At 62.3% G+C, this 55388-nt stretch carries 33 protein-coding genes and 1 pseudogene (1 of these 34 only partly in view); 18 read left to right on the forward strand and 16 right to left on the reverse strand.

Features of this window, described 5'->3' with window-relative positions; genetic code table 11:
- From ASG92_RS26040 to ASG92_RS26045, 3 genes and pseudogenes are all read left to right on the forward strand, one after another.
- On the forward strand, window positions 1-6 hold the 3' end of the coding sequence (locus ASG92_RS26040) for a hypothetical protein (protein WP_056635669.1). 543 nt of this gene lie to the left of the window's left edge; only the last 6 of its 549 coding nucleotides appear in the window; its start codon lies beyond the left edge, outside the window; it ends in the stop codon at window positions 4-6.
- A gap of 170 nt (window positions 7-176) precedes the next feature.
- A pseudogene (locus ASG92_RS30195) lies at window positions 177-302 on the forward strand (hypothetical protein); the annotation flags it as partial.
- Between the two features lie 263 nt (window positions 303-565).
- Complete coding sequence (locus ASG92_RS26045; protein ID WP_240987319.1) at window positions 566-1732, forward strand: class I SAM-dependent methyltransferase; 1167 nt, start codon at window positions 566-568, stop codon at window positions 1730-1732.
- Here the strand turns inward: ASG92_RS26045 and ASG92_RS26050 are convergent.
- Window positions 1729-2043 carry a hypothetical protein gene (locus ASG92_RS26050; RefSeq protein WP_056635674.1) on the reverse strand — a complete coding sequence of 105 codons (315 nt, stop codon included), beginning with the start codon at window positions 2041-2043 and terminating at the stop codon, window positions 1729-1731. The genes ASG92_RS26045 and ASG92_RS26050 overlap by 4 nt on opposite strands.
- A 198-nt stretch (window positions 2044-2241) precedes the next feature.
- Here ASG92_RS26050 and ASG92_RS26055 point away from each other — a divergent pair, with 198 nt between their 5' ends.
- Together ASG92_RS26055 and ASG92_RS26060 are read left to right on the forward strand one after the other, a co-directional pair.
- The gene (locus ASG92_RS26055; RefSeq protein WP_082579751.1) at window positions 2242-5097 is read left to right on the forward strand and encodes an AAA family ATPase; all 2856 of its coding nucleotides are present in this window, start codon (window positions 2242-2244) and stop codon (window positions 5095-5097) included.
- A 98-nt stretch (window positions 5098-5195) separates the two neighbouring features.
- On the forward strand, window positions 5196-7445 hold the full coding sequence (locus ASG92_RS26060; RefSeq protein WP_162256368.1) for a PEP/pyruvate-binding domain-containing protein: 2250 nt from the start codon (window positions 5196-5198) through the stop codon (window positions 7443-7445).
- A 79-nt stretch (window positions 7446-7524) separates the two neighbouring features.
- On the opposite strand, the gene ASG92_RS26065 is transcribed toward ASG92_RS26060, so the two are convergent.
- Window positions 7525-9198, reverse strand: coding sequence for a thiamine pyrophosphate-binding protein (locus tag ASG92_RS26065; RefSeq protein ID WP_056635681.1), 1674 nt, complete (start codon window positions 9196-9198; stop codon window positions 7525-7527).
- 120 nt (window positions 9199-9318) lie between these two features.
- A complete protein-coding gene (locus ASG92_RS26070; protein WP_056635684.1) occupies window positions 9319-9822 on the reverse strand; it encodes an Lrp/AsnC family transcriptional regulator in 504 nt (167 codons plus the stop codon).
- A gap of 92 nt (window positions 9823-9914) precedes the next feature.
- Between ASG92_RS26070 and hisC the strand changes: the two genes are divergently transcribed.
- On the forward strand, window positions 9915-11012 hold the full coding sequence (hisC, locus tag ASG92_RS26075; protein WP_056635687.1) for a histidinol-phosphate transaminase: 1098 nt from the start codon (window positions 9915-9917) through the stop codon (window positions 11010-11012).
- Window positions 11013-11068: 56 nt separating this feature from the next.
- Entirely contained in the window at window positions 11069-12481 is a 1413-nt protein-coding gene (locus tag ASG92_RS26080; protein WP_056635688.1) for an amino acid permease, read from the forward strand.
- Between the two features lie 87 nt (window positions 12482-12568).
- Here ASG92_RS26080 and ASG92_RS28835 read toward each other — a convergent pair whose 3' ends face one another.
- On the reverse strand, window positions 12569-12865 hold the full coding sequence (locus ASG92_RS28835; RefSeq protein ID WP_157372498.1) for a hypothetical protein: 297 nt from the start codon (window positions 12863-12865) through the stop codon (window positions 12569-12571).
- A gap of 24 nt (window positions 12866-12889) precedes the next feature.
- Between ASG92_RS28835 and ASG92_RS26085 the strand changes: the two genes are divergently transcribed.
- From ASG92_RS26085 to ASG92_RS26095, 3 genes are read left to right on the forward strand one after another with little or no spacing between them, the layout of a single operon-like run.
- Window positions 12890-13363: a nitrilase-related carbon-nitrogen hydrolase gene (locus tag ASG92_RS26085; protein ID WP_240987320.1), complete on the forward strand. Its 474-nt coding sequence runs from the start codon at window positions 12890-12892 to the stop codon at window positions 13361-13363.
- 52 nt (window positions 13364-13415) lie between these two features.
- Window positions 13416-13667, forward strand: coding sequence for a toxin HicA (locus tag ASG92_RS26090; protein WP_056635689.1), 252 nt, complete (start codon window positions 13416-13418; stop codon window positions 13665-13667).
- Window positions 13668-14018: a type II toxin-antitoxin system HicB family antitoxin gene (locus tag ASG92_RS26095; protein ID WP_056635692.1), complete on the forward strand. Its 351-nt coding sequence runs from the start codon at window positions 13668-13670 to the stop codon at window positions 14016-14018.
- Window positions 14019-14367: 349 nt separating this feature from the next.
- On the opposite strand, the gene ASG92_RS26100 is transcribed toward ASG92_RS26095, so the two are convergent.
- The 11 genes from ASG92_RS26100 to ASG92_RS26160 form a co-directional block, all read right to left on the reverse strand.
- Entirely contained in the window at window positions 14368-14658 is a 291-nt protein-coding gene (locus ASG92_RS26100; RefSeq protein ID WP_056635695.1) for a hypothetical protein, read from the reverse strand.
- Window positions 14659-15205: 547 nt separating this feature from the next.
- Window positions 15206-15793 carry a hypothetical protein gene (locus ASG92_RS26110; protein WP_056635701.1) on the reverse strand — a complete coding sequence of 196 codons (588 nt, stop codon included), beginning with the start codon at window positions 15791-15793 and terminating at the stop codon, window positions 15206-15208.
- Window positions 15793-16332 (reverse strand): hypothetical protein, encoded by a 540-nt coding sequence (locus ASG92_RS26115; protein ID WP_056635704.1) that lies wholly within the window; start codon window positions 16330-16332, stop codon window positions 15793-15795. The genes ASG92_RS26110 and ASG92_RS26115 overlap by 1 nt, the downstream gene beginning before the upstream one ends.
- 47 nt (window positions 16333-16379) lie before the next feature.
- Window positions 16380-16631: a sigma factor-like helix-turn-helix DNA-binding protein gene (locus ASG92_RS29085; RefSeq protein ID WP_056635706.1), complete on the reverse strand. Its 252-nt coding sequence runs from the start codon at window positions 16629-16631 to the stop codon at window positions 16380-16382.
- Window positions 16615-18972 (reverse strand): sigma-70 family RNA polymerase sigma factor, encoded by a 2358-nt coding sequence (locus ASG92_RS26125; protein WP_056635709.1) that lies wholly within the window; start codon window positions 18970-18972, stop codon window positions 16615-16617. Before ASG92_RS26125 ends, ASG92_RS29085 begins: the two co-directional genes overlap by 17 nt.
- Before the next feature lie 112 nt (window positions 18973-19084).
- Entirely contained in the window at window positions 19085-20764 is a 1680-nt protein-coding gene (locus ASG92_RS26130; RefSeq protein ID WP_056635713.1) for an NERD domain-containing protein, read from the reverse strand.
- A 101-nt stretch (window positions 20765-20865) separates the two neighbouring features.
- Complete coding sequence (locus tag ASG92_RS26135; RefSeq protein WP_157372499.1) at window positions 20866-22539, reverse strand: hypothetical protein; 1674 nt, start codon at window positions 22537-22539, stop codon at window positions 20866-20868.
- Window positions 22540-22804: 265 nt separating this feature from the next.
- On the reverse strand, window positions 22805-24289 hold the full coding sequence (locus tag ASG92_RS26140) for a hypothetical protein (protein ID WP_056635718.1): 1485 nt from the start codon (window positions 24287-24289) through the stop codon (window positions 22805-22807).
- Window positions 24290-24463: 174 nt separating this feature from the next.
- Entirely contained in the window at window positions 24464-28033 is a 3570-nt protein-coding gene (locus tag ASG92_RS26145; protein ID WP_157372500.1) for an SNF2-related protein, read from the reverse strand.
- 249 nt (window positions 28034-28282) lie between these two features.
- Window positions 28283-29788 (reverse strand): ADP-ribosylglycohydrolase family protein, encoded by a 1506-nt coding sequence (locus tag ASG92_RS26155; RefSeq protein WP_056635728.1) that lies wholly within the window; start codon window positions 29786-29788, stop codon window positions 28283-28285.
- The gene (locus tag ASG92_RS26160) at window positions 29785-30747 is read right to left on the reverse strand and encodes a DUF6569 family protein (protein WP_056635731.1); all 963 of its coding nucleotides are present in this window, start codon (window positions 30745-30747) and stop codon (window positions 29785-29787) included. Before ASG92_RS26160 ends, ASG92_RS26155 begins: the two co-directional genes overlap by 4 nt.
- 93 nt (window positions 30748-30840) lie before the next feature.
- On the opposite strand from ASG92_RS26160, the gene ASG92_RS26165 reads away from it, so the two are divergent.
- Entirely contained in the window at window positions 30841-31518 is a 678-nt protein-coding gene (locus ASG92_RS26165) for an NUDIX domain-containing protein (protein WP_056635733.1), read from the forward strand.
- Window positions 31519-31684: 166 nt separating this feature from the next.
- Here ASG92_RS26165 and ASG92_RS26170 read toward each other — a convergent pair whose 3' ends face one another.
- Window positions 31685-33349, reverse strand: a complete 1665-nt coding sequence (locus ASG92_RS26170) for an SIR2 family protein (protein ID WP_056635736.1) — start codon at window positions 33347-33349, stop codon at window positions 31685-31687.
- Between the two features lie 188 nt (window positions 33350-33537).
- Between ASG92_RS26170 and ASG92_RS26175 the strand changes: the two genes are divergently transcribed.
- From ASG92_RS26175 to ASG92_RS26205, 7 genes are all read left to right on the forward strand, one after another.
- Entirely contained in the window at window positions 33538-36588 is a 3051-nt protein-coding gene (locus tag ASG92_RS26175; protein ID WP_056635739.1) for a hypothetical protein, read from the forward strand.
- On the forward strand, window positions 36585-41933 hold the full coding sequence (locus tag ASG92_RS26180) for a DEAD/DEAH box helicase (RefSeq protein WP_056635740.1): 5349 nt from the start codon (window positions 36585-36587) through the stop codon (window positions 41931-41933). The genes ASG92_RS26175 and ASG92_RS26180 overlap by 4 nt, the downstream gene beginning before the upstream one ends.
- A gap of 107 nt (window positions 41934-42040) precedes the next feature.
- A complete protein-coding gene (locus ASG92_RS26185; protein ID WP_056635743.1) occupies window positions 42041-45196 on the forward strand; it encodes a DEAD/DEAH box helicase in 3156 nt (1051 codons plus the stop codon).
- Window positions 45197-45345: 149 nt separating this feature from the next.
- A complete protein-coding gene (locus ASG92_RS26190; protein WP_346763009.1) occupies window positions 45346-50184 on the forward strand; it encodes a type ISP restriction/modification enzyme in 4839 nt (1612 codons plus the stop codon).
- A gap of 5 nt (window positions 50185-50189) precedes the next feature.
- Window positions 50190-51887, forward strand: a complete 1698-nt coding sequence (locus ASG92_RS26195; protein WP_056635748.1) for a DUF262 domain-containing protein — start codon at window positions 50190-50192, stop codon at window positions 51885-51887.
- Window positions 51888-52250: 363 nt separating this feature from the next.
- Window positions 52251-53471, forward strand: coding sequence for an exonuclease domain-containing protein (locus tag ASG92_RS26200; RefSeq protein ID WP_056635751.1), 1221 nt, complete (start codon window positions 52251-52253; stop codon window positions 53469-53471).
- Window positions 53472-54053: 582 nt separating this feature from the next.
- On the forward strand, window positions 54054-55346 hold the full coding sequence (locus ASG92_RS26205) for an ISL3 family transposase (RefSeq protein WP_056635754.1): 1293 nt from the start codon (window positions 54054-54056) through the stop codon (window positions 55344-55346).
- Window positions 55347-55388: the final 42 nt, after the last annotated feature.

Here is a 55388-nt window from a genome sequence, read left to right on the forward strand (position 1 = left end):
CCCTGAACAAGCACGCAACTGAGCGGTTGACGACCTAAAGCGTGTGGTCCCGCAGCGCGGCCATGGTGGACGCGTTCCGGGACAAGATCAGCCACCTGCCGGCGAAGGTGGTGGCCGCTCGCGATATCCGGGGCGAGCTGGGGCAGGTTGCGGCCGGCTAGGTCCCCGGCCGCCGGGACGAAGGGGACATCACCCTGTTCAACTCCGTGGGGATCGGCATGCAGGACCTGGCGATCGGGCGGCTGCTGTACGACGCAGCGGTTGAGCAAGGGGTTGGGGTGCGGGTGGGCATGGCCGGGTGAGTAAAGCCAGCCTTCAAAGGCACGCACGAGCCGAGCGGCAGGCGGGTCGGGCGGCGGGTGGCGATCACGGCACACCTGTATCCTGACAATGCAGGTTGAATGGTTCCAGCGGCCATCAACCAAGCTCGGTTCGCGGCCGGATGACGGTCCGGACTCTTGGGCGTAGCCATCCACGTTGTCGAATAACCGCCGCAATCGTCAGTCGCCGATCGGCCCCCGCACTCTTGGATTGGATCTAAATCACTACCGACACGCCAGCTCCCGTGGGAATCCCGATACCGGTCCCCAATCCCTCGCGCACAGCTGCGGTGGATGAGCCCGCCGTCGTGACCTGGGTCGAGGCCGGTGTCAGCATGACCGCGCGATGGCGTTCGGCGAACGGCAGACCGGCGCCGACGCGTGTCGAAGTGGTCTCCGACTCCCTCACGGCCGATGAAGCGAACCGGATGGCGTCACAGGGGATCGCGATGCTCTGGCACGGTGACTTCCACAACGCACGGCAGATCCTCAACGCCATGGACCGGCGGATGGCCGCCGGAAAGAAAGAGATCGCAGCAACTCCGGCCGATAAGTTCTATCGGCACCGCCAGTCCCGCTCGCACCGTGCACGCGTTCTCGGCCTGCTGCTGATTCCTCTTGATCCGGGCCCGGTGGTGCCGCTGCGCCGCGCACCGGACATCCGGCAGGCCGCCGCTGAAGCGTACGGTGATATCGGCGAATCTTCCATTGTGTCCCTGCATGAGCTTGTCGGGGCCATTGGCGCCCACGAGTGGCGACGTAATGGCGTCTACGTCGATGCCCTGCAGGGCCGCATCCACCCGCACTATGGCACGTTCTTCCCCACCCGGAGTGAGTATGTGGATCTCGTGGCCGCCGCTGCGCTGCCCTCTGACACGCTGGCGTTCGACGTCGGAACCGGCACCGGGGTGCTCGCTGCCGTCCTCGCGCGCCGTGGCGTCCACCGCGTGGTGGCGACGGACAATGAACCGCGTGCAATCGCCTGCGCCGCCGAGAACTTCCGGAACCTCGGTGTCCAGGACCGTGCTGAGGCCGTCCTGACCGACATGTTCCCGCCCGGGCGGGCACCCCTCATCGTGTGCAACCCGCCCTGGATTCCGGCCACGCCGCATTCCACCCTGGACAACGCCGTCTACGACCCCGGGAGCAGGATGCTCTTCCGCTTCCTGAACGGACTCTCCGACCATCTGGAGCCCGGCGGTGAGGCCTGGCTTGTCCTCTCCGACCTGGCCGAGCACCTTGGCCTGCGGACGCGTGACGACCTGCTGACCGCCATCACGGTGGCCGGGCTGAAGGTGGTAGAACGGCTGGACACCAAGCCAACGCATCCGAAGGCATCGGACCGCGACGATCCTCTGTTCGAGGCGCGCACGGCCGAGGTCACGTCACTGTGGCGGCTTGTCCGCCGCTAGCCGGCCACCGCCGCCTTCGCGGCCTGCGAGGCCGCCATCCACTCGCTCAGCCACGGGGCCCGGACGCTCGACGTGATCCGGCAGTCGGCCACGAAGGTTCCTTTGGCGCCGGCATCGAGCCAGTCCTTGAGCGCGAAAAGGTCCGCCAGTGCGCGGATGATCGCCGACCTGGCACCGAGCGCGCGGGCGATCCCGCTAAAATCCACTTCGGGGATCAGCATCGGCTTTTCGGTCAGGCCCTGGGAGCCGTACTGGTGGATTTCGGCTCCGTAGGCGGCATCGTTGTGCCCGATGGATGGGCAGCACCGCATCCACGGTCACCGCAACCGATGTGTACGGCCGACGTTTACGCAGACCTGACGTTTTAGGTCGCCGGATAGAGACTCCACGCAGTCCTACTGCACGGCAGACGCGGGAAGCCCTGGCATGAGGAATGTGCCAGGGCTTTTCCGTGTCCTGAAGTTCAGATTGGCCTACAGAAATGTTTTGGTGCGTGGCATTCTGGTTGCGTGGGAGGCCATAAGCGACTTCCGTTTGTAGGTCGGGCGTCGGAACGCACTGTCCTTCGCCGTGCCCTCCTCTCTTGCCTGGCGGGGAGCGGCGCCCTCGTTCTGGTGGAGGGCGAGGCGGGCATCGGCAAGACACGGCTTTGCGAGGAAATTCTGGCCGAGGAGCTGAGTCAAGGTGTCCTGGTTAGCTCGGCAACTTGCCGGCCAGCCACTCGAGCAATTCCTTACGCGGCTCTCTCAGCGCTGCTGCGGTCGGCAATCGACAAGATGAGTCCGGCAAAGAAGTCCGGCGCATCGTTGGGACTGCAGGCTCTTGAAGGCGTGCTGCATCTGAAAGACGGCCCGCCCGTTGAACAGCTGCCGCCGGAAGCGATGCTCGCCGACGCCGTTAGCGAGTTCTTCCGGCGCTTGTCGGACCACCAGCCCGTGGTGGTGTTTCTTGACTCGGCCGAGTTGCTGGATGAGCCGAGCGCCCGTGTCCTGGCTGTGTTGGCGGACCGGTCGCCCGGGCGGAAGATGTTTGTCCTGCTCTGCGGGCGCGATTTGCGGACAGCTGCCCCTGACGTCAAGCGACTCCGGGCGCAGCTCCTGCTATCTGATGCCGAGCACGTGCGCATGCCACGGCTTGACGATGCTGAGGTCATGAAGCTGATAACCCGTGCTGTCCATGGCCCGTCCGACGCCGGGAGAGCCCGCTTGGTTAAGGCCGCCCAGGGCCTGCCGCTCTACCTGGCAGGAGAGTTGGCGGGCCCTGCGTCCTTTGGTTCGGATGTTCCACCCACGGTCCAGGTACTCGTGGAGGAGATCAACGCACAGCTCGACTCCGAGGAACAAGAGTTGGTCCAGATGCTCGCTCTTTCCCCAGGTAGGGGCATCGCACCAGAAGCCCTGACAGAAGCCCTTTTTGATGGAGGCAAAAAGCTGGACGAGATCACGCGGCTCGCTGCTGGCATCCCGCTGATCAAATTGGAAAGTGGACCCCCAGAACGATGGGTCCTCCGGCATCCCGCCTACGCGCAGGTTCTGTCGGAAATCATTGCAGAGACGGAACGCCAACGCATGCGGCGCAAGCTGACCGCAGCACTCCGGAACCATGGTCGAGACCCTGTCGTCTTGGCGGAGCAGTGCCTTGCCCTGCGCAACGAGATCGACGGCGATGAGCTGGCTGGTGTGCTCGCCGCGGCAGCTGAGTGCCATGACGCCAGCTATGAAGACATCGTTCAATTCCTCACAGAGCTTTTGGCCCTGCCGGTCCTGCACAATGATCAAAGGTCTCGGCAATTGCGGTACGAACAGCTGGCAGCGGCACAGCAGCAGCTGGGTGATCTCGAGGGGGCGGATGCAAGCCTGAGCCGAGCACTGGAGCAGGAAGCGGTGGTGCGAACACCCGGAGGTGATCTCGCCTCTGCCCGCGTCCAGATCGGTCTCACGTCGTGGGAGACAGGAAAATATGCTCCTGTGTCCGGACAACTTCCGGACCCGTCCGGAATTGACCTCCCGTTGTTCCATGACCCCTCCTACAGGGCGGTGATGAAGCTGCTCTGGTGCAGCCGACACGGGACCGCTGATCAGACGCGCAGTGCCGCTGCGGAGGCGACCTCATGCTCGCAGTTCGGCAAAAAAGGCCAGGCTGCCGCCATGATGGGCCGATCGGTTGAGGCGGCACTCGACGGAGCGTATCGACAAGCGGCCTTCCATGCCCGTGATGCCCGTGCTGCAGCCCGAGCCTCCAATCAAGTAGACCTTCGCATCCTTGCCTCGCTTCTGATCTTCCGGTTCGCTCCTCTCACGGGAGGGGTGGGACTCGCCACTGAAGCCGCGGAAGAAATGCTCGCGGAATCGGAAGCCATGGGCCTCCCAACACCGCAATATGCTACCCACATCTGGCTGAGCATTCTCAGACACCTGCAAGGGAATCTCACTGCGGCGGAACAGCACCGGCAGTTGGCCTCTCTCTCGGCCGCCGCCTCCGCTTCAGCCCGCACTCAGGCCAAGACGGCCCTGCTCGCGGCGCTACTTCAGGCGGAGCGCGGTGAGTTCGCTCGGGCTGGTGCCTCTTTGGCTGCGGCCCAGCGGTCGTATGCCAAAGGCATCGAGGATGACGCGCAGCTTTATTCCTTAGCCCTCTACGCAAAGGCGGTCGTCTCGGTCCAGCTCGGTGACGGGAAGCCCCACATCCTGCCCGATACCCTCCAACTCTGGGGAACCTACCCGCAAACTATCGCCATGCTGCCCTTCCTGTCGGGACTTGCGGCACTGAGGCAAGGAGACATGCGCCTCGCTGCCAGCCGTATCGATGAACTGAAGGGTCACCAGGTCGAGTCTCCGGCGCTGGCGGCCCTCGGATTCCGACTGCAGGGGCTGGTGGCGCTGCAACGGGGCGATGTGCAGGTAGCCGGGGAGTCGCTGCGGGTGGCAGCGGACAGCCTCGATCAGTTCGGTCTGCGCCTCTACGCAGCCCAAACCCGCCTGGAGTGGGCGGAGACTCTCCCGGACGCGCAACTTGCCGGCGACACAGTAGGGCGGCTGCTGGAGTATTTCGGATCCCAGCAGGTGGGCTGGTGGCTGCAGCGGACCCGCCGGCTTGCTCGGCGGCACAGGATCCCTGAAACCAGGGTCAGGCGGGATGGGGCCATCCTTACCCAGCGTCAGGCAGATGTTGTCAGACTGGCCGTCGAAGGGCTGTCAAATGCGGAAATTGCCTCCCGGCTGTTCCTGAGCGAAAGGACGGTGGAAACGCATCTCCACGCCGCCTACAGCCGATTGAACATCGCCAGCCGGATAGGGCTGACGGCATGGGCTATGGAAAACCTTCCCAATCTCAGTACTGGTACCGATACCGAACCGGGACCGTAAGGCCGAGCATGGTGAACATGAAAACCGTCGCAACACTTCATGATCTATACCCTGCCGATCCCGCACTCTGGGGGCGAAAGGCAGCAACGCTTGGACGATTGGCAAGGACCGGGGAATTCGTGATTCCTGCCGGGATTGTCCTGTCCGCTGACGGCGCGCAATTCACTGGTGAGGAGCTCGATGTGGCGGAGCGCTCAATCCAGGACGTTCTCGGAGACGTGGATCTTGCTGTCCGTTCCTCCTCCAGCGACGAAGACCGAATCGAAGCGTCATTTGCGGGGAAATACGCCACAGTTCTCGGCGTTCGGGGGAAGGATGCATTAGCTGCTGCCGTCCGGGATGTCCTGGCCTCAGCAGGGGAGGCGCCCATGGGCGTCCTCATCCAAGAGTTGGTCCATCCGGATGCTGCCGGTGTGGCGTTCAGTGTCAACCCCGTCAGCGGGGACCGGGATCAAGTTATTGTTGACGCCCTGCCGGGGCTAGGGGACCGGCTCGTTTCCGGCGAGCTCACTCCCGAGTCATGGACGGTGAAATCAGACGGAGTTGCTTATACGAAGGACGACGGCGAAGTGATCACCGCGGAAGTTGCCAAACGTATCGCCGACCTCGCCAGAGACGTGGAACGTGTAGAGGGCGTTCCCCAGGACATTGAGTGGGCCCTCGCGGGTGGACAGCTGTACCTGCTGCAGGCTCGGCCCATCACCACGCTTGTCGAACCGGTGCCGGTGCCGGTGATCGTGCCGCACGGGTACTGGGAACGTGAATCGACTCACGCTCCCGAGCCGGTAACGCCAATGACTGCTTCCGTTCTGGACGTCAGTTCCGGCGCACGGCACATGGCCGAGCGTTTCGGACTGATCGCCCAGTTCGACTTCCGCGACATCGGAGGCTGGATATACATGTCAATGCTTCCGCTCGGAATGGAGCCCCGGAGCGATAAGGCCCCGCCCCTGCCGGGATGGGCGCTGGCATTGCTCCTGCGCCTCATACCTGAGGGCAGGCGACGTATCCGCGCTGCACGCCAGCAGCGCGAAGAAGACCTGAGCATGCAGATTGTCAACGAGTGGAACAACCACCATGTTCACCGGCTTCGCGTGCGGATCCAGGCTCTCAGGGACGTCGATCTTGGCGCCCTGACCGACGGACAACTGGCCGCCCATCTGGCTTCGACCCGTGAATTCCTCGCCGAATCGGTACCGCTGCACTTCCTCACATCCATGCCTCACTTCCTTGAGACCACCCGCTTGGAGCTCTTCTGTGAAGAGCATCTCGGATGGGACTACCTGCAAGTCCTGAATCTGGTGGCCGGTACTTCCGAGATGTCCTCCGAGCCAGCCAGGGAGCTCCGCCGCCTGGCCGATCGAGGGCTTGAGCCGGCCGAGAAAGAACAGGCGCTTGAGGAGTACCGGCGCATTTACGGGGCGCGTGCCCTCTCCACCGAGATTGCCGAACCGACGTTCGGCGAGTGCCCTGGCCTCATCGCCGCCCAACTCGAAGCTTTGGCTATCGGGCGCAGGCAAGACCCGGCCCAGGAGCAGCAACGGTTACGGGAGGAAGCTGCAGCCCAGGCGCGGAAACAACTTCAAGGTGAGGCGCTCGACACTTTCAACGCCCTGCTTGACAGGGCCCTTCGCGCCTACCCCCTGAGGGAGCACAATGTGTTCTACGCTTTTGACTCCCCGCTTGCGCTTGTTCGTTATGCGGTCCTTGAGGCCGGCCGCAGGATGCAGCGCGCCGAGTCCATCACGTCCGTCGACGACGTCTTCTACTGCACGGCCGATGAGGTGCAGAAGTGGCTGGAAGGGCAGCGCGGAGACCTTCACGTCCATGTGCGGCGCCGACGTGGGGAACGGGCTTGGATACTCGCGCATCCAGGGCCAGCCAGCTACGGGACGCCTCCGCCGCCCCCTCCCAACACGAGGTGGCTGCCCGCGGATGTGCGGGAAATGCTGACGCTGATGATGCGGATTGGCCAACGGCTGGTTGCACCGGAAGGAAGCTCGCAGGAGCAGACGGCGGACGAGGGGATCCTGCGAGGGACGCCAGCCTCACCGGGGACTTACATAGGAGCGGCACGTATTGTCGCCAATGAGCGTGAGTTCTCCCGTATCCGGCCTGGCGACGTACTCGTCTGCCCCACTACGAGATCCTCCTGGTCCACCGTCTTTGCTTCAATAGGCGCCGTTGTCACTGATGCGGGCGGGGCACTGTGCCACCCGGCCATCATCGCCCGCGAACATCGGATCCCTGCTGTTGTCGCAACAGGCAATGCCACGAAAGTCATCCGCGATGGAGCCATCGTCATGGTCGATGGCACAAATGGGACGGTGAACCTCCGCACACCGTGACGAGAGGTACTCGTAGCCCCGTTTCTCGCTTTGGCAATGATTCGGGGCTTCGCCTGAAGCGCCCTGTAGCCGATTCCAGTTAACCGGCCACCGCCGCCTTCGCGGCCTGCGAGGCCCTCATCCACTCGCTCAACCACGGGGCGCGCACACTTGACGTGATGCGGCAGTCGGCCACGAAGGTTCCGTTGGCGCCGGCGTCGATCCAGTCCTTGAGCGCGGAAAGGTCCGCCAGTGAGCGGATGATCGCCGACTCGGCACCGAGAGCGCGGGCAATGCCGCTGAAGTCCACCTCGGGGATCAGCATGGGCTTTTCGGTCAGGCCCTGGGAGCCGTACTGGTGGATCTCGGCTCCGTAGGCGGCATCGTTGTAGATCACGACTACGGCGCTGCGTGCCGCCCCAATGAGCGATTCGAGGTCGGACAGGCCCATCAGGAAACCGCCGTCGCCGGACGCCAGCACCAGGGTGCGGCCGTCCTCCACTGCGCGGGCCGCCCCGACGGCGCTGGCAAGGCCCAGCCCGATGGCCTGGTAGGCGGTCCCCACCATGACCAGGTCCTGGGGCCTGGGGATGCGCCAATACATGGGTGCCCAGCCGACGAAGTGCCCTCCGTCCTGGACCACCGTACGGCGCTCCGGCAGCACCGCATCCAGCGCCGTGGCAAGGGAACGCGGGTCCAGCCGGCCGTCCGGGGTCTCCGCGGAGCCTGCCTGGTGGCCCGGTCCCTCGTCCAGGCGTTTGCGGGCTTCCGCGCGCCACGCTTCTGCGCGGCTGGCGTTCGGCGAGGCCGGGCCATCCAGCATCCTCAGGATGCGTCCCGCAGCAGACTTCACGTCCGCGCTGACGAACGTATCCACCCGGGGGTGCGTCGGCTGCAGGGCGGTGTCGATTTGGATGACGGTGCTGTCCGGGCCGAGCAGGTGCCCGAACCGCATGGTGAAGGGGCTCAGGCTTGCCCCGGCCACGAGGACCACATCAGCCTCACCCATGAGCCCGGCCGCGGCGTCCGTGCCGAAGCCGCCCGCGACGCCGAGATACCCCTCGCCCTGGAGGAGGTTGAGCGCCAGGGCGGTTCCGGCGGTCAGCGCGCCCAGGCGGTCGGCGAGCTCCCGGAGCTCCGGGCCGGCGCCGGCGAGATGCGCACCGCGGCCGGCGAGGATCAGCGGCCGCTTCGCCCCGGCGAGCAGCCGGGCTACCTGCACGAGGCCGCCGTCGACGTCGTCCGTCACCTTCGCTGCCGGCGGCGCGGGAAGCTCTTCGTCCGCAGCTTCGAGTGCCGCGAGGTCGTAGGGAATGGCAATGACGACGGCGGTCCGCTTAGTGAGTGCGTACTCCACCGCCTGCTGCGTGATGACGCCCGCGGCGTCGCGGGTGACGGTGAAGGTCGCCGCGCCAAGGCCTGCAGCGATTGCCGCCTGGTCCACGTCCTGGGGCCGGGCGCCGCTGCTCGGCGCGTCCCCGGTGACCAGCACCACCGGGATCTGGGCCTGGACCGCCTCGGCGAGGGCGGTGAGTGCATTGGTGTAGCCGGGGCCGTAGGTGGTGGTGCCCGCTGCGAGACGTCCTGATGTCCGGTAGTAGGCGTCGGCCGCGGCGATGGCGGCGCCCTCATGGCGGACGGGGGAGAAGCGAAGGCCCAGCTTTTCCGCGGCGTCCAGGAAGTAGACGTTTCCGTTGCCCATGACGCCGAAAACATCGCTGAGATAGCTGCTGAGAACCTGCGCCACGCGGCCGGAGACGGTAAGTGAAGTCATGCAGGAATCTTGTGGGCTGGTTCACAGATAGGCAAGAGAGTCGAGTTTGATTGGGATATTTGGCAGGAGACTGCAGCCTCAATTGAAAATCTGCGCACTTGTGGCGTGCATCACCCGCATTTAGTGGGAAGGGCGGGTTTCCTGCTCGGTGAGCCGGCTCAGGAGGCCGTCGTAGCGGGGCGGCATGAGTTCCAGCACGGAAATGGCCGTGCTGGTCCGCTGGATCCCCTCGATTTCCAGGATCTGGTTGGTGATGCGGTAGAGATCGGCCGTACTGCGTGCCACCACCTTAGCCATGAGGTCCGCGTCCCCGGTGGTGGCGTGCACCTCGATGACCTCCGGGATCGCGGCGAGCCCGTCTTCCACCGCACCTGTCCGCGTCTGGCTGATGGACAGTGAGAGGAAGGCCATCAGGTCATAGCCAAGCGCGGCGGGATCCAGCCTCCGGCTGAAGGAGCGGAGGGCGCCGCTGCGCTCGAGCCGTGCCAGCCGGGCGTGGACCGTGTTCCGTGCGACGCCGAGTGTCCGCGAGAGTGCTAGCGCGCTGGCTTCCGGATCCTTGTCGAGGGCCAGGATGATCCTGCCGTCGAGGGAATCCACGGTGCGGGGGTTCGGGATGGTCATATTTTCACCACAGACAGTAGAAGTTGAGCAGAAGTCCCAATGGGTTGAGCGTATCTTGCATTGTGGGCCGGGTCACAACATGATCGTTCCTCATGACCCGTGATCAGCTCCTGACCGCACCGGACACCGCGCTCCCCACCCTTCGTGGCGCTGTGGCCGGACTTCCGCCCTACGTCCCGGGCCGGCGCAGCGCCGGCCCGGACATTGCAGCCCTCGCCAGCAACGAAAGCCACTACGAGCCACTGCCCGCCGCCGCCGCTGCGGTGGCCGCAGCGGCCGGTACCATGAACCGCTACCCTGACAGTGCCGCCGTCGAACTCCGCGAACGGCTTGCCCGCCACCTCGGCGTCACGGCCGGAGAGGTGGCGGTGGGACCCGGCAGCGTCGGCGTCCTCCAACAGATCATCACCGGCCTCTGCGACGCCGGGGATGAAGTGATCTTCGCGTGGCGCTCGTTCGAGGCCTACCCCATCCTGGTTGAGCTGGCAGGCGCCCGGCCGGTCCGCATTCCGCTGGACGGCGCTGAGGGCCACGACCTCGATGCCATGGCTGCGGCCGTCACCGCCCGCACGAAGGTCATCCTGCTCTGCACCCCCAACAATCCGACCGGTGTGCCGATCAGCCACGAACGGATCGAGGCCTTCCTGCAATCCGTCCGCTCCGACATCCTCGTGGTGATCGACGAGGCCTATGTGGAATATGCCGAAGCGGGCATTGGCCCCGATTCCCTGGCGCTCTACCGCCAGTACCCGAACGTCTGCATCCTGCGCACCTTCTCCAAGGCGTACGGGCTCGCCGGCCTGCGCGTGGGATACGCCGTGGCGGCGCCGGACATCGCTGAGGGACTGCGCCGGACCGCCCTTCCCTTCTCGGTGAGCGCGATGGCCCAGAAGGCGGCCATCGCGTCGCTGGATGCCGGGGAGGAGATGGAAGCCCGGGTCGCCGCCGTCAGGCAGGAGCGCACGCGGATGGCCGCACAGTTGGAAGCCCAGGGCTGGAAGCTGCAAGCGAGCCAGGGCAACTTCCTGTGGATCCGTGCGGATGACCGTCTCCAGGCGGGGCTGGTGGACGCGTTTGACCGCGCGGGCATCCTGGTCCGGGCGTACCAGGGCGACGGGGTGCGGATCACCGTTGCCGGCCCCGCCTCCAACGATCGCGTGCTCAGGCTTTTGGAAGCCCACGCAGCCTGAAAAACCGACTGACCTGAAAACCCCATCCGTTCCACCTACAAACCAGAGGACTCCCCATGGAACAACAGACAATGACGTCTGGCCGCGCACTGGGCGCCGCACTCAAACCCCGCCAGCTCACGATGATGGGCCTCGGAAGCGCCATCGGCGCGGGCCTCTTCATCGGCTCCGGCGCCGGCATCCAGGCTGCCGGCCCGGCCGTGCTGATCTCCTACCTCGTGGCCGGCACCCTCATCATCCTGGTGATGTGGGCCCTCGGCGAGATGGCCGCCGCCAATCCGGACAGCGGTGCCTTCTCCGTATATACCGCCAAGGCCTACGGGCCGGTGGCCGGTGCCACGGTGGGCTGGCTCTGGTGGCTGCAGCTCGTGGTGGTCATCGCCGCGGAAGCCCTCGGTGCGGCAGGACTGCTGGCCACCATCTTCCCGGCCCTGCCGGTGTGGCTGATGGCCTTCGTGTTCATCGTGGTGCTCACCGCTGTGAACCTCACCAGTGTGAAGAACTTCGGTGAATTCGAGTTCTGGTTTGCTTTGCTCAAGGTGGCAGCGATCGTCGGGTTCCTCGTGGTTGGCGCTGCCCTGCTCTTCGGCTGGCTGCCGGGCGTCCCGTCGCCGGGCCTGGCCCACTTCACCGGAGACGGCTTCGCGCCCAACGGTTTCGCCGGGATTGCCACGGCACTCTTCGTGGTGGCGTTCGCGTTCGGCGGCACCGAGATCGTTTCCGTGGCGGCAGCTGAGACCGCCGAGCCTGCCCGCAGCGTGAAGAAAGCGGTCCGCACGGTGCTGTGGCGCATCCTGGTCTTCTACATCGGTGCAATCTTCGTTATCGCGGCTGTTGTTCCCGTAGGTTCGGCGGGGCTGAAGAGCCCGTTCGCCGCGGTCTTGGAAGCCGCCGGCATGCCCGGCGCGGCCACCGCCATCACGCTGGTGGCCGTCGCAGCGCTGCTCTCCGCCCTCAACGCCAACCTCTACGGTGCCTCCCGGATGGCGTTCTCCCTCGCCGAGCGCGGTGAAGCGCCACGCTTGCTTGCCTCCGTGTCCAAGGCTCGGGTCCCGGTTGTCGCAGTCCTGGCCAGCGTCGTCTTCGGCGTTGTCACGGTTGTGCTGGAGCTGGCTTTCCCCGAGAAGGTCCTTCCCGTCCTGCTGAACATCGTGGGTTCGACGTGCCTGTTGGTCTGGACGTCCGCGCTCCTCGCCCAGCTCGCGCTGCGCCTCCGCGCCGACCGCGAGGGGACGGAGCTTCCCCTGCGGATGCCCGGCTTCCCGTGGCTCACGGTGTTTGGTCTGGTCATCCTCGCCGCGATCTTCACGGTGGGATTCATCGGCGAGGATTCCCGACCCCAGCTCCTGAGCACTTTCGGACTCGTGGCGCTTCTGGCGGTGGCTAACTGGCTTCACCACCGTTCCGGGAAGGTTGCGCCGGTTGTCGAATCTTCGGATGGTGCCAAGCAGCCGGTGCTCATCGACTGAATCAGGCGGTGCGTACCGATTCGCTGGTTTAGGACACACGAAGGGCGCGTCCGGCTTTGGCCGGGCGCGCCCTTCGTAATGCAGAAACTACTTGGTTACGTGAACGACCACTGCCTTCTCGACGGCTTGTTCCGATCCGGCGTTGTCGATTCCAGTAACTGTCCAGTTGCTGAGCAATAGCACTGTCTTGCCGGTGTCGGAGTTGTAGACGATTTTTTTGAAGCCCAAGGCGGACAGCTCATCGTCAAGTGCCTCTGGGTTCATTCCGGCTGCATTGACGGGGATTACGGCCGTTGCTGGAGTAGCTGGCGCAGGCGCAGGCGCAGATGCGACGACGGCGGCGGCGGGCGCAGGTGCCGCCGTGACAGTGGCAGTTGCTTTCACAGCTGACACAGTCGCCGTCGCTGTTTGCGTCACAGTCTGCGTGACGGTCGGAAGATCCATCTCTTCGATACCCAGGGCTTCGGGGAGTCGACGTACATCAAGCCGGGTCCGTCCACCAGCCCGGTGGTGTTCGATCACGGGGGAGCGCGCTTCGGCCTCATGACCTGCTACGACCTGCGGTTCCCGGAGCTGGCCAGGTCACTGGCCGACGCCGGCGCGCAGGTCTTGCTGGTCTGCTCGTCCTGGGTGCCGGGTACCCACAAGACGGAGCAGTGGCTGGCACTGAACGCGGCGCGGGCCATTGAGAACAGCGTGTACGTGGCAGGGGTGTGCCAAGCGCCGCCGGTGTCCGTGGGCCGCAGCATCCTGGTCGATCCCATGGGGGTCGTTGAAGCCGATCTCGGGCTAGAGCCCGGCGTCCGGGGCGTGGACATCTCGCTCGAGGCGGTGGCGAGGGTACGGGAGCTGTTCCCGATGTTCCGGCAGCGGCGGTTGTAGGCAGTCCGGTAGTTCCCTTGAGGAAAGGTGCCAAAAATGGCACCATAGATCTGTGACGAGTATCGCGAAGATCGAAGCGAAGGCACGACACTCGCCCGAGAACGTCTCCTATACCGACATGCTGAAACTTTGCACTCACTATTTTGGCGAGCCCAGGTCGGGTTCGGGCAGCCACAACGCAATCTTCAAAATGCCTTGGATCGGGGATCCCAGAATCAATCTTCAGAACAAGAATGGCAAGGCGAAACCCTATCAAGTGAAGCAAGCCATAGCCGCCATCGACCGCAGCAAGGAGGAGAGCTAGATGTCCACACGAAAAGCAGCCGTTCCGTCCCCGGTTGCGCAGTATCGGTACTCGGTGCAGTGGTCGCCGGAGGACCAGGAGTTTGTTGCCACTGTTCTTGAGTTCCCTTCGCTGTCGTGGCTGGACGAGGATCAGTTCGAGGCACTCCGCGGTGTTGAACGCTTGGTTTCCGATGTCATCAAGGAACTTAAGCAGTCCGGCGAACCCGTGCCGCAACCAATATCGACTCAAACGTTTAGCGGCAGGCTTAACCTCCGTGTACCCCCTGAGCTTCACCGGAAGCTGGCGATTGAGGCCGCCAATCACGGAGTGCCGCTGAACAAATACGCCACTGAGTTGTTGACGGCATAAGGGAAGTTCTTTGGTTACAAAAAGCACTTGGCGCTAAGAACTTTTTGTATTTGTCTGAAATGTCCGCGGTGGCGGCTACTTTGTCGGCATGGCTGAATCAGGAAAGACAAGGAAAGCTGCTGCGACAAGAAGGTGCCCGATCTGCGGGCACGAATCCTGGCGCATCATCTACGGCATGGTCATGCGTGACACAGTCGAGCAAAACCCGAAGGCGGAATTTGCTGGTTGCGTCATGATGCATGAACAGCGTATCTATCCCGCGACCGGCCACGTTGAGTGGGGCTTGCCTAAGTGGGCTTGCCAGCGTGCAGAGTGCCGGCACCGCTGGTGGTAGACGGCACCCGGCAATCTATAAGTCGTCATCGGCTCTACTCTGCCGCGACTGTCGCAGGACCTCAGCTTCTCCAGCCAGGCAGAAAATCAAAACCAGCTCGCTTACCGTCTGTCCCGTGATGCGCTCCACCATTCGGGCATAGGTGTATAGCTGGCGCCAGTATGAGCTCATCCTCTCCTGCGTGACGCTGATGTCCGTTTTGAAGTCGGCGATGACCAGCGTGCCATTGTCCTCGCGGTACATCAGGTAGCCGTCGCATCGCCGCGTTGGTTCCAAGCTTGCGGCCAGCGAGAGTGAAAGCTTCATGGTCTGTGTACCAACGCGACCCCAGCCCCTCCTTGGCCTCCGTGTGGATCCGAAGCACTTCATGCATGAGCTCAGGGAGTGCTGGGTCGGACGGGTTAGGTACGGCGTCCAGCAGCTCTGCCGTCTTGGCTATTGCACGGGCAGTGGCGGGCTGTTCGGCAACATCTTTGAAGAGACCTGGATTGTCAATGAGTACCTTGCTGACTGCTCCAAGCCTGAGGACCGGCAGAAGCGGGCGTTGTCCTTCGAGGATGGGGTCGTCGGCGATGAGTTCAGTTGCCAGATCCTTCAGCGTGAGGGCCTTAACTCCCGCACTTCCTGCACCCCCGTTGAGGGTCCTGCCGAGGAAATGGGCCACATCCCGCCCGGAAGCATGGGACGGGACCAGGACGGTGACAGGAGCAAGCGGATCCGCGGTCTGGCCCCGGCTGATCATTGCCGCAAGCTCAGCCAGAGCATCGCTCACCGACGGAAAAGTACTGCAGGTCATGCTGTCCCCCTCATCCTGACATCTCACACAACATAGCAACCGGCACTGACAAAACTGCTATGCAGTTCCCGAGCCGCCGTCCCCGCCGGCCTCCGCGGCGGCGGCAAGCAGACGGTCAAAGCTCGTTATTCCATATTTAGGAGGCGTGACGTTGATGACGACGCGGGTTGTCCGGACGACGTTGTCCACACGCTTCACCACGGGATTCCGGGCCGGCACAAGCAGTGGTTCACTGATTGCCTGGAGTTCCAGCCCGGGAACACCGTTGACGAGCAATGGGAGGGGCAGGCCGTTTTCGATCAGTCCCCTGAACTGTTGAGTGGATAACCGGTGAGCAGTATTTCCGGTCAGCCCCACGACTATGTCGTTGACCGTTGCGGTGAGGCCTTCCAGGAATTTGCGTTCGACGGAGGCCTTCCCTTTGATGGACAGCGCCGTGAAGATGACGGCGAAGACAGCCGTAAAGAGAAGGACCGCCCCTAAGCTCCTGAGGCCGGGCACGAAGATCATGAGGATGAGGCTCAGCACGGCACCGATAACGGCGAACCCTATGAACATGTTCACGCCGTCCTGTCCGGGGTGGCCGCTCCACTGTTCGGACGTGAAGCTGCTGAGGACGCGCTGTTCCGGCTTGGGATTTGGCATTAGCTGTCTCGTTTCGCTTCCAGTAGGGCCTCGGCCAAGATGATGGCGTGCCGTGCATCCTGGAGATCGCTACGCAGACCCGGATCCGGGGTCACCACCGCAGCCGCGTCCGACGTCCCCACAAGTTCTCCGATCGCCCTGCTGAGGTTCTCCCGCTCTTGCGCGAGCATCCGCGACGAAGTTAGCTTCATTTTGCTCTTCTCCAGCCCCGCGAGAGATTTATTGATTTCGTCGCAGCGTGCGCGGACCACAGCTAAACGGTCGCCGATTCGCTGCGTGCGGTTCCTGAAGAGGGGCTCCATCTTCAGTGCAATCTCATGGAGCTCGATCAGGGCAGCTTCCCGCCCAGGCTTTCCGGCGATGTCCGCCAAGAGGTCGTCGCACCGGCTGAGCCGATCCTCCCAAAGCCGAAGACCGGTGTTGTTTTGCCGAAACAGCAGAGTCAGAATTTCAAGGGTTTTGTCAAGGACGTCGCGTCGCACCATGAGTTTGGCGCTGGCGGCATCGAGGCGTCCGATGAACTCCTCATAGTTGTCCACCTTTGCTGCACTACGGGTCGACCACGCTGGCTTCCTAGGCTCCGCCATCAGTCTGCGCCCGAATCGATGCCGTTGTTCGCGGCCGCGCTGCCGACGCAGTAGTCGCGAAGGGACAGTGACCTTTCTGGTTCTTTGAGCAGCGCCATCGTCTTGGATTCGATCTGGCGGATGCGTTCGCGGGTGACGCCGTAGACCTTCCCGATCGCGTCCAGCGTCTTCTCCTCGCCGTCGTCAAGGCCAAAGCGCATCGCGATAACGCCGGCTTCCCGCTCTGTGAGAGTGTCAAGGACCGCGTGCACTTGGGCCTTCAGCTGTTCCCTGGCAATCCGTTCTACGACGTCCACGTCCGACGGGTCGACAAGCCGGTCCGCCAGCGGCTCCAAGCCGCCTTTGCCATCGGGAACCAAGTAGTCCAGTGAATGAGCTGGCCGGTCGAGATTCAGGAGGTACTCCACCTTCTCCGCGGAATGGCCGGTGCGCTTTCCGAGTTCTGCAGGAGTCGGCGTATATCCCCGCGAAGTCGCTTCGCTGCGCGGCCAGGACCTTTTGCACCTGCTCCACCACATGAACAGGCAGTCGGATCATGCGTCCCTGGTCCGCCAGACCCCGAGTGACGGCCTGGCGAATCCACCAGGTCGCATACGTCGAAAACTTGTAGCCGAGAGTGTAATCGAACTTGCACACTGCCCGGTGAAGGCCGATGTTGCCCTCTTGGATAAGGTCCAGAAAGTCCATGCCGTGGTTCATGTAGCGCTTGGCGATGGACACGACGAGCCGCAGGTTCGCTGCGAGCAGGGCGTCGGCGGCGCGGTCACCCAGGAGTTCCATCTCGCGGAGCTCCCGGGTTTCCCGACGTCCGCGGGGAACACCGTCCGCCAGAAGGTGCGACGCATACAGGCCAGCTTCGATATCCTGGGCAAGCTCGACTTCCTGCTCCGCAGTCAGAAGGTCCGCACGAGCAGCATGACGCAGATAATCCTGGACGGCGTCCTCGCTAAACCCTTCCAGACCGGCAAGTTCCTCCGGCCAGTCCGGATCTTCCAGATCAAAGTGCGTGGGCTCGGTTCCGTCCAGTTCGTCCGCGCCGGGCTCCGGCAGGAAGACGTCCGGTTCCGGGTCATTAGGAACATCCTCGTCCGCCTGATCCTCCGGACCACTTCTGACATCGTCCACGGACGGCGCCCCGGTCTCACCCGAACCCGGGGACATAGGTACGCCCTCGCCATCCGGCAGGTCCTCAACAGCTGCCTCGCTGAGGAGGAAGTCCTGCAGCCGGTCCAGGTCGGTCTTGATGTCGAAGAAGTCCAAGTTGCGCGCGTACGGCAACACCTTGCCGAGGAACTCCTCGCCTTGGACATTTGGGTCCTCAACAGTGCCGGTGGAGTAGAGCACCACGAGGCGTCCGACGCGACCGTCCGCCTTTATACGGATGACACGGCCGAGCCGCTGGACCATCTGGCGCTGGCTGCGGTTGGCAGCCACGATGATCCCGAGGTCTGCTTCCGGAACGTCAATGCCTTCGTCGAGGAGCCGGGGCGCCGCCAGGATCTGGGAGGCCCCGCTGCGAAAATCCTCCATGCCCTGCTTCCGGTCGTCCTTGCCCATGCCGCTGAAGAGGGCCGACGCGCGGGTCCCCATGGCGGTGTACAGCTCCTGTGCCCGGCGCGCTGACTCCTGGGTCTGGGTGAAGACGAGGGTGCCGTGGGACCCATCGACCGTTTCCTTCAGGGCTGCGAGCGCGTGATATTTGGTCTTTGCCTCGGCCAGCAGAGTGAGCCGTGACGCCATTGCCCGCATGTACTTGCGGGCAATCGTGGCTTCCCTGCTCGGCGAATCCGACGCCGCGAGGGTGGCCACCGCGGCGATGAACTGGTGGAAGGGCCGCCGGGGGATTCCTGCGTAGGACTCCAAGTTTCGGGCCGCTTCGAACATCGTGTTCGAGAATTCCTCGTAGTTGACCTGTTCGGAGTGGGTCAGATCAACTCCGACCAGCGCGACGTCGAAAGGCGCGATGACCTCGTCCTTGAGCGCACGGTCGTACCAGAGCTTGTAGACGACGCCGCCGAAGTAGGGCGTTAGGAGGTTCTCGTGCTCGCCGTCAGACCTCTCGTAGGTTGCCGTGAGCCCGAGACGCCACGCATACCCCTCCTTGAGTGCGCCGGTGAACATCGGTGCGGCGTAGCGGTGGCACTCGTCAGCAATGATCAAGCCGGCCTTGTGGCTCTGAAGCGTCTCGCGGTTGGATGCCGAATGGACGATAGACACCAGAATGTCGACGTGGTCGAGAGAATCGAAGCGGCCGTCGCCGAGTGACCCGCGCCGGGCTTTCGGCAAGTCGCGGTGCAGCGACGCAAGCCATTGGCGTTGGAGCTCAGCCGTTGGCACGAGGATAAGGACCTTGATGCCCTGCCGGACTGCCTCGAAAGCGGCGGCGATGCCGACCCGTGTCTTGCCGGAACCGGTGACAGCTTCGACCACACCGCGGCGGGCGTTCGCGTGCCACGCCTTCAGGGCTTCCTGCTGCCACCCGTACAAGAATGCGTAGTCATACGAAGCCGGCACGGACGCGGGCGCAGCCCGGGCCGGCACCTGCGGAAGCGTCAAGATCGGGTTCGGCTCGGCGTCGACCAGTTCTGGCATTTCATCCCCCATTGGACGGTTTGGAACTTAGTGAGTGAAGACTATGTGCCGGGTCTGACAAAAACTGAGTCGTCAGCCGGCCTCCCCGCGTAGACGCGAATAGCCAGCAACTTCACGCCAAAGGAGGCTGCCACGCCTGCGCCCGTGACAACACAGCCTTCAACTCTCGGCCGCCGGCTTCCTCCAGCAGGGCGCTGTTACCCACCACAACCAGCAGGCTCCTCGCCCGGGACAAGCCGACATACAGCTGTTCTGCAGCGCGTTCCATGTCCTTGAATCCGTTCACACAAAGAACCACCACGGACCGTTCCAACCCCTTGAAACCCAAAACATGGCCATAGAACTCTGCTTCGCCTGCGTGGAACTCGCGCCAGTAGTCGTCAGTGGCGCCGCGTTCGAAGAAGTCCCGATGCACCGGATGGCGCTCCTTGGTGGTCAGGAGCGCAATCTGGTTGTTGGCCCAGCCTTCGGCGATGAGCGCGTCGACGCAGTCTCCGCTGACGTCGAGCGCTTCGTCGGTAGGGCAATCAACGAACCGGACAGGCAGGCCCGTGCTGCCGCGGGGAGTGAAATGTTCTCCAGCAAAGGGTTTGAACGTTTCGGCAATCTTGCGGGTGTTGCGGAGGTTCTCATCAATGTGGATGGGCACAAAGCTTGCGGTGGGCCCGTAGGTGAGGTCCGCCGTCGCGCCGCCCCACCTGCGGTAGACGTCCTGGCGGTCGTCCATGAAGGCGTACACCTCGCCGCCGTCGGGGTCCTTCGTGCAGGCGAGCAGCGCATCCCACCACAGCGGGGCGAAGTCCTGGGCTTCATCGACGACGACGGCATCCAGCCGCTCGTGCGGCTCCATGGTTGCTGCCAGTTCCTTCAGCAGGCGCGGCATCTCCACATCGAAGTACTCCTGCCCTGATCCGTCCGGAACCCCCAGCCCGCGCACGTATTCGTGGAACTCGCCCGTAAACACGGGCCTGGCCTGGCGCCAAGTGGCAACACGGTCCTGCAGGTACTGCCCGAGGCCCTTGTTGTAGCAGAAGAGGCCGACGCGTTTGCCGTGCCTGCTGAGCAGGCGGGCCTTCTCCACTGCCAGCCAGGTCTTCCCGCTGCCCGCGCCGCCGGTGAAACGGATCCGGGGGAGTGACCTTGTTGCCTGCAGCAACACTGACTGACGCTCAGTGAGGTGGTCCTGCGCGTCTTCATCCTCTTGGGGATTGCCGGAGGTCCCGACGGCGGTGTCCAGGTTTCCGCTCAACTGACGGACGATGCGTTCCAGGAAAGCCGGGGCCAGTGGGGAGGCCCCGCCTCCTTCGTTCTCTATCGCACGGCGCACGAGCTCGGCAGGGGAGTGGCTATCGCTCTGGTCAAGGATGAGCGAGCGGGGGCAGCCGGCCATGGCCCAGTCGTTGGGCACCTTGGTGTACGGCAGGCTGACCATGTAGACGCAGCGGCTACTCAGGCGGGAACCGAGCTGGTTCTCGAGCCAGTTTTTTAGCGCGTGGAGTGAGCTTTGCGACTGAGCCACGGGGCTCTGTATCTTGCGCTTGTGGGTTCGGTCTGACTGGTACCACTGTCCGTCGGCGACGGTGACCTGGCCACCTTTGACTTCGATGGCGGCCATGCCCACTCCGGGCCAGAGGACGAGCAGGTCGATTTCGTATTCTTTCCGGCCGTCGCGAATGTGCACGGAGTGAGCCAGGACAATGTCGTCGGGAAGGCTTTTCTTCAGGGCCCCCCAGACGGCCTTTTCCGCCAGCTGGCCCTCGCCGAATTCCGGTTCCTCCGGTATGCACCTCATTGTCGCCCCCCAAATCAGTGAACCGTTCGTCTGGTGCTTCGTTGATCCAAGGTTAGTCAGGGGGGCGACTTCTTCGATCACGCGACACGAACGCTGTTCGCTTAGGCCTGTGTTTCGTCGTGAACGGCCACCCTGGACAATTCGATAACGCCGTCTGCACACTTCCAATAATGGAGGCGTCGTGCAGCGGCGACGTTCTGTTCGATGGACAGTCTCCAACAGGCATCCTGGCCGCCGTTGCGGCTGACTGCCTCGGATCCTCCGGAGGCGTGCGTGCGAAGCTGATGGGCTTCACGTGCGCTGAGCTTTGCCGGGTCGTTGACGAGGAGGTCAACGATCGCCTTGAAGGCTTTCTTTTGCTTCTCTTGGGGCTGCTCGCGCAGGCTCCTGAGAAAGCCCTCTCCGATCCGGTACCGCCCCATGGTTAGCCGATCCTTTTCGGCAGCCGGGATCTGGACCGCCCAAGTGTAGTTGAGCAAGAAGTCGACGTTTTGCTCCGGATCCAAGAACGCATGTTGCGGAGTTACTTCCTCCTTGCGGACTCCACGCAACTTCTTTCTCAAATCCGAGAGCTGCTTATTGGTGGCGGCCAGGTCGCGGCGTAGGCGGTCGACCTCCTGCTGCCGACCGGAGAGCTCGGCTGCCTGCTGACGGCCAAGCATGACGTCCGCATCCAGCTCAGCTGCGTGCATCTGATACTGATGGTTGGCAGACCTCAGCCCGGTGAGCTCCAGTTCGAGTTGCTGCCGTCTGGCCCGTTCGGTGGACAACGCGAGCTCCGCTGATTTCAGCGCGGTGGCCCCTGCGACTGGACTCTGGCTCTTTACTTCGTAAGCCGGCGGGATCAACTGGACGGGCGTCTCGTCGACCTTCTGCACAAGGTCACGACCAGGAAGCAGCCATGCCCCACCGCCCGGAACGAGCTCCGGAGCGGCCAAGACGGGTTCGGAGTCGTCGACGTCGAGCATCGATAGCCCTATTTGACCGCTTCTACGGTGGAACCTGACCGAGACAACTTCACCCACAGTCAGCAGGTCGGCCGCTGAATCCCGCTCATTAGACGAGATGCTGCTGAGGGCTACAGCGTGGGACTCTCCAGGTATCAACGACAAGTCTGCCGAGTCCGTCCCGACTGATTGGACAAGAGCCGACACCACACAGCCGTCAGGGTAGCTCTCACCAGGTAGAGGAGGGTCGAGGTTGGCTATCGAGAAGATCCGTTTCCCGGTATCGAAGGCACCCGAGATGGACATGCCCTCGCGCAGGATCCAATGCAGCGGGACGCCAAGCCCGGTCGACTCCTCAGGGAGAAATGCCTGCAACCCACTGCTTAGTTCAACGACAGCCCTGGAACCGTCAGGGGCAATACTCTTGACTAGTCCGTTCTCCCGGGGATTTCCTTTGCTGGCCGGACTCGCTGTCTTCCAGCCGCCGGCAAATGCGAAGTCCTCGGCATCCGTCACAATTTTCGCCGTGACAGGCTCAATGTCCGAGCGGCTGCGTACCAGCCGAAGGGGGCTGCTGTATGGATCTTCTGTCCATTTGAGCCCCGGTGGGTAAACCCTGGCGGCACTTCCAAAGATGTGGGTGTCTATAGGCAGCAGACCCTCGAGTTCGTAGGTGAACTGGCCATTTGTAATGACCACGACGTCAGCGACGCCCTTCAGTTCGAGGGCGATGCTGTCACTGTCCAGACGCGGCTGCTCGTCGTCGGACATCCGGGAGATAACCACAACCGGTCGCACACGGGAGGGGTCCAACAGCGTGGCAGCCAAATCCTGTGGCTGGGGATTCGCGCGGGGACTCGTGGAGGTGACGGCACTCGGCTTTTCTACGGCAGGAGAGGGCGCGGCCTGGCGATGGCGACGACGCTTCGGCACGCTCGCTCCTCTCTTCCTCCCGGTCTATTCCAGCTGGATTCAGAGTAGACCCGGCCTGCGACATTAAGGAGCGGCTTGATTGGCGGATGCGAAGATACTGAACCGAACGCCGTCAGTTGCACCACCGGCTGCTAATCCATGCCGTGATTCCCGTCCCGGGTCAACTCGCATTCCGCAGTGTCTGGACCACTCCACTAAGAGCATCGCCAAGCGTGACGCCGCCGTCCGGACCGGGTCCGTCCGGAAATTCGCCGGCGTGCCATCGGAGCTTCGTTGGGTCGTCGCAGAACCGGCCATCTCGCAGACCTTCCAGTATCTGGTGCCCGGCCTCGATGGGTGGGACGCCCTCCTTATGCCAGTTCGGAACATCACTGTCCGGCGCTGACCAGCCATCGCGGATGAGGTCCTCGGTCCTGATGGGCCACTGGTCCGCGGGCAAATACTCCTCAGACACGATTTCGCACCAAACACCGTCGGCGCTCGGGCTGGCCTGGGCGTAGGGTTGCATCCGTCCTTCGGCGTTGTCACCGTACTGGATGCTGAGGAATGAGTTCCACGGCATGTTCGCAAGAACTTCGCTGACGAGTTCGCCCGCTCGTGCCCAGCCCTCTTCCAAGCTGTTCTCGGCTTTGTACATGTCTACGATCCCGTCGAACTCATCCTCGACTTCCGGAGGCATTGCCGCACCGATCACAGACTCCCAGGTTCCGAAGTGCCTTCGTATTGCGACTACCGATGGACGATCGCGCCTTGCCGCGGTTTCAGCGATAAGCCAGCTGTCGTAACTGGCCACATCCTTCGGAGAGCCAAAATGCCCATCGTTCCTGAATGAGCTCTGGAATGATTTGGCGGCTTCAAGGTAGTCAGCCGGGCTGAACCTGTCTGCTGACCGCGGGAGTTTAAGCCCGGCCACACCCAACGCAAGGTCCCAGAATCCTTGGCCCAAGCGGCGGCGGACGTCCTTTGCCGGGAGCGGCCAGAGACCGGAAGCGTCCGCCGACTCGCCCAGTCTCAGCGAGATGAGCTCTGCCATGTCGACGTAGTCCGAGTACGAAATACCCCGGACATGCCCGGCGCGGATGGCTTGTGCCGTCGTTTCGATCATCGCCAGGATCTCGGCAATCTGACCGTGATGCAGACCGGGCTGAAGAAGGCCTCGGAGCTCAGAGATCTCGGAGACAGGCATAGCCGCCAGGGCAAATTTGTAGTCAGGTTCCACACCCCGGAGGTGTCCAGTGACATAGAGCAGACTGAACTTGTCCGTCAGCGGGCCCGGGCCGGCTCTATCCAGCGTTGGTGTGTCGGCGAAGAGCCTTTCCGGATCTCGCAGCAGCTCCACCGCGATGTCAATGTCGACCGATGTGCCGAGCGCCGCCAGAATCTTAGGGATGTTTGAGCGCGCCTTTCCGGAATCCTGCAACTGCCCAACAAGCAGCTTCTCCTTTTGCAGGACCTCGGCAGTCGAGAAACAGCGCCGTCTCAATGACCTTGACCGTTCCATCTCGCCGCGATCGGCGATCCGGGAGCTTAGGAGCCTCAACGTCTGGTAGCTGCCTAGGTTGGCGGCTGCCGCGATTGACCGCAGGGAATCGCCCGCCAGGTAGGCCCTGACGACATCTCCTGTCGGATCGGTTGGGGAAACCATGGGGGAACCACTCAAAGGCGCCAACTCCTCCACGCCCGCCCCGCCCCTGCACGCTTTACCAAGAATGTTGTCATGGTCATATTCCTACCAGCCGTGTGCGACATTATTCGGCACCCGAGACCGTGGATCCGCCTCCTGCCAATTCAATGGCACCCCCGGCGTCGTAGGCGTGCTTCAGCCATCGAACAAACCTCGCACGTCCTCCGCTGACAGTGCCGAGGAAAACATCGCGTCGTCGTCCAGTACGGCGGTAAACAGCTTGGCCTTCTTCTCCTTGAGCGCCATGACTTTCTCCTCGATGGTGTCCCGGGCCACCAGCCGGTAGACCATGACATTTCGCGTCTGGCCGATCCTATGGGTGCGGTCAACGGCTTGCGCCTCTGAAGCGGGATTCCACCACGGGTCCAACAGGAATACGTAGTCCGCCTCAGTCAGGTTCAGTCCGAATCCGCCGGCTTTGAGGCTGATGAGGAACACCGGTGTGCTTCCGGACTTGAACCGCTCGATCACCTCGCTGCGCCGGCGGGTCTTGCCGTCCAGATAGCCGTATTGGATGCCTTCCGCGTCGAGCCGTGCCGCGGCCTTGCCCAGGAATCCTGTGAACTGGCTGAAGATCAGGGCGCGGTGTCCCTCGGCCACGATGTCGCCGAGTTGCTCCAACAGGGCATCGAGCTTGCTGGACGGGACGGACCCGTATTTCCCGTCCACCAGAGACGCGTCCAGGCTGAGCCTCCGCAACGTCGTGAGGGACTTGAAGATCGCGAAGCGGTTCTTGTCCATGTCCTCAAGCAGCCCCAAAACCTTCTGCCGTTCGCGCTGCAAATGCCGCTGGTAAATGGTGCGGTGCCGCGGAGCCAGATCCAACTCCACCACCTGTTCCTGTTTGGCGGGCAGATCCTTGGCGACAAGGTCCTTGGTGCGCCGCATCATCAGAGGCCGGATCCGCCGTCGTAATTGCGCCAGTTTCTCCGCGTCCCCGTCTTTCTCCACCGGCTTCTGGTAAAAGTCAGCGAAATTCTTCGACGACGGGAACAAGCCGGGAGCGGTGATCGCGAACATGGACCACAACTCCATCAGGTTGTTCTCCATGGGCGTGCCCGTGATAGCGAGCTTGAACGGGGCCGGGAAGCGGCGGGCATTCTGGCTGGCCTTGGTGGCCGGATTCTTCACAAACTGTGCCTCGTCCAGCACCAGCCCGGCCCATTGCTGTGCGGCGTAGGCCTCATAGTCGAGCCGGAAGAGCGTATAGGAAACAACCACGACGTCGGAACCGGCAGTGAGTGCCGCCAGATCCGTTCCGCTGCGCTGCAGCGTGTCCGTGGCGGCGGTGACGCGCAACCCGGGGGCGAACCGTCCGATTTCCGCGGCCCAGTTGGGCACCACGGATGTAGGGGCGACCACCAGGAAGGGGAGGCGCGCGGTTTCGTCCCGGCATGCAGCGCCGATGCCGTTCTTGGCGTGGCAGATCAGAGCGATGGCTTGTAGGGTTTTGCCTAGGCCCATGTCGTCCGCAAGCACGCCGCCCAGGCCCTGCTCCCACAGGAAGGCCAGCCAGTTGAAACCATCCTGCTGATAGGGTCGCAGCGTTGCGTTGAGGCCCGCCGGCAGCGGAACGTCCAGAATCTCCGAGAACCGCAGCAGCCCTCCGACGCTCCGCCGCCAGGAATCGGCTTGTTCGGCGGTGGCAGCCAGTTCCTCGAGCTCGTCCCAGAGCCCGGCCTGGTACCGGCTGATCCGCAAGGGCCCTTCGTGGTCCTGCAGGGCCCTGGCTTCCTCGATCAGTCGGCGCAACTGGAGGAACTCGGGCTGGTCGAGCCGGAAGTAGTTGCCGTTGGCCAGCATCAGGTGTTCTTGGCCGGCAGCCAGGGCGCGGAAGAGTTGGTCGAAGGGGACCTCTTCCCCGCTCAGGGTGACGGTGACGCCCAAATCGAACCAGTCGCCGTCGTCCGTTCCCTTGGTGCTGACGGCGATGAGCGGACTGTCCGTCAGCTCGCTGTAGTCCGGCACCGGGCCCGTGGTGACTACCCGTAGGTGCTCGAGCTGTTCCAGCACGGGCAGTGCATCGGTAGTGAACCGGGCGGCGGCGACGTTTCTGAGCACCGCCGGCTCGGTGCTGCCTGGGTGGCCGGACGATTTGTCCGGGAACTGCTCCTGCCAGGCAGCCGGAAACGGTGCCAAAATTCCGGCCACCCGGGCCAGGAGCTGTGCTTCCGACGTGTGGTCGCGGTAGCCGGTGCCGGCGTCGGGCAGTGGCTGGCGGGTGACGGTGCCGGCGGTAGCGTACTCCCAGTGCCATTGAAGCTGCAGCGTACCGGGATCCTGCGGCGCTCCTGCCGCGAGGCGGCGCTGAGTCCGGCTGGATGGCGCCCGGTCTGCGGTGGCGTCACTCGGGACATGGGCGGCTGTCAGCACCAGCTCCGGCGGCAGGATCTGCGGCAGCTCCACCGAGGCGTCGCTGCAGATGACATCTGCTGCGTGGGCCAGCTGCGGGAAGATGGCAGCCAGGAAGGAATCGCGGGCCGCCGCCGGAACCAGCAGTTCCGTGCGGTGGCGGATCAGCGGACGGATGGCGTCAGGAACGGGCGCTGTGCTCGGGGCCAGATGGAGATCGAGGGCTGCCGTGGATGTGCCCGGCCCTGTGGCGGCGTCCCACCAAAACAGTCCGTGGCCAGGCTGGCCGATCACGCCCATCGCGGTGTGATCCGCGGCAGTGCCGCCGACGTGGGGTGCCAGCCGCAGCCCGCCGTCGTGAGCGCGGATGTCCAGTGAAATGCTGACAGGCTCATGAACCACGACGGCGTCACCGGACTTTGCGGCCACCAGCGCCACACCGATTTCGCTTGCTTGGCCGAGGAGCTGCCAGAGCAGCGGGCTGTCGAAGCGATCCAGAGGCACGTGCGTGGACGTCATCTGCGTGTCCTCGGCGGCGTAGAGTGCGGCAAAGGTGCGCATCCAACGGATCTGCTCGGGACTGAATTCGTTGAGTTGGTAGCCATAGTACGAACGCTGGAAGGTGTCCCAGCGCAATTGGCCCATGACCCACTTGCCCCTGGAGTTCTCTTTCACCGGCCTGGCGGTCAGGCTGAGCAGCGGGGCGGAAGCGTTCTGCCAAGGGTCGCTGCGTCCGCGCTGGTACCAGGCGGGCTGGCTGGAAGTGGACTCGGTCAGTTCCAGCTGCACACCGAGCCTCAGCGTTGGCTGACTTGCGGCGCGGCCGGAGCCGCCGGCGAAACCCGAGTCCCGTGAGGCGGCGTCCGGGTGAAGAAGGGCATGGATCTGCTCCTGCCAGGGAGCGGGAGGTACCTTCTTCTGAACAGCTTTCTGAACAGGGGGCGCGGGCTGCTTTTTTGGCGCGGGTTGCTTCGGCGCTGCCGGCTGCCCCGGAGCGCGAGCGCTGGCAGGGGCCGGCGGAATGTCAAGGAGCGCCAGCTGCTCCACTACAGGCCCGCTGCCGATTTCCAGAAGCAAAGCGGCCACATGCTTGCAGTTGAAGCGCATGGGGCAGGAGCAATCGCCCCACTCAAGACGCAAACCGCTGATGCCGTCCTTGAACGAGACTTTGGTCCGGTATGGGGCGCTCCGGTTGCCCTGGACCTTGCCTTTCAATTCCAAGTTCTCGGGATTCCACTCGACGCCTGAGACGGCGCCCCTGCGCGCGTACGTGCGGCCGCGGCCCAAAGAGGTGGTGCCCACAAGAGAGGTGATGACCGGGTCGGCGAGTTGGGGTGGGTGCGTGAAAGTCACGGCTTAACGGTACCGGGTTGGCGGGCGGCAGGCCGTAGAGGATCATCTGCCAACCGCCGGAGCGCTGGCGAATCGTGACATGGTGCAGATGTTGAACACTTCGTCGTAGCAATCCAATGTTCATGATCTTCACCATTTGGTCCGGTCGCGGAGTATGGTGCCGGTGCTGCCCTTATAGGCAGGCCAAGCCCCTCCGGGAGATCGCGGGCCAGGACACGGACGAAAAGAACTCCCAGTCGGGGACCGGCCTCAACCTAGGTCAATATGTGCGCGATGCTTCGACATATCGGCGAGCAGCCGAAGGAACAGCGCATTCGGCCGAGCCCCAGGCAGCACCCGCCGCACATCCTCCAGCGCCTCCATTGGAGACACGCCGGCAACCTTCGCGCCATACAGCGCAGCCACGGTTGGCGTCCGGGACTCGGCCCGCACGCAATGCAGCAGGACAGTTTTGCCCTCCGAGCGGTAAAGCTCGACGGCGGCGGCCGCCTCCCGCAGGACGAAGCCGGCATGGGCGTTGTCCTCCTCTACAGGAGAATCAACCACCCAGAGCGTGGCGTGGTCTTCCGCCGCCACGGCTGGAACATCCAACGTCCCCAACCGGCACAACGACACCACAGCGTCGATCCCCAGCTCGGCCACCCGCCCAAGCGAACCGACCCCGCCCAGCCACACGCCGTCGTCGTGCGGGTGCTGGACCAGCGCATCGGTGCGGCTCCACATGCTGTAGTCGTGGCGTTCCGCCCGCGGCCACGACGTGGACCGGCGGCCCTCGCCGCGGGCCAGCTCCATGCCGAGGACCATCAGGTCGCGGGTGCAGAGCCCCGTCCAGCCGTGCAGGTGCCGGCGCCATTCGAACTGGACGGCCGAGTACCCGTAGACGGCGCCGAGCAGGCCGCCGGCGATGGCGGCGACCGTATCCGTGTCGCGGCCGCCCCGAACCGCTTCCTCCAGGGCAGCCCGGAGATGCGCGGGGCCAACTGCGGAAGCTGATGTGAGCTGGATGGCGCTCCACGCTCCCTGGAATGCCTCCACCACCCAGCCGTTGTGCGCGAAGTCCCGCGGCCGGGACCGCTCAGCCACCTCGATCCGCCCCAGCCAGAGGGCCGCGCGCTCCGCGGGCAGAAAAGCAAGCCCGGCCCGGACGTCCAGCTCGCCGGTGAGCACCGCCTGCCGGATGGCGACGCACCACAGACCGCAGGCCTCCTGCGCGTCGGGGTCTGCGTGGGTCAGGGCGCTGACCGCCGCGGCCTGGGCCATGAGCTCCTCGGGGCCGCGGTCCAGGTGGGCCAAAGCCAGGGGAGCGGTGCGCATGAGCGAGCCGTTGCCGGCGCTCCGGCCGGTGCGGGCATGAAATGCAGCGGCAGCGGCGCGGAAGTCCGCGGCGTCCACGTCGCTCCGGCCTTCCGCCATGGCAGCCCGGCGTGCCGCCGCGATGACGGCGCTGGTCTGCGCCCCCACGTCCTTGGCGTCCGCCGCCCACGCCGTCCAGGCCCGGACGGTCCCGTCGAGCGGGGAAGGGGCATTGGGTGCAGTGAGTGAGTCAAGGAAGGCCTCGGCGATCGCGACGGCCATGGACGTGTCGTCGGTCCACTCGGCCGGGGCGAAGCCGAACGGGCCGCCGCCCTTCATGGTCACCGGGGCTTCGTCGGGAAGCGGGGCGCCGAATTCGTAGCCGGCGCCGAGGGCGTCTCCAGCGGCGAGGGTGACCAGGACGCCGGCGGCGCGGTCGTTCTGCAGTGGGTTCAGTTTCATGCGATCTCCATCAGGGGGTGTTTGGTGTTCCAGCCGGTCAGGTGGGCCAGTTCGGGTTCGCGGCGGAGGAGGGCGACGGCGATGCCCGCCGCCGCGACGTGCCCCGCCGCGCGGGTGATGTTGCGGCTGCGCAGCGGTCCGTGGTTCCGGACCTCCAGCGCCGGCAGGCCGCCGTCGAACGGTCCGAACTCCAGGGCCTGGACCGCGGCGGCGAAGTCGCGTGCCCGATGGCCGGGCATCGGCCCGGAGGCCATCACGTGCGGCGGAAGGAGCTCCAAGTCGAGCAGCGCGGATTCGACCAGCTGGCGGTAGTGCCGGCGGAACAGCGTGTGGGTGCCGAAGACCTCCAGCAGGAGCGGCTGCGTGCCGAGCCCGATCACCACGCCGCGCTGGCCCTCGATGGGCGCCGGGGCGTCAGTGGCGTCAAAGCGGTTCTTGTCCCGGGGTTCCGCGGTGAACCGGTCCATGTGCTCCAGCAGTGAGCTGGTCACGGACCGGCCCCGGGCGGCGTCGAAGCGGCTGACCCGGTTCCAGATGCGGCCCTGGCGGTCGGAGCCCCGCGGATCGGCCGGACCGGTGGCGAGCTCAGCCCAGACGTTCAGCGGGGCGCGGCGGGCCTGCCTCCGGTGGCTGGAGGTGCCTTCCCAGCGGCCGGCCTCCACACAGTAGGTGTCGATGTCGCGGGTTTCGCCGGCGCCGAGGAGAACGTCCCTGGCGCACGTCCGGTGCTGCTGGCCGCCCTCGAGCAGCTCGCCTTCGAGCAGGAGGGCCGGGCGCGGGCCGTTGTTGGTGACGGTGAGGCGGGCGACCTGCGGGCCGCCGGCCAGCTCGGTGACGGCGACGTCGGCGTGGGTGCCGGTGCTGATGCCGAGCTCGCCGGCGCCCGCCGTCCACACGGGAAAGATGCTGAGCGGACCGAGCGTGGTAGCGGCCCCGACGTGCAGCTGTTGAACCTTCATGATGACCTCCTGAATCTTTAGCTCAAATCTGAGCTAATTAACTCCAGTATGCACCGCTTGAATCTTTAGCGCAATACTGAGATAAATGATCCTGTGAAGACCCCTCAAAATGCCCCGCGTGCTTCCCTGCTGAACTACCCGCGGCCGTCGGTGGCGGTGGACACGGCGGTGCTGACCGTTGCGGAGGGGAGCGTGTGCGTGCTGCTGGTGCGCCGCGCGGAGGACCATCAGCACGGAAAGTGGGCCCTGCCGGGAACGTTCCTGCGTGAACGCGAGACCCTGGCAGATGCGGTGCTGCGCTGCCTGCGCGAGAAGGCGGGCATTTCGGGGCGGGTGCCGCGCCAGCTGCAGGTGTTCGACGAGCCGGGGCGCGATGACCGCGGCTGGGTGTTGTCAGTAGCGCACGTTGACGTGGTGCCTCTGGCGGGTCTGGAGGAGGCGATGAAGTCCGACGGCGTCAGGCTGGCTTCCGTGACCGGGGAACCGGAGCTGATCGCCGGACTGCCCTACGGGCACGCGGACATCGTGGCCAAGGCGGTGGAGTGGCTACGGGCCGCTTATGTCGAGGCGCCGGATCCTGGTGCGCTGCTGGATGAGCCGTTCACGTTGAAGGATCTAAGAGAGCTTCATGAGGCGGTGGCTGGGCAGACGCTGATGCGCGACACCTTCCGGCGGTTCATGGAGCCGAAGCTGGTGGCGACCGGGCAGATGTCCGACGGGACGCGGGGGAGGCCGTCGCGGCTGTGGATGCGGGCGGGCCGGGCAGAGTAAGCTCTCGCGCCAGCGTTGTCATCAGTGCCCAAGGAGGCTCCGCGCCATGCTCGTACCTGGTGGCCAGATCGGCTCTTCTCGGGATCCAACCAGCAATCTACGCAGGATCACTCTTTATGCGAGGTGTCGACTAACTTCAACGCGGGTGCGATCGGATGGATGCGGATTATTTCGTGGAATCCTTTGCCGATGTCCGCGTCGGTGGGGAGCCGGGCGAAAACGTGACTGCCTGCGCGTGTGTCTTCGTGTTCGGAGTCGTGCCGTCCCAGCCAAGCTCCCGAAGCACCCGGTGGACGACTGGCGCGGCGCTGCTGGTGTTGCCTGTAGAAGAGACCCTGGCGACCTCAAGTAAAGCATCTCTGAGCCTGGCCTCCTCGTCCGTGAGGCCCTCTCCATAGTGCGGGGCCAAAAGGAACGAGTGGCTGTCCGAAGCATGCGCAACGAGTGCGTCAAGGAAGATCTCGAGCCGCCTTGCTGCTGCAGCGATGCCGGATTCCGAAGGATCTGGATTCTTCATGTCAATCAGATTTAGGTGTTTTCCCCAGAGCTTCTCCTGCATCACGTCATTTTCCAGCATGAGCGCTGATCCAAATCGATTCCCTCCCTTCTTGGCTGGTAATGCGCGGCGAACATCATGAACGATCTCGTGGAAGTGGTCGTCGGCGAGTCCGAAGCCCACGAAGAGTAAGTGATGAGTAATGAGATGAGCCTTCACCAAGGCCGAGAGCGCTTCCCGCGTGGCGCTGTAGCCGAGGTAGTCGTCCCTAGTGAGGACTATGGTCTCGGGCTTATCGACCGACCCATGGAGTTTCAGGAGCCATTTCTGGCTTGCGGCCGTCCGATCGTCCGGCTGATCGCCGGGAATAACTGTACGAGGACTTCCTGCATCCTCAGAAGCTGTCTCGAAGAGAGTGTCGTAATTGAGGGTGATCGCCCCGTTGGATGGAAGACAGGCGAGAAGACTCGGAGCCAGGCCGTATTTCTTTACATCGACGGAGTCGGCCACAGCCTGGCCAAACCTGGCGTCGCTGTCAAGGGGAAATTTGTCAGAGAAGTACGATCGAAGGACGTCGGCCTGATCCAAATTGCTGAGTTTGGTGAGTGCAGCTTTTTCAGATGATTCTAGACCCGCTGCACCGGCGAGACCCTGCAAAAGCTGGTTCCAATTTGGAGCCCCCGCGCTGACGCTGACGCCGGCGCCCATGAATGGAACTAATCTGCCGTCCCGTGCAACCTTAGCCAAATCTTTGGCCTGGGTCAGGAGGGATGGCGCAAGGGCGGACCACGCATCACTGCGTTCCCGTCGCTGCTGTTGCGCGAGAGCAAAGGCGGCAGCATCCTGAAAGACAAAGACGACGTCCACGCCAGCCTCGCCCGTGTGGCGGTAAGCCTCCTTGAGCAGCACCCGCAGAATCTCGCCTCGATAGATGTTTCCACCGCCTCGACCGGTACCAAAGAATGGCACTGCCAACACCGGGCGTACCGCGGATTCTGCGGTTGATTTACGACGCTCAGTGGTGGCAGCGGTCGCGACTTCGAGAAATGAACGGAAACGAGGCAGGAGCTGCTCTGCGTCGGTGACGCCCGACATCGGGACGGCTGTGAGGACGGGAATGGATGAATCGCGATTCCAGATATGAAGCGGAAATGCGAAAACCGATTCGTCTCTTATCGACTGAAGATTGTGGATTTCCAAGGCCTCCTCAAGCCAGGGCAACGCCTCTTTCCAGTGATCACCAGGCGAAGCGCGGCGGTCGACAGGCAGCAGCCAAGCATCGGACTTGAAGTTGAGCAAGTCGCCCATCGTGACAAAAACGTGGCCTTTAGTCATTGGGACGGTATATCAGCTGGATTCTGCGCTGGCAAAGCGCTTGGGAGCAGCTGAAAACTCCTATCGGTGGGGAGCAGGCAACGTCGGGTCTTTGTAATCGTCCATTCTGCGCGTCCAAACGATAACTGTCAGGGGTGCTAACTAACCTTGCGTAAAAGAGTTACTTTGTAGGTGGGGGGCGCGAGGAAATGGCTGAATTGGCGGCAAATGACGTCGCAACGGTAGTTGGCTCTGATTACGAGGCCTGGAACACGGCTTTGGCTCACAGATTCTTCGGTGACGATAGGGCGGGGGAGCTCGTCTACTTGGACAAAGACGATGACGCCTTTGCCAAAGTTTGCGAGGACATCGGAGTGAACATCGATGATGCAGACGATTCGTTGGCGAATGCCGTCCGGTCGAGGCTTTGCTGGAAGGACTCAGGCCGGGCCGCGTTTGCTGAGTTCGACCGCATAACAACATTGTGGCTGTCCAGGAGGCGAAAGGCGCTGGCAAGTTCCATACAGGTCCCGCCACCGCCGCACATTGCGCTGTTGACGCTATTTTCATTGGCCGCAGAACGCATCGGTGGCGCCAACAGCGATACGGGGGCTGTCGAATCTGGATACTACTCAAACCTCGAGGGACTCTTGGCTGTACCTCGCGCCGAGTCGGGAAGGTTCCGGACGTCCTTCACGAAATCCAGTGAGGCTTACTGGGAATCTCTGAGCCTCTGGCTCGAAGACCAAGACGGTCACAGGGGTATGCCGAGCGCCTATGCGCTGATGCATCGATATGTTGGGCTGCCAATTTCGCAAGCGTTGGTGCGCGCCCGCGAGCGCCGAAACTTGAAGAAAATGTTCGAGGAACAGGGCTTCGTCGCGGGTCAGACAGTCTCCCACACCGACATGTACGGCGCTATTGACGTTTGGATCAACTCGGCCCGGACATCGGCCAACAAAGCCCTTGTCAAGATGTGGGCTTCATCCGAGCTGAAGAGCCGCATCGTTGAAATTGCCCTTGCCGAGTTCGCCACGTGGGAAGGTGCAGCGTCATCCGCAGAGGGGAAGGGGGGAACGGGGCCCGGACGTTGTCTTCTGACGCTCAGGGACGGGCGTGTCATGCTTCGGTCTGAAATGAGATTTGGATTGATTCTCGCAGCTGCGTCGCCCGGCGAAACATGCCGCATCGACGGGCTCCAGGACTTGGCGAAGGAGTTCAGATTGGAGGCTCTAGGAGTCGGTTCGTCCGGATTTGATTTTCGTGCTGTCGGCATCGACGCAGGGTCCGCTATTGCTGGTGATCTACGGGTGGCCGTGGGCGCAGGGACCGAGCGGCGTCGCTTTCCGAAAAATGTGGTCATCCTGACGCGTGACGCATTCTCCGCCGGCTATATCGAATCCGATCGCATAAATGCGGCAGCACAGTCGCGCGTTTTGGTCAAAGATGAACCTCAACTCACGTCGGCGGTGGAGAAGATCCTAGCCGACGCTGCCCAGCCAGGATATTCAAGGATTCCTGGGGGGACGAGCGGTGTCCCCCAGGGCTGGGCCGTATATACGGATGTGGTCCTCTTACGCCCACCCGCGTCCGCGCTGGTGACAGCTACTGATCTCTCAGCATTTCAGCCGCGGCTTTCGACGCAAATGACGATCACAGGCGGACTGAAGCTCCCGGGGCATATGCCTCGTTGGAGTTCCCTCAGCCCGATCCAAGTCATGATCGCCTCAGAGACTGACGAACCCGTGGATCTGCTGTTGCTGACTCGAAATGAGGAGACACTCCAAGCTGAGGAGCATTTTGTACACCGACGGCTGACAGTTCCCGCAGTAGTCCGTCTGGATGACCTTCCACAAAATTGTACGGACTTTACTTTGTCCCTGCGGCGAGGAAAGACAACGCTCCAGAACTTGGCTGTGAAACTCAGGAGCTCAATGGAGCCAGTCCCTGACCTCGCCATGCGCTTCAGGTCGCTGTGTCACGATCTGGAGGATCCTCTTTGGCCGATGCAATGTCTTCCCAATGACGATGCAGCGGTCCCTGGTCTCGATGGTCTGGCGTTATCGGCACCACCGGTGCCACACTCCCGTCGCAGCGTGGAGTCCCGCCCGAATTGGGCTGGCAGCGGCCAAAGGCGTCCACGCGGGAAGCTGCTAGTCGTGGCGGGGCCTCCGGAGAACTCCTGCATTGTGACTGGACGCCATCGCTTCGAGTTTCCGACCTTTGACGGAAAGCGTCCGAAGTCGAGTTGGATGTACGGAGTCTGCACGCAATGCGGCATGAGTAAACGACAACCTACCTGGGTACGGAAATCCGCATCCTCCGGCGAAGTCACAGCCCGGCGCACAAGAAATACGTTGCCTGAGCTTTCTCCTATCTGCCCAAGTTGGAGCGCACTCATTGATGCCCTCTTCTTCCTCGGCGCTGGATCCCGTCGCGAATTTTCCACTCTCGCGAGACAACTCGAAGACAGCGCAATCTTTGAGAACCAGCTGCTTCGCGACTTGGAATCGTTAGGCATTATCGAGCTAGAGCGGAACGCTGACCTTGAGGTCGTTCGCTGGGAGTCCGCAGCAACATGTTTCGGTCAATTAGCCGACAAATCCTGGATGCTGACTGGGTATTGGAATAGGCAACTCAAAGGTGAAGTTCTTGAAGCGCTGGAGGCGGCAGGCGCCACCATTTCAGTCAATGCGCCTGAACGCCAGTCACTGCACGTGATCGCTGATATCCCAAACGACAAGATCGCCTCGATCGCAGAGGATTTTGGCGTCGACCTGGTCCCGAATGCTTCCATCGCGCTCGCCAGTGCGCTGCCACCTTTGTCCGCGGTGGGCGGAGGGCTGCATCGCGGCAGCATGCCCTTCACAGAATCGTACGAGTACTTCAACACGCAGTCCGCCTCTTGGACCGCGATCGAGACCGCGCAACGGCCGGGACTTTACCGGGTGTCTCAGAGTTTCAGTTCGCGGTACTACTTCCGAACGGCCAAGGATGTGGCCGGCGATGTGGCGGCCATAGTAACCGTCGAATTGGGAAAGCACCTCGCGGCGCTGGAGACGAACCGCCCGCTTATTGCCTATGACCCGCTGGAAGCCACGTTGTCAGTGCCAGTCGGAGCCGAACTTCCAGGCATATATGGGCGCGCAGCAGTCATGGGTGGTGGCGGCTTGCCTCAAATTCAGCGGGACCGGTCGACCACGTACTTCAATGTTCCCTCCGCCGCTGCCGAAGCGCTTATTGGAAAGCTAACATCATGACCCAGTACCCCAATCCGATCAGCGTCAGCAACGACTTGAAGGAGGCATTTTCGCGGTATTTCTCGACAAACTATCGCCTGCGGTCCCATGGACTGGCCGCGGATAGGGATGACCTTCTCGGTGCGCCAGGACAAGTTTTCCAAGAGCCCTTGGTCGAACCCGTCGTTCCCTATCCGACAACAGACGATCTAATTGAAGTAGCCGTAGCTGCCGGGTACTCGGAATCGGTTGGGAGTGTTGTCGGAGATGCCTTTTTTCGGCAATTCGTGAAGCCCGGTGAGGCAACGGGGGTTCGCCGGCATCAAGCGATGAGCATCCTGACGAATAGAGGTGCTGGTGAGGCCGGCAAGAGAAATGTCGTCCTCACCTCGGGCACTGGATCCGGCAAGACGGAGGCGATCCTGTTGCCTATCCTGCTCCGGCTGGTCGAGGAGTCTGAAGGATGGAGCACGCCGGGACCAGTCAACACGTGGTGGACTGGGGACGCATTCAGCCCAATGCGGAAGAACGAGAAGCGCAAGGCGGCAGTCCGAGCGATTATCTTGTACCCCACGAACGCGCTAGTGGAGGACCAACTAACGCGTCTCCGCCTGGCCTTCCGGAGGATTTCCGAGACCCGTCCCGAGGCGCGGCTCTGGTTTGGCCGGTACACGGGTGCTACGCCCGGAAACAACGTACTGCCGACACCGTCCGCAAAATCGGGGGCAGTGTCTCGGGTAATTCAGGAACTTCGTGAGATGACAGCAGAGTACGAAAGCCTTGTGACTGCTGGGACGGTCGACGAGAGTGATTTATCGCTCTTTACCGACCCAAGGGTTCACGAAATGGTGACCCGTTGGGATATGGTTCAGGACCCTCCCGACGTCATGGTTTCTAACTTCGCGATGATCAACGCGATCCTAATGCGGGACTTCGAGGCGCCGCTGTTTCGGCAGTCACGGGAATGGCTTGCTCAGTCTCCGGACCATGTGTTCACGCTGGCGGTGGACGAACTCCACTCATACCGAGGTTCCGCAGGTAGCGAAGTTGCCCTGCTTCTGAGAAGGCTAATGAGTCGACTTGGCCTCGAGCCGGATAGCCCCCAGCTGCGCATTATCGCCGCCAGCGCATCACTAAGTCCGGACGAGCAGGGCTTGAACTTTTTGGAGGAGTTCTTCGGAGCGTCCAAGAGCAGCTTTGTCGTCACTGCCGGGCAGCCCCGTGCAATTGTGAGCCAGCTACCGATTAGTCGGGATCAGGTGCTGGCGGGACACGCGGCGGGCACGCTGGCGAGTCGATCTGCCGAACTCTCCGAAGCCATTGCGGCGGCTTGCTTCGAGGAGTCGGACGGCAGGTATCGGGCACAGCCCCTCCACACAATTTCGCAGCGGTTGTTCGGCAGCAATGATCACGAACTGACTGCACTTGAAGCAGTCTTCCAAGCTGTCGCACTCGGCGGACAGGTTGGCATCCCCCTCCGTGGCCACATTTTTGCCCGCGTATTGTCCGGATTATGGGCCTGCAGCAGCGCCCTGTGTGCGGGGGTGTCGTCCGATCGACGAGACAAGCACCGAAACGTTGGCAAGCTCTTCGGACAACCCGTATCAGTTTGCGACGCCTGCGGCAGCCGAGTCCTGGAACTCATCCTCTGCGGCGAGTGCGGCGACACCAGCCTGGGCGGCTACGTCTTGCCATTCAGCGACGGAACGGAGAGCCTGAGTGCCACGCCGGCCGGCATCTTGTCGGACGCACCTGGATTGGTTACCCGGCGCAACCGGGGAATTTATCGTTGGTTTTGGCCAACGGTCGGCGACCAGGCACCGGTGGGTGCCGGCAGCAAATGGTCAAATCAGACATTCGATGTTGCATGGATCCGGGCACGGTTGGACACCAGCGGACGCGTCGAAGTAGGTGTTCCGGAGGGAGCAAATGGCTGGGTGCTTCAAATCAGCGGCAAGGGCGACGCAAGTGCCACCCCCGCCATCCCTGGCAAATGTCCACAATGCGGACAACAAGGGCGCCAGACGGCAGAATTTATTCAGGGCCAAGTTGCCTCTCCCCTGCAAGGTCACGCGACGTCGCCGGCTCAGACGACTTCTGTGTACCTCCGTCAGCTTCCCCGCACACTCGGTGAGCGGCCGGAGGATTACCGAACCATAGTGTTCACGGACAATCGGGATTCCGCGGCGAGGACGGCCGCTTCGTTGGCCACCCGTCAGTACAGCGACATCCTGGTTCAAATGCTCCGGAAGGGCCTCTCTGACGCAGCGGACACTGACACTGCGGACATCCTTCGACGATTCACCTCAGACCCATCAGGTCTGAAGCCTGCTGAACTCGCTCAGGCACAACACATATTGCAGACCAATCCCGGGGCGCTCATGGCCGTCATGCGTGAAACGGCCGGCGTCGCCACCCCTGCTGACCACGAGGTGTTGTCAGAGCTGGACTCAGCAGGATCCGAGTCCATCGCATGGACCGACCTCCGAGTTCGGATCGAAACGCAGATGGTCGACTTGGGGATAAGCCCGGGTGGCCCGTCTCCCTTTGCGCAAAAATTCAACAAGGAGCCTTGGTACTCCTTCTACGCGCCGCCGGAACAAGGACTTTGGACAAAGGCGGATGCCGCCTCCTCAGCTGTCGCGCAGGAGAAGCTCGGCAACATGCTGGATATGGAGTTGGCTCGACAAGTGTTCGACTCCGGCCGGCGCGACGTTGAATCGACGGGGCTGGCCTGGATTCGAGCGGACGTTTCAGGGTCCGGAAGCGGTCTCGGCGACGATCTTGCGAGCGAGGTCGTCGCAAGCTGCGTGCGCCTGCTGGGCCTAGACCTCAACTACGAAGGTTCCTTTGCTGCCCGGTCGGACGGGATCAAGACCCCGACTGCGGTGAAAGACTACCTCAAGCGTGTTTCGGTCCTGCACGGTGTCGACGCCGCAGCGCTCGAGGCGTGGGCATACGGCGTTCTCAAGAGTCAGGGCCTGACCCATGACGGATGGATCCTAAAGATTCACGGATCGACGAACCACATCCGCTTCGCCCCTCCACCGGACCAAGTGTGGACTTGCGACCGCTGTGGTTTTGTCCATTTACAAGGCTCTGCGGGAGTCTGTGCCAACAAGGGCTGCGACTCCACCACACTGACGCAACGCGAACGACCGTCAAACGGTGGTGATTACTACGGGTGGCTTGCGAGCCAGGACCTGAGGAGAATCGCCGTTGCCGAGCTGACCGCACAGACCAAGCCTGCCAGCGAACAGCGCAAGCGACAGCGCTGGTTCAAAGGTATCCAGCTGCCGGCGCCTCAAGAGAACCCACGCACCTGCCAGCTTGATGTTCTCAGTGTGACTACGACCATGGAAGTCGGCGTCGATATCGGTGCGCTCAACGCAACTCTGATGGCCAACATGCCGCCTCAGCGGTTCAATTACCAGCAGCGAGTCGGCCGCGCCGGCCGCGCCGGGCAGGCATTTTCATTCGCCATCACATCGTGCCGCGACTCGGCCCACGATGAGTACTACTTCAACAATGCTTACCGCATGACAGGAGATCTTCCTCCCCAGCCGTTCCTCGACCTGGGGCGTCCCCGCATCGTTCAGCGCGTCGCAGCATCTGAGCTCCTCAAACGGGCCTTCTCATCGGTGGCGGGGCGGCCAGGATGGTCTCCCGACAGCTTGCATGGATCGTTCGGAAACGTTGAATCCTGGCCCGAACACCGGTCCGGAGTCGCTGACTGGCTGAGTACGCATCCAGACGTAGGCCACGTCGTTCGACAGCTGAGCCGCTACACGAGGCTCACAGAGACGCACGTCCTGGAGATCGAGCGTTGGGCGCGAATTGAGCTGGTCGCTGAAATCGACCGCATAATTGCGCTGCCAGAACGAAGCGACAAGGAGCTTAGTCTGGTCTTGGCGCTCGGCGGTCTCCTCCCCCTCTTCGGATTTCCCACAAGGGTACGCAATCTTTACGACAGTGAAGTCATGGGGAGAGTGCTGGACAACAACGTTGTTGCCGACCGTCCGCTTGCGCTGGCTGTAACGAACTATGCCCCAGGCGCCGAAGTTGTCAGAGACGGACTCGTTCACACGGCAGCAGGGTTTGCCCACTACGAGAAGAAAGGCAGATCATGGTCGCCGGCCGACCCGCTGGGGGCTTCCCACGAAGTTGTGTCATGTCCGGATTGCGCGACGACATTCATTGACCGGAAAGTCGACGACGCTTGCGAGAACTGTGGCTCTCAAGTGGTGCGGTTCTCCATGTTTGAACCGCGAGGGTTCAGAACGACTTACAAGCCGCGTCCCTACCGTATCGACGGCTCGCGAGCACAGTCCAAAAGCCTGCCTACATTCGTTTCCGCCCAAAAGGAGACGTCGCTCGAAGAGGTCCTGGGTGTCGATGTCCGTTTATATGAGCAGGGCAAGTTGCTGCAGTACAACGACAACAAAGGACACCTCTTTGACCTTAAGCGGCAGGGCGACGGTTCTGTGGTCGCCGTCGACAAGACGATCTATATGCGGGGTTGGAAGGATATGCCCACGTCGGGGATCGACATCGGTAAGAGCGCAATCGGAGAAATCCGCACCACGGACGCGGTGACGGTAGCATTCACACGCCTGGAGACGCCAACAGGTGGCCTCCCGACCTCCGCAGGAGTACTGCCAGCAGGAATGTCTGCTCTCTGGTCGCTAGCAGAGGTGATGCGCGCAGGGGTGAAGGCGCAGCTAGACATCGATCCGCAGGAGATGCAGGCAGGCCTTCAGCATCTGACCACTGCTGGTGAGCCGACAGCCAGAGTGTTCCTGGCCGACAGTCTGGATAACGGGGCGGGCTACGCCGTGGAGATAGCCAAACCGGAAAATTTCAAAGCCCTGCTGCGCTCCACCCGTGAGACATTGCGGGTCATGTTCGAAGCAGAAGGCCACGTGGCGTGTTCTACGTCTTGCCCCGACTGCCTGAGGTCGTGGGACAACCAACGCCTCCATGGCGTTCTCGACTGGAGATTGGCGCTCGACATGCTGGATTTGTGTGCGGGAGACGCGCTGAAACTCGCCAGATGGTTCGATCGCAAGCAGGATCTTCAGTCGGCAGCGCAGTCTATCGACCCTGGCTGTGAGGTCGTGGCGGTAGGGTCCTTGGGAGTCCCGGTCGTGCTTATGCCAGATGAGAAAGTCGGAGTCGTTGTGGGCCATCCCCTTTGGTTCAGAAGCGCAACCGGGAGCACAGACATACGGCGGGAAAAAGCCGTTGCCGAAGCGAAACACGAGTTGCCGGGGTACCGACTTTCAATGAGCGATCATTTTGAGTTTGACCGGCGCGCGCTCTCGGTGCTCGTCTCCGCGATCGAGGGCGAGGCTGTGTCTCTCTGAGAATGGCCTCACCGCGGATTCCTTGTGTCGGCTCGTCCAGCTAGTTCCTGAGCGAGCTGACACGAGGAATCCCCCTTGTTGTCGGTGATCACTAGTAGCCTGGCGCAGTGACTAATTTCAGCGGGGGAAGAGCGGCGGAGAAGCTGTCCGAAGGATTGTACGAACTACTCAACACGGATGCGCTCGGCAATCTGCTGAATACCGCGCCAGAACTCCATCCGGTCTTCGCAAATGTCGAGGACGAAGACACCCCGGACATCCTCTCCCGCCACGTGGCCGACGCCGTCCGCCAGGCTCTCGCCGCAGCCAAGCCAAGTGACCGGGTCGGTCTGGCCAACCGGCTCCTCCAGGAACTGAACACCTCAGACCTCATCGCCGCGGGCCCCACGCAACTCCACTCCCTCCACCGTCCGGATGCACTCAAGCGCCGCCAACTCCGCCGTCCCACTACCAAGCTGAGCGATTCGGCCCTCCTGACCAACAGCAAGGACGATCCGAACCTCGCGGCCGAGCTCCGAACCGAGATCGAGTCCGCCAACACCGTGGACCTGCTCTGTGCCTTCGTTCGCTGGACGGGACTGCGCCTGCTCCAGCCGGCGCTGGAGCAGCTCAAGGAGCGCGACGTCAAACTCCGAGTCCTCACGACCACCTACATGGGTGCCACGGAACGCCGCGCCATCGACGAGCTGGTCACGCGTTACGGCGCCGAAGTGAAGATCAACTACGAAACCCAGGCCACCCGCCTGCACGCCAAGGCCTGGCTGTTCCGCAGGGACTCCGGCTTCGACACGGCCTACGTCGGCAGCTCAAACCTCAGCCAGGCAGCCCTCCTGGACGGACTCGAGTGGAACGTCAGGCTCAGCTCCGTCGGCACCCCCACGCTGCTTCAAAAATTCGAGGTCACCTTCGACAGCTACTGGGAGCAGCGGGCCTTCCAGAGCTATGACCCTGAGCGTGACGGCGAAAAACTCGACGCCGCACTGGAGCGCAACGGCGGTCGGCGAACCGCCGCCCCTGATGCTGCCACAGGCCTTGAAGTCCAGCCGTTCCTCCACCAGGAGGAGATGCTCGAGGAACTGGAAGCCGAGCGTCTCAAGGGCTTCAACCACAACCTCCTGGTCGCTGCCACAGGCACGGGCAAGACTGTGATCGCGGCCCTTGACTACAAACGCTTGAGCGAGGCTGCCGGCCGTGATCTGAAGCTGCTCTTCGTCGCCCACCGCCAGGAAATCCTCAAACAGGCCATGCGCACCTACCGTGACGTCATGCAGGACGGGGCCTTCGGCGAACTCTACGTCGGTGAGCACAAACCTCAGCAGTGGAAGCACATCTTCGCCTCCGTCCAGTCGCTGTCATCCCTCGGCATCGAACAACTGGCACCGGACTTCTTCGACGTCGTGGTCATCGATGAGTTCCACCACGCGATGGCACCCACGTACCGGCGCCTGATTGACCATCTGCAGCCGCAGCAGCTCCTCGGGCTCACCGCGACGCCGGAACGAGGTGACGGCGTCGACGTCGCCAAGCAGTTCTTCGACGGCCGCACTGCCAGCGAGCTGAGGCTGTGGGACGCCCTGGACGCTGACCTGCTGGTGCCGTTCCACTACTTCGGCGTCTCGGACGACGTCGACCTGAGCCAGCTGGAATGGAAGCGCGGCAACTACGACACCACACAGCTGAACAACCTCTACACCGGCAACGACGCCCGCGCCGCCAAGGTGATCCGCGAACTCCGCGACAAAGTCACCAGCACCCACCAGATGCGGGCCATCGGCTTCTGCGTCTCGGTCCAGCACGCCCATTACATGGCCGAGGTGTTCAACCGCGCCGGCATCGCCTCTGTTGCCGTCGACGGGAGCACCGACGATGCCGACCGTGCGGCAGCGCTTGAGCGCCTCCGCCGGCGGGAGATCAACTGCATCTTCGCTGTCGATCTTTTCAACGAAGGCCTTGACTTGCCACAGGTGGACACCATCCTGATGCTCCGGCCCACGCAGAGCGCCACAATCTTCCTTCAGCAGCTGGGGCGGGGGCTCCGCCGTGCGGAGGGGAAGGCGGTGCTGACCGTCATGGACTTCATCGGCCAGCAGCGCCGAGAGTTCCGCTTCGACCTGCGCTACCGGGCGCTGACCGGCTATGGGCGCAAGGAGCTGGAGAAGGCTGTCGAAGATGAGTTCCCGTACCTGCCATCTGGCTCGCAGATGGTGCTGGACCGGGTGGCGCAGAAGGTGGTGCTGGACAACATCAAGGCACAGCTGCGGTTCAACCGGGCACAGCTTGTCCGGGATATCGCCTCGTACGCGGAGACCGAGCTGGAGGTCTATCTGGAGCGGTCAGGGAGCGACGTGAAGTCGATTTACCGTTCCACCAAGGATTCATGGACTGGCTACCTCCGCCAGGCGGGCCTGATCGAAGGGTTCTCCCCACTGGAGGCAGTCCTCAGCGGGAGGATCCAGGAGCACTCCGATGCCGACGAGAAGAAGCTCCTCGGCCGCATGGCTGCGCTCATCCATGTGGACGATCCGGAACGTGCCGAGGCGTACTCGATGCTGGTCGGCCCCGATGTACCCCGCTACGCGGAGCTCGGCATGCGCGAACAGACGTTCGCCCGGATGTTGTTCTACACGCTGTGGGACGACGGCGGCGGTTTCCAGTCGTACGACGCCGGATTGGACTATCTGCGCGGCTATCAGTTCGTCTGCAGTGAGATCCGCCAGCTCGTAAAGCTGGGAGTAGCCGCGTCCAAACATGCGGCCAAAGGTCTCGGCGCGGGGTTGCAAAACGTTCCGCTGCTCTCGCACGCGACGTACCGGCGTGAAGAGGTCCTGGCCGCATTGCAGTATGGATCGAAGGAGCTCGGCAAGAACGTGCAGCACCGCGAGGGCGTGGCGTGGTGCCCGACAACTTCTACGGACGCCTTCTTCGTCACCCTCAACAAGGACGACAAGAAGCACTCGGCGACAACGATGTACAGGGACTACGCGATCAGTCCGGAGCTCTTTCACTGGGAATCGCAGAACGCTACGGCGACCGGAAGTCCGACCGGGAGGCGGTACCTGGACCGGGCTTCGCACGGCTCGAAGATCGTGATCTTCACCAGAGACACCTCGGACGACGAGACCGGTCTGACGGTTCCGTACACGTGCTTGGGGCAGGTGGACTACGTGCAGCATGTCGGCGAGAAGCCGATCGCCATTACCTGGAAACTGCACCGGCCGATGCCGGCGGATGTGTTCGCGACGGCGGCTGCCGTGGCGCAATAGACTTCACCTTGCTGAGCTGACGGGGAATTGCGTGTCGCTCAGCACACAAGTGGCGGCTCCAATAGCGTGCCCAGCCTGACTGTTGCCATATGATCTGACGTACCGGTCTGGGCCGGTTTTCTATTGCGTCATTGCCGATGGGGGCTTTTGTGTCTACGACTTTTGATCAACTCCTTGACTCCTACCGCGATCTTGCGGATTCAGAACGGATGAAGGGCAGCTACTTTGAACAGTTGATCGAGCAGTATCTGGAGCACGACGGCGTCCAAGCGCCTCAGTACACGAACGTCTGGTTGTGGCGCGATTGGCCGGGCCGGAACGGCAAGCCGGACACGGGCATCGATCTCGTGGCTGAGCGCGCAGACGGGGGGGTCACGGCGATTCAGTGCAAGTTCTATGCCGAGACCCACACAATGCAGAAGCATGACATTGACTCGTTCATCTCAGCTTCGGGTAAAGAGCCCTTCACTCATCGGCTCATCGTGTCCACGACGTCGAAATGGACCCAGAACGCCGAGGAGATGCTGGACAGTCAGCACATTCCGGTCCAGCGCATCGGACTTTCGGATTTTCGCCATTCCAACATCGACTGGTCCACCTACGAACTCACTGACCCCTCCACGGCTCCCAAGCTGCACGAGAAGAAGCAACTTCGCCCGCACCAGCATGATGCCGTCGCCGCCACGATGAAGGGCTTCATCGATAACAACCGCGGCAAACTGATCATGGCCTGCGGCACGGGCAAGACTTTCACCGCACTCAAGGTTGCAGAGCGTTTCGCTGAGATGGAGGGCCACGCCCGGATCCTCTTTCTGGTCCCGTCCTTGGCTCTGATGTCCCAGTCTCTCAAGGAATGGTCGGACGAGACTGAGCAGCCCATGCACGCCTACGCTGTCTGCTCCGATGTGAAGGTCGGCCGGCAGAAGAACTCGGACTTGACCGACGTCGCTATCCATGACCTCCAGATCCCGGCCACCACAGACGGCAAAACACTCGTCGAGGCAATGGGTAAGAAGGAACTGGACGAGGGAATGACGGTGGTCTTCTCGACCTATCAGTCCATCGACGCCGTCGCCCAGGCTCAGCAGGCCGGCCTGCCTGACTTCGATCTCATCATCTGCGACGAGGCCCACCGCACCACCGGCGCCACCCTGTCCGGCACCGAGGAATCTCACTTCGTTAAAGTCCACCGCAACGACGTCATCGCCGGCGGCAAGCGGCTCTATATGACGGCCACCCCGCGCCTGTTCAACGACGACACGAAGAACGCGGCGATGGAGAAGGATGCCATCCTGTGTTCCATGGATGATGAGACCTTGTATGGTCCGGTGTTCTATCGGATCGGCTTCGGCGAAGCCGTCACCAAGAAGCTCCTTGCCGACTACAAAGTCTTGGTCCTCGGCGTCGAGGAAACCCAAGTAGTTTCCTCTTTCCAGGACCAGCTCGCCGACTCCAACATGGAACTGAACATTGACGACGTCGCCAAGCTGATCGGCTGCTGGAACGGACTCGCCAAGCGCCGGTCCGGAGTCCACGAGGTCTCCTTCGGAAATGACCTCGCCCCGATGAAGCGGGCGGTCGCCTTCAACCGCGACATCAAGTCTTCCAAGCTCGTCGAGTCCGAGTTCGAGGACCTCGTCCGCGTGCACCTGACCAATCTGGATAACGACGACCCCACCGACGACCTCAAGGTCCAGGTCAGACACATCGACGGCGGCTTCAACGCCGTTGCCCGCGCAGAGCGCCTTGACTGGCTCAAGGAGGACTTCAACCACGACGGCGGCCAGCCCACCTGCCGGATCCTCACCAACGCGCGCTGCCTGACCGAAGGCGTGGACGTTCCCTCGCTGGACGCGGTGCTTTTCCTCAACCCCCGCAACTCCATGGTGGACGTGATCCAGGCTGTCGGACGCGTGATGCGCGTCGCCAAGGGGAAACAGTTCGGGTACATCGTGCTGCCGATCGCCATCCCCGAGGGCATGTCTACTTCCGAGGCGCTCAAGGACAACACCCGCTACAAGGTGGTCTGGCAGGTCCTCCAGGCCCTACGCGCCCACGACGAGCGAATGGATGCCTCGATCAACCAGATCGAGCTGAACCACAACGCGCCGGAGTCGATCGTGATCGAGACGGTAGACCTGATGCCCAAGAAAAAGAAAGGACCCGGCATCGGCGACCCGGAGCACGTCGACCCCGAGGACAAGGAGTGGGAGCAAGGCACTCTGCAGTTCCCGGTGGCGGATTGGAAGGACGCCGTCTACGCAAAGATCGTGGACAAGTGCGGCAACCGAATGTACTGGGAAGACTGGTCCAAGGACATCGCGGACATCGCCAACAAACACATCGTGCTGATCAACAACCTGCTCGAACAGGCCGATACCGGCCACCGCAAAGCCTTCGATGACTTCATCCAGGGCCTGCAGGAAAACCTGAACCCGGACATCGATCAAGCCCAGGCCGTGGAAATGCTCGCTCAGCACCTGGTGACCAAGCCCGTGTTCGACGCCATGTTCACCGACTCCAACTTCACCGAACACAACCCCGTCTCACTGGCGATGCAGAACATCCTCAACCAGCTCGATGACCACTCCGCGTTCGAAAAGGAACGTGCCGGCCTAGAGAAGTTCTACGACTCCGTCCGGGCCCGTGTGAAATCCATCGACAACGCCGCGGCCAAACAGAAGATCATCCTGGAGCTCTACGACAACTTCTTCCGCAACGCCTTCCCACGCGTAGCGGACCGTCTCGGCATCGTCTTCACCCCTGTCCCGGTCGTGGACTATATACTCCGCTCCGCGGATGCCGCGCTGCGGCTGGAGTTCGGCAAGTCGCTCTCGGATGAGGGGGTCTCCATCTTGGAACCCTTCGTCGGCACTGGCACTTTTGTCACCCGGCTGCTGCAGTCGGGGTTGATCAAGCCGGAGGATCTGTACCGGAAGTACACCCAGGAACTCTTCGCCAACGAGATTGTGCTGCTCAGCTACTACATCGCGGCTATCAACATCGAAACCGTCTTCGCAGAGGAATCGAAGAAGAACGGCGTCGATCATGGCTATGTCCCCTTCGACGGCATCGCCTTGACGGATACCTTTCAGCTCAACGAGTCCGACGGCGCCTTCGACTCCGTGGTCTTCCCGGAGAACTCCGAGCGCGTTCAGCGGCAAAAGAACCAGGACATACGCGTCATTGTCATGAACCCGCCGTACTCGGCTGGCCAGACCAGCGCGAACGATAACAACCAGAACCAGGCATACCCGGTCTTGGACGCCTCCATTTCTGCCACGTACGCCAAAGCGTCATCAGCCACATCAACCAAGAACCTCATGGATTCCTATATCCGAGGCATCCGATGGGCCTCCAACAGGATCAATGACGACGGCGTCATTGCCTTCGTCTCCAACGGCAGCTTCCTTGACGCAAATTCAATGGACGGCATCCGCAAGGCCTTCGCGAATGAGTTCAGCCGCATTTTCGTCTACAACCTGCGCGGCAACCAGCGAACATCCGGCGAAACGTCCCGCAGAGAGGGCGGAAAAATCTTTGGCAGTGGCTCCCGTACTCAGGTGGCCATTGCCATCCTGATCAAGAATTCGGCCCGCAGCGGCCCAGCAGACATTCAGTATCGGGATATCGGCGACTACCTCACGCGCGAACAGAAGCTGGACATCCTCTCCATCGAGCAGTCTTTGGAGGGTACCGACTGGGGCCAAATATTCCCGAACGAACACGGTGACTGGCTCAATCACCGAGATGAAAACTTCGAGGCCTTCCAGCCGATGGGCGACAAGGCCACCAAGGGCAAAACGACCACCCCCGGTGTCTTTGAAAATTACTCACTTGGGTTGGGAACGAATCGAGACGCTTGGTGCTATAACTTTGGGCGCGGCGCCGTCGCCAACAATATGGAACGCACGATCGGTGTATACAATTTTGAAATAGGCCGGTCATCAAAGGAGGGCACGAACAGTAGGGAAATGGACAAGACGAGAATTGCATGGTCTTCAAGCTTGGAATCATCCTTCAAACAGCAAAAGCTCGTCGCTTTCTCCACTGAAAAGATCGTACGGGCCGCATATCGACCGTTCTGCAAGCAGAACGTGTATTTCGATCCGATATTCAACCACCGTGTGAACCAGCTCCCAAAGATGTTTCCCACACCAGCACACTCGAATTTGGCAATTGTTACATCGGCGACGAATGGTAAGGATGCCAGCTCATTGGTCCTCGACGCGCTCCCGGACTTACACATCGTGGGAGACGCGCAATGCTTCAGTCTCTACACGTACGAGTCGGTCTCTACCGACACCCAGGGCGACCTGTTTGCGGAGGCCGATCCCGACGCCGTCGATGGGTACCGGCGGAAGGACAACATCACGGACCTAACGCTGAACACCTACCGCGGCTTCTATGAGGATCCGGAGCTGGGCAAGGAAGACATCTTCTACTACATCTATGGTCTGCTGCACACCCCGAAGTACAAGGAGCAGTACAAGGCGGACCTGATGAAAATGCTGCCGCGCATCCCAAAGGTCAAGGACTTCTGGGGCTTCAGCCAAGCCGGCCGACGGCTCGCCGAGCTGCACCTGAACTACGAGACGGTCGAGCCGTTTCCGCTGGAAGAGATCTCGTCAGGTTCGATCGCTGGAGTCTCTGACGAAGAGTTTGACTTCTACCGGGTGAACAAGCTGTCGTTCGGCGCCCGCAAGGACCGCTCGCGGATCATCTACAACACGCGGATCACTCTGGCCGGAATCCCCGACGAATCGTTCAACTATCAGGTCAACGGCAAATCGGCGCTGGAGTGGATAATCGATCGGTATCAGGTGACCACCCACAAGGAATCCCAGATTACCAACGACCCCAACGACTATTGCCGCGAAGTCGGCAACCCCCGCTACATTCTGGATCTCATCAAACGCATCGTCACAGTGTCGGTGGAGACCAACAAGATCGTCGCAGCGTTGCCCGCCCTAGAGATCGCTGAGTAATAGTCATGGCTGAGAAGACAGTTAAGAGCAAGATTCATGCAGCAGAGCAGCCGCTGAATCAGATATTTAGTCCCCAGTTCGAGTTCTCGATTCCGGATTATCAACGGCCGTACGCTTGGGGCGGCGAACAGACCAGTCAACTGCTGTCCGATATCATGGAGGCCCAGCGGCGCAATCCTGAAGAGCCCTATTTCTTAGGATCGTTGGTCCTCGTCAAGGAGGAAGGTAATCCGAAGGCGGACGTCATCGATGGGCAGCAACGGCTTACGACTCTTACTATCCTCCTCGCTGTCCTCCGTGAGCTGAGTGAAAATCCCCAGGTTCGGTCGGAAATGCATGAGTACATCGTGGAGCCGGGCAAGATCACGTCGGGCATCGCAAGCAACCCAAGGCTTCACCTCCGGGCCCGCGACCGCGCTTTCTTCACTGTCTACATCCAGGAGCAAGGAAAACTCCAAGAGCTGTTCGATGTTTCGGATGTCCAGCTCAAGACGGATGCCCAGAAGTCCATCCGTGACAACGCGAAGCTCCTCCACGATGAGCTGGCGATTCTGTCCGAAGAACAGCGTATGACCCTAATCATGATGCTCACGCTGCGAACGTTCCTAGTCATGGTCTCTACCGAAGACTTGGACAGCGCTCACCGCATCTTTAGCGTGATGAACGCTAGGGGGCTTGATCTTTCTGCCGCCGATATTTTTAAGGCTGAGCTCATCGGCCGTGTCCCTGAGAACTTCCGAGGCGTTTACGCTGATAAATGGGAAGTGGCTGAGGTGGATCTCGGCCGGGACGGCTTTTCCGATTTGTTCCAGCACATCCGGATGATCATGACTAAGGTCCGCGGGCGGCAGGAAATTCTCAAGGAGTTCCGCGAACAAGTACTGGACCCGTATCTGCAAAATGCCACAGCTGCGTCTTTCATCGACGACGTCTTGCTGCCGTACGCCGAGGCGTACGAAACCGTAATCGATCGAAGCTACCAATCCTCTGGGTCTGCCGACCGGATCAACAAGTGGCTGGTAAGGTTCGGTCAGCTCGACAACCAAGACTGGGTTCCGCCGGTGCTTTGGGCTCTGAGGCACCACGGAGACGATGAAGACTGGCTGGACGCGTTCCTGCGAAAGCTTGAGCGGCTTGCGGCGACCATGCTCATTCGGCGGGAGTATCAGACTCCACGTGCCCAACGCTATGCGAACTTGCTCAAGGAATTGGATGCAGGATTCGGCTTGGATGCACCCAGCCTCGAACTGGACAGACTCGAGCGTCAGAGCGTCCTGGACGGCCTGTCCGGGCCAATTTACGAGGCCAAAAGGGTTGTGAAGTACGTGCTACTCAGGCTGGACGAGACGCTGGCTGGCACATCGGGTGTCACGTACGATCACCCGATAATCACCGTGGAACACGTATTGCCTCAAAACCCGAAAGAGTCTTCCGAATGGATGGGTGCTTTCACTGACGAGCAACGCGCGGAGTGGACGCATCGGCTGGGCAACCTCGTCCTGTTGAATCGGCGGAAGAACGCTGAGGCGTCCAACCGCGACTTCGAGCACAAGAAGTCGCGATATTTCTCCGGTCCAAACGGCTCTGCCCCCTTCACCTTGACGATTCAGGTCAACGGGACACCGGCGTGGACTCCCGCGGTACTCGAAGAGCGCCAGCAGAAGTTGGTGGCCAGACTTTCGAGTCTCTGGTCACTTTCCTAAAGCTTGACCGCCAGTGAGAAAGTGAGGCGCCGCCGATGAGAAACCCAAATTCTGCGGCCGTCGTCTGTTCCGAATGCCATGCAAAGGCGCGGCTCAATTTGCTGGCGGGGCGCATCTATTCCCACCAAACGCCGGGTCAGCTGGAAGCCTGCAGGACCTCGGGCCGGCAGATTGAAACACCACTTGAGGGGCAGAAATTTGATGGCGAGCCCCTTCGATATGAGGCCAAGCCTTCTGCCTATCGCGTTGTGGAGTCCGATGGCTCGAGCAGCGTGAAGGCAACCAGCCGAGGCCTGCCGGGCAATGGAAAGCGACCATGAATTTGCGGCAATTGAATAGTGAATCTGAACCGCGGGGGAACAAATGAATGCAGGATTTGCCGTCGTCGACGTTGAGACGACCGGGCTCTTTCCGGTAAGCCACCGAATTGCCGAAATTGCGGTCGTGCATGTGGAACCGGACGGCACTGTCAGCAACCGCTGGGAGACGCTCGTGAATCCACAGCGGGACTTGGGCCCCCAGCACATCCATGGCATCCGAGCGGCAGACATCCTGCACGCGCCCGTTTTCGCGGACATTGCCCATGACGTGATGGACCTCTTGTCGGGCCGAGTGCTCGTGGCACACAACGTCCACTTCGACTACCGCTTTGTTTCACACGAATTGGGCCGTGCCGGCCTGGCGTTGCCGTTCGAAGTCCACGAATGCCTGTGCACGATGAAGCTGGCTAGTCGCTACCTGCCCGGAGCAGGCCGCTCGCTGAAGGACTGCTGCGACAGTTTCGGGGTCAGTCTGGAAAATGCTCACTGTGCGGGAGACGACGCGGAGGCGACAGCCCACGTTCTGAGCAACTACATCCGGATGGATGCGGAAAATCCAGAGTGGTTCAGTTCCCTCGACCGGGCCTACTTCGCCTCCTGGCCGAGTGTGACTCCGAAGCGGCTGCCGCCGGCCCTCCGACGACCGGCGGAAGAGCCGCAGCCGCACTTTCTTGAACGGCTGGTGAACCGCCTGCCTGAAGTCGCCGGTCCGGACGAGCACAACGCCTATCTGGCAATGCTTGACCGCGCCCTCATGGACCGTCAGATCTCAGTGTCCGAGGCAGATGGGCTTGTGACCCTCGCTGATTCCCTGGGGATCAGCCGAAGCACTGCAGAAGAACTCCACATCAAGTACATGATTTCCATGCTGGCCGCAGCTTGGGACGACGGAGTGGTCACTGCCGAAGAGGAAGCTGACCTCCGCATTGTCGGGGACCTGCTCGACATCAGCCAGGAATCCATAACGCGCGGGCTCGTGGCTCCTGTCGCGGGACAAGATGCGGAAACTGGTGCCGTAGTCCAGTCGCTGGTGGTCGCGGCCGGGGACAAAGTCGTGCTTACCGGCGAGATGTCGCGGGATCGTAGCGACATTGAGACGGACCTCCGAGCGGCTGGGTTTGTTCCACATCCGGCGATCACCAAAGCGGTGAAACTGTTGGTCGCCGCCGACCCTGACAGCCTGTCGGGCAAAGCCAAGAAGGCGCGTAGCTACGGGATCCCGGTGGTGGGTGAAAGCTACCTGTCAAAGTTGCTCAGGACCTAACCTCGATTTTTCATGACCGTCGGTGATGGTTGTTGATTCGTGCCGTCAGGTTGATCGGCGGTTGTTTTCTGTTTTCGGGCAGTGTGGTGTGGCCCGCGGGTTCGCTTTGGGGTTGGCGCCGGTTCCACTTCCGGTGATGGGGCTTCTTGTCGGGACAGGATGAGTGGCCGCTCACCCTGCGGCTGGGTGCAGGACATGTCTGAGGCGCCCGGTGTTCTCCAGGAGCAGTTTCATGAGGTTTTTCTCGGGCGCTGATTCCGGGAGCAAGAGCTGGTTGCGGCGGGCGCGGGTGATGATTTTCCCGGCGGTCGTGAAGAGCCGGTAGCGCCAGCGTTTGATGTCCCAGGCTTTGGCGTGATGGCCGTTTGGCGGCTCTTCGTGGTTCGTGGGGAAATGATTCCGTGTCGTAGCTGAAAAAAGGGCCCGTGGCCCTGCTGGGATGAGTGTGTCTAAGCATTCAACCTGGAACGGGCTCTTCGTGGTTCGTGGGGAAATGATTCCGTGTCGTAGCTGAAAAAAGGGCCCGTGGCCCTGCTGGGATGAGTGTGTCTAAGCATTCAACCTGGAACAGGACCACGAGCCTTGAATGAGCCTACCGGGGTGGCGGTCGACGCTGCCACCAGCATCTTTAACCTGCCCGACTATCGCGTCATCTCCGTCAGCATGCCAACCGATGGCCCGCGCCAGGTCATTGTCGAAACCGACCAGCCACCAGGCTGTCCCACCTGTGGTGTCGTGGCATCCCGACGGAAGGAACGGCGCTTCCAGCGGATCCGGGACATCCCTGTCGCCGGTGCCGTTGAGGTTCTCTGGTCCAAGTACCGCTGGTACTGCGAGGAGGCTGCCTGCCCGCGGTTGTCCTTCTTTGAATCCACTGCGCAGGTCCCGCGGCACGCCCGTTCCACCGGACGGCTTCGGGACCATCTCGTCGAGGCGGTCATTCGTTCCGGCCGGGCCGTCTCCGAGACTGCCTCCGCGTTCACGGTGTCCTGGTGGATGGTCCGCGCCGCGGTGAACGAAGCCTGTGTCCTGAACCTGCCTGACGTGGATCAGCTCAGCCCGCGGATGCTGGGCATCGACGAGCACCGGTTCCGGTCGGTGCGCTATTTCCGCAATCCGGAGTCCGGGTCGTGGACCCGGTACGAGCCCTGGATGACAACGATCGTGGACCTGGACACCGGGCAGGTCCTGGGCGTGGTCGACGGCCGGGACCACACGGGCGTCGGAGACTGGCTCTTCGCCCGCCCGCTGGAGTGGCGGCTGGCCGTGCAGGTGGTCGCTATCGATCCGTCCGCCGCGTTCAGAAAGGCCCTGAGGATGTGGCTTCCGCGCACGGCTGTCGCGGTCGATCATTTCCATCTCGTCTCCCTCGGCAACCAGGCCATGACCGAGGCCCGGCAGAACCTCTCCCAGCAGGTCAAGGGCCGGCGTGGTCGGGCCGTCGACAAGGCCTGGGCACATCGGATGCTGCTCCTGCGGGCAGGCGACACACTCACCGGCAATGCATCACACCGCCTGGCGGAGGTCTTCGCCGCCGATGACCCGACCGGCAGGCTGCAGGCAGTGTGGAAGGTCAAAGAACAGCTGCGGGTACTTCTCCGCACAGCATCCCTCGCTGATGCCGCCGCTGCCAAAGATGAGCTCAAGGCCTTGGTCGAGGCTGCAGGCCGGCCGGAGACGAACAAGCTCTACCGCACCGTTTGCAGATGGTGGAAAGAGATCGAAGTCCTCATCGTCACCGGCGCCACAACCGCAAAGGTAGAGGCGAACAACACCGGGATCAAGCAAATTAAGCGCACCGCACGCGGCTACCGGAACGCAGGCAATTACAAATCGGTTATTCTCATGACCAGTGCCGTCCGGACGGCGGCATGACACTCATCCGGGAATCAATTTCCCCACGAACCGCGAAGAGCC

It is taken from the genome of Arthrobacter sp. Soil736 (assembly GCF_001428005.1).
Lineage (GTDB): Bacteria > Actinomycetota > Actinomycetes > Actinomycetales > Micrococcaceae > Arthrobacter.

Bases quoted from the DNA above. Each gene is read 5' to 3' on its own strand.
- ASG92_RS26170 (WP_056635736.1), bottom strand. From the start codon at position 33,349: ATGACTAAAGGCCACGTTTTTGTCACGATGGGCGACTTGCTCAACTTC.
- ASG92_RS26195 (WP_056635748.1), top strand. From the start codon at position 50,190: ATGGCTGAGAAGACAGTTAAGAGCAAGATTCATGCAGCAGAGCAGCCG.
- ASG92_RS26080 (WP_056635688.1), top strand. From the start codon at position 11,069: ATGGAACAACAGACAATGACGTCTGGCCGCGCACTGGGCGCCGCACTC.
- ASG92_RS26125 (WP_056635709.1), bottom strand. From the start codon at position 18,972: ATGCCAGAACTGGTCGACGCCGAGCCGAACCCGATCTTGACGCTTCCG.
- ASG92_RS26070 (WP_056635684.1), bottom strand. From the start codon at position 9,822: ATGACCATCCCGAACCCCCGCACCGTGGATTCCCTCGACGGCAGGATC.
- ASG92_RS26200 (WP_056635751.1), top strand. From the start codon at position 52,251: ATGAATGCAGGATTTGCCGTCGTCGACGTTGAGACGACCGGGCTCTTT.
- ASG92_RS26175 (WP_056635739.1), top strand. From the start codon at position 33,538: ATGGCTGAATTGGCGGCAAATGACGTCGCAACGGTAGTTGGCTCTGAT.
- ASG92_RS26160 (WP_056635731.1), bottom strand. From the start codon at position 30,747: ATGAAGGTTCAACAGCTGCACGTCGGGGCCGCTACCACGCTCGGTCCG.
- ASG92_RS26050 (WP_056635674.1), bottom strand. From the start codon at position 2,043: ATGCGGTGCTGCCCATCCATCGGGCACAACGATGCCGCCTACGGAGCC.
- ASG92_RS26130 (WP_056635713.1), bottom strand. From the start codon at position 20,764: ATGAGGTGCATACCGGAGGAACCGGAATTCGGCGAGGGCCAGCTGGCG.
- ASG92_RS26110 (WP_056635701.1), bottom strand. From the start codon at position 15,793: ATGCCAAATCCCAAGCCGGAACAGCGCGTCCTCAGCAGCTTCACGTCC.
- ASG92_RS26155 (WP_056635728.1), bottom strand. From the start codon at position 29,788: ATGAAACTGAACCCACTGCAGAACGACCGCGCCGCCGGCGTCCTGGTC.
- ASG92_RS26065 (WP_056635681.1), bottom strand. From the start codon at position 9,198: ATGACTTCACTTACCGTCTCCGGCCGCGTGGCGCAGGTTCTCAGCAGC.
- ASG92_RS26100 (WP_056635695.1), bottom strand. From the start codon at position 14,658: ATGAAGCTTTCACTCTCGCTGGCCGCAAGCTTGGAACCAACGCGGCGA.
- ASG92_RS26095 (WP_056635692.1), top strand. From the start codon at position 13,668: ATGTCCACACGAAAAGCAGCCGTTCCGTCCCCGGTTGCGCAGTATCGG.
- ASG92_RS26180 (WP_056635740.1), top strand. From the start codon at position 36,585: ATGACCCAGTACCCCAATCCGATCAGCGTCAGCAACGACTTGAAGGAG.
- ASG92_RS26140 (WP_056635718.1), bottom strand. From the start codon at position 24,289: ATGGTTTCCCCAACCGATCCGACAGGAGATGTCGTCAGGGCCTACCTG.
- hisC (WP_056635687.1), top strand. From the start codon at position 9,915: ATGACCCGTGATCAGCTCCTGACCGCACCGGACACCGCGCTCCCCACC.